Annotated in this window: 43 protein-coding genes, 1 tRNA gene and 6 pseudogenes; 20 read left to right on the forward strand and 30 right to left on the reverse strand. The window is 58.6% G+C overall.

Annotation, left to right across the window (positions count from 1 at the left end; translation table 11 throughout):
- Positions 1-451: 451 nt before the first annotated feature.
- A pseudogene (locus tag GUY40_RS22155) lies at positions 452-724 on the forward strand (cytochrome c-550 PedF); the annotation flags it as partial.
- Positions 725-791: 67 nt separating this feature from the next.
- Here the strand turns inward: GUY40_RS22155 and GUY40_RS22160 are convergent.
- From GUY40_RS22160 to GUY40_RS22205, 10 genes are all read right to left on the reverse strand, one after another.
- On the reverse strand, positions 792-1634 hold the full coding sequence (locus GUY40_RS22160) for an alpha/beta fold hydrolase (protein WP_166571055.1): 843 nt from the start codon (positions 1632-1634) through the stop codon (positions 792-794).
- Between the two features lie 96 nt (positions 1635-1730).
- Complete coding sequence (gene actP / locus GUY40_RS22165; RefSeq protein WP_166571056.1) at positions 1731-3395, reverse strand: cation/acetate symporter ActP; 1665 nt, start codon at positions 3393-3395, stop codon at positions 1731-1733.
- On the reverse strand, positions 3392-3703 hold the full coding sequence (locus tag GUY40_RS22170) for a DUF485 domain-containing protein (RefSeq protein WP_166571057.1): 312 nt from the start codon (positions 3701-3703) through the stop codon (positions 3392-3394). Before GUY40_RS22170 ends, actP begins: the two co-directional genes overlap by 4 nt.
- Before the next feature lie 460 nt (positions 3704-4163).
- Positions 4164-4400 (reverse strand): helix-turn-helix domain-containing protein, encoded by a 237-nt coding sequence (locus GUY40_RS28435; protein WP_371924946.1) that lies wholly within the window; start codon positions 4398-4400, stop codon positions 4164-4166.
- Positions 4401-4426: 26 nt separating this feature from the next.
- Positions 4427-5611, reverse strand: coding sequence for an acetyl-CoA C-acyltransferase family protein (locus GUY40_RS22180; protein ID WP_166571058.1), 1185 nt, complete (start codon positions 5609-5611; stop codon positions 4427-4429).
- A gap of 15 nt (positions 5612-5626) precedes the next feature.
- On the reverse strand, positions 5627-6778 hold the full coding sequence (locus GUY40_RS22185) for an acyl-CoA dehydrogenase family protein (RefSeq protein WP_166571059.1): 1152 nt from the start codon (positions 6776-6778) through the stop codon (positions 5627-5629).
- A gap of 23 nt (positions 6779-6801) precedes the next feature.
- Positions 6802-7896 carry an enoyl-CoA hydratase/isomerase family protein gene (locus GUY40_RS22190; RefSeq protein WP_166571060.1) on the reverse strand — a complete coding sequence of 365 codons (1095 nt, stop codon included), beginning with the start codon at positions 7894-7896 and terminating at the stop codon, positions 6802-6804.
- 2 nt (positions 7897-7898) lie between these two features.
- Positions 7899-8789 carry a 3-hydroxyisobutyrate dehydrogenase gene (gene mmsB, locus GUY40_RS22195; protein WP_166571061.1) on the reverse strand — a complete coding sequence of 297 codons (891 nt, stop codon included), beginning with the start codon at positions 8787-8789 and terminating at the stop codon, positions 7899-7901.
- A 27-nt stretch (positions 8790-8816) separates the two neighbouring features.
- Complete coding sequence (locus tag GUY40_RS22200; protein WP_166571062.1) at positions 8817-9590, reverse strand: enoyl-CoA hydratase; 774 nt, start codon at positions 9588-9590, stop codon at positions 8817-8819.
- Positions 9591-9641: 51 nt separating this feature from the next.
- On the reverse strand, positions 9642-11150 hold the full coding sequence (locus tag GUY40_RS22205; RefSeq protein WP_166571063.1) for a CoA-acylating methylmalonate-semialdehyde dehydrogenase: 1509 nt from the start codon (positions 11148-11150) through the stop codon (positions 9642-9644).
- A gap of 326 nt (positions 11151-11476) precedes the next feature.
- Here GUY40_RS22205 and GUY40_RS22210 point away from each other — a divergent pair, with 326 nt between their 5' ends.
- Positions 11477-12487 carry an AraC family transcriptional regulator gene (locus tag GUY40_RS22210; protein WP_371924945.1) on the forward strand — a complete coding sequence of 337 codons (1011 nt, stop codon included), beginning with the start codon at positions 11477-11479 and terminating at the stop codon, positions 12485-12487.
- Between the two features lie 110 nt (positions 12488-12597).
- Positions 12598-13347: a DUF6537 domain-containing protein gene (locus tag GUY40_RS22215; protein ID WP_178117925.1), complete on the forward strand. Its 750-nt coding sequence runs from the start codon at positions 12598-12600 to the stop codon at positions 13345-13347.
- Between the two features lie 398 nt (positions 13348-13745).
- Here the strand turns inward: GUY40_RS22215 and GUY40_RS22220 are convergent, their stop codons facing one another.
- Positions 13746-14762 carry a GlxA family transcriptional regulator gene (locus GUY40_RS22220; protein ID WP_166571065.1) on the reverse strand — a complete coding sequence of 339 codons (1017 nt, stop codon included), beginning with the start codon at positions 14760-14762 and terminating at the stop codon, positions 13746-13748.
- A 97-nt stretch (positions 14763-14859) separates the two neighbouring features.
- Here GUY40_RS22220 and GUY40_RS22225 point away from each other — a divergent pair, with 97 nt between their 5' ends.
- From GUY40_RS22225 to GUY40_RS22260, 8 genes are all read left to right on the forward strand, one after another.
- Positions 14860-15576: an NAD(P)H-dependent oxidoreductase gene (locus tag GUY40_RS22225; protein WP_166571066.1), complete on the forward strand. Its 717-nt coding sequence runs from the start codon at positions 14860-14862 to the stop codon at positions 15574-15576.
- A 104-nt stretch (positions 15577-15680) separates the two neighbouring features.
- On the forward strand, positions 15681-16367 hold the full coding sequence (locus GUY40_RS22230) for a glutathione S-transferase N-terminal domain-containing protein (protein ID WP_166571067.1): 687 nt from the start codon (positions 15681-15683) through the stop codon (positions 16365-16367).
- Positions 16368-16370: 3 nt separating this feature from the next.
- Complete coding sequence (locus GUY40_RS22235) at positions 16371-16997, forward strand: DsbA family protein (RefSeq protein ID WP_166571068.1); 627 nt, start codon at positions 16371-16373, stop codon at positions 16995-16997.
- Positions 16994-17818, forward strand: a complete 825-nt coding sequence (locus tag GUY40_RS22240; RefSeq protein ID WP_166571069.1) for an enoyl-CoA hydratase/isomerase family protein — start codon at positions 16994-16996, stop codon at positions 17816-17818. Before GUY40_RS22235 ends, GUY40_RS22240 begins: the two co-directional genes overlap by 4 nt.
- Positions 17819-17836: 18 nt before the next feature.
- Positions 17837-18604, forward strand: coding sequence for a 3-hydroxyacyl-CoA dehydrogenase (locus GUY40_RS22245; RefSeq protein ID WP_166571070.1), 768 nt, complete (start codon positions 17837-17839; stop codon positions 18602-18604).
- Positions 18605-18815: 211 nt separating this feature from the next.
- A complete protein-coding gene (locus tag GUY40_RS22250) occupies positions 18816-20081 on the forward strand; it encodes an OprD family porin (RefSeq protein WP_166571071.1) in 1266 nt (421 codons plus the stop codon).
- A gap of 233 nt (positions 20082-20314) precedes the next feature.
- A complete protein-coding gene (locus GUY40_RS22255) occupies positions 20315-22000 on the forward strand; it encodes an AMP-binding protein (protein ID WP_166571072.1) in 1686 nt (561 codons plus the stop codon).
- A 102-nt stretch (positions 22001-22102) separates the two neighbouring features.
- Positions 22103-22873, forward strand: a complete 771-nt coding sequence (locus GUY40_RS22260) for an enoyl-CoA hydratase/isomerase family protein (protein ID WP_166571073.1) — start codon at positions 22103-22105, stop codon at positions 22871-22873.
- 301 nt (positions 22874-23174) lie between these two features.
- Here GUY40_RS22260 and GUY40_RS22265 read toward each other — a convergent pair whose 3' ends face one another.
- Positions 23175-23627, reverse strand: a complete 453-nt coding sequence (locus tag GUY40_RS22265; RefSeq protein ID WP_166571074.1) for an Lrp/AsnC family transcriptional regulator — start codon at positions 23625-23627, stop codon at positions 23175-23177.
- A gap of 224 nt (positions 23628-23851) precedes the next feature.
- On the opposite strand from GUY40_RS22265, the gene GUY40_RS22270 reads away from it, so the two are divergent.
- The 3 genes and pseudogenes from GUY40_RS22270 (at position 23852) to GUY40_RS22280 (ending at position 25376) form a co-directional block, all read left to right on the forward strand.
- Entirely contained in the window at positions 23852-24469 is a 618-nt protein-coding gene (locus GUY40_RS22270) for a LysE family translocator (RefSeq protein WP_166571075.1), read from the forward strand.
- Positions 24470-24494: 25 nt separating this feature from the next.
- Positions 24495-25057, forward strand: a pseudogene (locus GUY40_RS22275) (3-methyl-2-oxobutanoate hydroxymethyltransferase).
- Between the two features lie 243 nt (positions 25058-25300).
- Positions 25301-25376, forward strand: a tRNA-Phe gene (locus GUY40_RS22280).
- A gap of 383 nt (positions 25377-25759) precedes the next feature.
- Here GUY40_RS22280 and GUY40_RS22285 read toward each other — a convergent pair.
- Positions 25760-26863: an AI-2E family transporter gene (locus GUY40_RS22285; RefSeq protein WP_166571076.1), complete on the reverse strand. Its 1104-nt coding sequence runs from the start codon at positions 26861-26863 to the stop codon at positions 25760-25762.
- A 188-nt stretch (positions 26864-27051) separates the two neighbouring features.
- Here GUY40_RS22285 and GUY40_RS22290 point away from each other — a divergent pair, with 188 nt between their 5' ends.
- Complete coding sequence (locus tag GUY40_RS22290) at positions 27052-28326, forward strand: flavohemoglobin expression-modulating QEGLA motif protein (RefSeq protein WP_166571077.1); 1275 nt, start codon at positions 27052-27054, stop codon at positions 28324-28326.
- Between the two features lie 152 nt (positions 28327-28478).
- The gene (locus GUY40_RS22295) at positions 28479-29696 is read left to right on the forward strand and encodes a patatin-like phospholipase family protein (protein ID WP_178117927.1); all 1218 of its coding nucleotides are present in this window, start codon (positions 28479-28481) and stop codon (positions 29694-29696) included.
- Between the two features lie 47 nt (positions 29697-29743).
- Here GUY40_RS22295 and GUY40_RS22300 read toward each other — a convergent pair.
- Positions 29744-30755, reverse strand: a pseudogene (locus tag GUY40_RS22300) (IS630 family transposase).
- Here GUY40_RS22300 and GUY40_RS22305 point away from each other — a divergent pair.
- Positions 30697-30876: pseudogene (locus tag GUY40_RS22305) on the forward strand (IS66 family transposase zinc-finger binding domain-containing protein); the annotation flags it as partial. The pseudogenes GUY40_RS22300 and GUY40_RS22305 sit on opposite strands and share 59 nt — an antisense overlap.
- Before the next feature lie 32 nt (positions 30877-30908).
- Here GUY40_RS22305 and dld read toward each other — a convergent pair.
- The 11 genes from dld to GUY40_RS22360 all read right to left on the reverse strand — a co-directional run bounded on the left by dld (position 30909) and on the right by GUY40_RS22360 (position 43910).
- Positions 30909-32633, reverse strand: a complete 1725-nt coding sequence (gene dld, locus GUY40_RS22310; RefSeq protein WP_166571078.1) for a D-lactate dehydrogenase — start codon at positions 32631-32633, stop codon at positions 30909-30911.
- Between the two features lie 235 nt (positions 32634-32868).
- Positions 32869-33663, reverse strand: a complete 795-nt coding sequence (locus GUY40_RS22315) for an SDR family NAD(P)-dependent oxidoreductase (protein ID WP_166571079.1) — start codon at positions 33661-33663, stop codon at positions 32869-32871.
- 13 nt (positions 33664-33676) lie between these two features.
- Complete coding sequence (locus GUY40_RS22320) at positions 33677-35560, reverse strand: TRAP transporter large permease subunit (protein WP_166571080.1); 1884 nt, start codon at positions 35558-35560, stop codon at positions 33677-33679.
- Positions 35557-36588 (reverse strand): TRAP transporter substrate-binding protein, encoded by a 1032-nt coding sequence (locus GUY40_RS22325; protein WP_166571081.1) that lies wholly within the window; start codon positions 36586-36588, stop codon positions 35557-35559. The genes GUY40_RS22320 and GUY40_RS22325 overlap by 4 nt, the downstream gene beginning before the upstream one ends.
- A gap of 330 nt (positions 36589-36918) precedes the next feature.
- Positions 36919-37443, reverse strand: a complete 525-nt coding sequence (locus GUY40_RS22330; RefSeq protein ID WP_166571082.1) for a gamma carbonic anhydrase family protein — start codon at positions 37441-37443, stop codon at positions 36919-36921.
- Positions 37444-37624: 181 nt separating this feature from the next.
- Entirely contained in the window at positions 37625-38953 is a 1329-nt protein-coding gene (locus GUY40_RS22335) for an OprD family porin (RefSeq protein WP_166571083.1), read from the reverse strand.
- Positions 38954-39068: 115 nt separating this feature from the next.
- Positions 39069-39464 (reverse strand): PPC domain-containing DNA-binding protein, encoded by a 396-nt coding sequence (locus tag GUY40_RS22340; RefSeq protein ID WP_166571084.1) that lies wholly within the window; start codon positions 39462-39464, stop codon positions 39069-39071.
- On the reverse strand, positions 39461-40012 hold the full coding sequence (locus tag GUY40_RS22345) for a hypothetical protein (RefSeq protein ID WP_166571085.1): 552 nt from the start codon (positions 40010-40012) through the stop codon (positions 39461-39463). Before GUY40_RS22345 ends, GUY40_RS22340 begins: the two co-directional genes overlap by 4 nt.
- A complete protein-coding gene (locus GUY40_RS22350) occupies positions 40012-41589 on the reverse strand; it encodes an acyl-CoA synthetase (protein WP_166571086.1) in 1578 nt (525 codons plus the stop codon). The genes GUY40_RS22345 and GUY40_RS22350 overlap by 1 nt, the downstream gene beginning before the upstream one ends.
- On the reverse strand, positions 41586-42755 hold the full coding sequence (locus tag GUY40_RS22355; protein ID WP_166571087.1) for an acetyl-CoA acetyltransferase: 1170 nt from the start codon (positions 42753-42755) through the stop codon (positions 41586-41588). The genes GUY40_RS22350 and GUY40_RS22355 overlap by 4 nt, the downstream gene beginning before the upstream one ends.
- 246 nt (positions 42756-43001) lie before the next feature.
- On the reverse strand, positions 43002-43910 hold the full coding sequence (locus GUY40_RS22360) for a LysR family transcriptional regulator (protein WP_166571088.1): 909 nt from the start codon (positions 43908-43910) through the stop codon (positions 43002-43004).
- Between the two features lie 152 nt (positions 43911-44062).
- On the opposite strand from GUY40_RS22360, the gene GUY40_RS22365 reads away from it, so the two are divergent.
- Positions 44063-45133: a sigma-54-dependent Fis family transcriptional regulator gene (locus GUY40_RS22365; protein ID WP_166571089.1), complete on the forward strand. Its 1071-nt coding sequence runs from the start codon at positions 44063-44065 to the stop codon at positions 45131-45133.
- A gap of 90 nt (positions 45134-45223) precedes the next feature.
- Entirely contained in the window at positions 45224-46006 is a 783-nt protein-coding gene (locus tag GUY40_RS22370; protein WP_166571090.1) for an SDR family NAD(P)-dependent oxidoreductase, read from the forward strand.
- A gap of 72 nt (positions 46007-46078) precedes the next feature.
- On the opposite strand, the gene GUY40_RS22375 is transcribed toward GUY40_RS22370, so the two are convergent.
- From GUY40_RS22375 to GUY40_RS22390, 4 genes are all read right to left on the reverse strand, one after another.
- Positions 46079-47017 (reverse strand): AEC family transporter, encoded by a 939-nt coding sequence (locus tag GUY40_RS22375; protein WP_166571091.1) that lies wholly within the window; start codon positions 47015-47017, stop codon positions 46079-46081.
- A 73-nt stretch (positions 47018-47090) separates the two neighbouring features.
- Positions 47091-47888 carry an SDR family NAD(P)-dependent oxidoreductase gene (locus tag GUY40_RS22380; protein ID WP_166571092.1) on the reverse strand — a complete coding sequence of 266 codons (798 nt, stop codon included), beginning with the start codon at positions 47886-47888 and terminating at the stop codon, positions 47091-47093.
- Between the two features lie 61 nt (positions 47889-47949).
- The gene (locus GUY40_RS22385; protein WP_166571093.1) at positions 47950-48738 is read right to left on the reverse strand and encodes a phytanoyl-CoA dioxygenase family protein; all 789 of its coding nucleotides are present in this window, start codon (positions 48736-48738) and stop codon (positions 47950-47952) included.
- A 27-nt stretch (positions 48739-48765) separates the two neighbouring features.
- Positions 48766-49464 (reverse strand): GntR family transcriptional regulator, encoded by a 699-nt coding sequence (locus tag GUY40_RS22390; RefSeq protein WP_166571094.1) that lies wholly within the window; start codon positions 49462-49464, stop codon positions 48766-48768.
- A gap of 250 nt (positions 49465-49714) precedes the next feature.
- Here GUY40_RS22390 and GUY40_RS28440 point away from each other — a divergent pair.
- Positions 49715-50083, forward strand: a pseudogene (locus GUY40_RS28440) (TRAP transporter substrate-binding protein); the annotation flags it as partial.
- 231 nt (positions 50084-50314) lie between these two features.
- Here the strand turns inward: GUY40_RS28440 and GUY40_RS22405 are convergent.
- Positions 50315-50510 (reverse strand): annotated as a pseudogene (locus GUY40_RS22405) (PQQ-binding-like beta-propeller repeat protein); the annotation flags it as partial.

The following is a 50510-nucleotide window of genomic DNA, read 5'->3' on the forward strand; positions in this document are numbered from 1 at the left end:
GCAATGTCTTCCCAGGTAACGTTGCGAGTGGCCGGTGCGGTGCCGGTCGCGGCGTTGGCGCCAGCCGACAGCGCCAGCCCGCTCACCAGCAGGAACGCCTGTACGGCAAGTCCCAGGGGGGAGGGGGTGGGTAACGATCTTATTGTCATGATTGCAGTTCCCAGTGGAGGTTTTGGCCTGCACAGGGTGTGACGCGACGCTGCCGCTTGATACGGAAAAAATCCCGCCCTTTGCGGGAATACTTCCCGGTGGGCACCTGATTTGGATCGTCGCCACAAGCTCTACTACCAAGGGAGTAACCGCCGGCCACCAAAGCAGCATAGGGGCGTCCGCAGGGGCTTCTTAAGATGGCGACGTAGCCTCTGTAGTGAGGTCTTGCGTGCAATCTCGAGGTAGAACAATGACAACAAAACGCAACGTCGTACTCACCATGGGGCTGTTGGCCAGTTAGATCGGCTGCGGTTCGCCATGGGCCCACGGCAACGTGGTTCCGCAGGCCGTGGCAACCCAGGGCCTGACCCCGATCAAGGAAACCGGCGTGACCGTCGACGGCGATGGCTGGGCCGCCGTGAACCCTTATCGCACATCGCCCGAGCACGACAAGGCGGTGGAAATCGGCGCCTCGGCCTATAAACAGAACTGCGCGGCCTACCATGGGCTGGAAGCCAAGTCCGGCGGCATCGCCCCGGATCTGCGCATGCTCGATGCCGGCGAGGCCGGAGACCGAGGTGAGAGGCGCCCGGAGGTAGTCATGCATGTCCCTGTTGGCGGCGCTTGGATAACGTGTCTGGTCAGCCAGTGGAGGCGCGGTTGGATACCTTCTCAAACCTGCCTTGACACGCCGAAACCAATCGGCTGATTGCATCAATAACCATTTCTGGCTTTTCCCTATGCGGTACGTGACCGCACTCGCTCAGCATCAGCGTTTCTGAACCTCTCTGGGCTAGACCGGCAAATCGCTGGGAGTGCAGCGCTGATCCGAACTCATCGTTCTCACCATGGATGACGAGCATGGGGCATTCAATCGCTGGCAGTCCCTTCTCAACACTCCAGGTTGCATAAGAGGGAGAAAGCCAGGTCTGGGTCCAGGCATTCAAAACCCAGCGGGCCTTGTCACCGTGGTATTTCTCTAACCGCTCCATCTGCCCCGGTTGCTGAAATTGCTCCTCGGCACTCCTCACGCCGCACTTCGTTCGTTCTTCAACAAATGCCTGGGCGGACTCAGTCACGAGCGCCACGCAATGCTCAGGGAACAACGCCGCGCAATTTGTCGCCATGGCGCCTCCAACGCTGTGACCGAACGCGATGAAGTGGGTGATGCCCAGGCCTGCGCGCAGGTGGGGAAAGTAGCGCTGGGCTTCTTCGCGGATGAAATGGTTAGACCAGTCGCCGGGATGAGGGTCTGATTTACCAAAGCCCAAGCGGTCGTAAGCGATTACGCTCCTCTTGGTTGCCTTCGCCAGTCGAGAAGGAAAATCCCGCCATAGCTCCACGCATCCAAGCGAGTCGTGGAACAAAATAACGGGGGGCGCGTCATTTGCTATCTCGCGACGATCAGGGTGCCAGCAGCGTGCGAACATCTGCCCATAAGGTGTGTCGATCCAGTGGTCATCCTGAGTCATGCAGTCCTGCATTGCCGATCCTCAACTCAAATTGTTGTGACTTTGTCCGTCAACAGGTTGAAAAATGGGGTGTGGCGAAAATAGCTGCCACACCCCATCGTAAACCTCTTAGTGCTGCGCCGCTTTATCCGCGCCCCAACCGGTCTCAGCCCTTACACATTGATGATCGAATGCCTCGCGTTCGAGGTTTGCGCGTTTGCTTCGATCAAGGCACGAGGCCGCCCAGGCCACCACGAATGCCAACGGCATCGAAAACAGTGCGGGGTAGTCGTAAGGGAAGAGTGCCTCGGGATGATGCAAGACTTTTACCCAGACTCCCGGAGAGAGCAAGACCAAGGCCAGGGAACTGATCAGCCCACTCAAACCACCCCAGATTGCGCCGCGACTGGTCAGGCCTTTCCAATACATGGCCAGCAGCAAGATTGGGAAGTTCGATGACGCGGCAATGCCGAACGCCAGTGCCACCAAAAACGCTACGTTCTGCCCTTTGAAGACAATCCCCAGTACAACCGCGACGATACCAAGACCGACTGTTGCCCATCGACTGACGCGCATTTCACTTTTGCTGTCTGGTTTACCTTTGCACAACACATTGGCATACAGGTCATGAGAGATGGCAGAGGCGCCGGCCAAAGCCAGGCCCGAGACCACGGCGAGGATGGTTGCGAAGGCCACGGCTGCCAGGAAGCCGAACATCAGATCACCACCCAAGGCCTGGGCCAGGTGCATGATCGCCATGTTGACGCCGCCCAATAATGGGCCGCCAACGACACCTTGTTCAAAGTACTGAGGGTCCTGTCCGACAATGCTGATTGCAGCGGTTCCCATGATGCAGACCAGTATGAAAAACAGTCCAATCAGACCATAGGCAACGAGTACTGATTTGCGGGCGGCCTTGGCGTCGGGCACGGTAAAGAAGCGCATCATGATGTGCGGCAGGCCGGCGATACCAAATACGAGCCCCAAGGACAACGAGATCATGGAAACGGGATCAGTGGCGATTTTGATAGGGCCCAGTATCTGTTTCCCGCTCTGGTGGCTGGAAATGGCACTGTCGAGCATTTTTTCCATGCTGAAGCCGAAGTGATTGAATGCCAACAGTGTCAGTAGCACACCCCCGCTGAGCAATAGAACCGCTTTGATGATCTGCACCCAGGTGGTGGCGACCATGCCCCCAAACGTCACGTAGACCACCATCAGTACACCGACGCAGACGACCGCAACCTCATAGTCGAGGCCGAACAACAAATTGATCAATTGGCCGGCTCCGACCATTTGTACGATGAGGTAAAAGCAGACAATCACAAATGAGCTGAAAGCCGAAAACAGGCGGGTTCCAACGGGGTCGAGGCGGTAGGCGATGATGTCTGCAAGGGTAAATCTGCCGAGATTGCGCAGCCGTTCAGCCATCAGAAACATGATAAGTGGCCAGCCCAGAATTGCGCTGACCGAATAGATCATCCCGTCAAAACCGGTTGCAAATACCATGCTGGACACACCCAGCAGGACGGCAGCCGACATATAGTCCCCGGCAATTGCGAAGCCATTCTGTACTCCGCTGATTCCACCTCCCGCGGTATAGAAATCGGACGCTGAGCGCGTTCGACCGGCAGCCCAGTACGTGATACCGATTGTGGTAACGACGAACGCCAGGAAAATGGCAATGGCCGTCACGTTCGGTTGGTGCGAGCTGGGCAGTACATTTTGGGCCACTGCTGCAAAACTGATAAAACAAAGCATTGGGGCGACTATCAGTCGGGAGAGAGATTTCATGCTTTTATCTCCGACAGCAGTGCGAGGGTCATTTGATCAAACGCATTGTTTGCGCGTAATACATAGAAGCCTGTCAGTAGCCAAGAGCCGATGATAAGAATCAGCGCGGACCATATGCCGAGGGTCAATCCGACAAGTTGCGGGGCATACGTCAATACTTCCGGGTGCCACGACACGGCGGCGACGAACAGCCCGTACAGACTCAATACAATGGCGCTAAGGCAGAAGGTCAAGCGGCTGCGGCGTTGGACCAGTGAGCGATATCGGGGGTTTTCGCGGATGGATTGATAGATCGGGTGCGAGGACATAGTTACGCTCCTTAATACCTTTTATCGTTATTGGCTGGAGTTTTTTGTTATAGCGCTACCCGGGAACAGGTGGCAGAAACAGCAAGGTGGCAACAATAGATGGACAGACAGCAGGGCGTTATAGGTCGTGCAGGCCTCCTTGATTTAATCGGTCGATTGCAATTGTCGCCAGTGGGTGAGGCGGGGTTATTGAAGTTTCAGAACTTTTTCTTCGATGTCTTCCTCATTTAGCCAGTGCGTCATCAATGTTGAAATCACTCGATCCGCCGATTCAGTTGCAAAATACGCCAGTCTTTCGAGGGGCGACTGGACACGCTGGTTATGGATCCAATCTTGTTGTTCAAGGCGTTTTGAGCGGTCTATCCAGAGCCTCAAGATAGAACTATGAGATCGCACAGGGCAGCGCTGAAACTATATGTGAGCCGGAGTTTTGAAGGACTGAAATGAAGCTTCTGAATATTCAAGTTTTTCGAGGGTTGCACCAGCGCGAGGGTGAAAGCCCGAATGCTTTCTTGAAATGCCGTGTCATATGACTTTGATCGAAAAATCCGGCTTCTATCGCTGCATCCGACAACGCTTGTCCTGCCAAGGCGAGCGTCTTTGACGCGGTCAATAATCTGGATTGTACGTTTGTGGTCGTTGGGCTGGGGTTCAGAAGCGGCTGCGCCCTTCGTTCAGTCAGAGAGGACCGGCAGATGCCGGTCGCACTCGGATGCGAACTGGCTAGACCCTTTCAAGAATGGCAGCAATCCCTTGCCCACCCCCAATGCACATTGTCACCAGTGCGTATCGTCCGCCGGTGCGGTGCAGCTCGTGGATCGCCTTGATCGTAATGATTGCCCCCGTCGCACCCACCGGATGTCCAAGCGAAATGCCCGACCCATTGGGGTTGACCTTGGCCGGATCGAACTCCAGTTGTTGCGCGACTGCACAGGCCTGTGCGGCAAAGGCCTCGTTCGACTCAATGACATCGATATCTTGAATACTCAATCCCGCACGCTTGAGTGCCAGCCGCGTGGCCGGCACAGGACCGATTCCCATGTAGTCAGGTTCAACGCCGGCATGTGCATAGGTCACCAGACGAGCGAGTGGCTGAAGGTTCTGCTGCTTGACAGCATTCGCCCCTGCCAGCACAAGGGCCGCCGCTCCGTCATTCAGGCTTGAAGCATTACCCGCAGTCACGCTGCCACCCTGTTGAAACACTGGCTGCATTCTGGTCAGTTTTTCAGCATCGATACCCGCGCGTACGTTTTCGTCGGTGTCAAACAGCACCGTCGTCCTTTTTGACGGCACTTGCAGGGGTACGATCTGTGACGTGAAGCGACCTTCGGTAATGGCGCGCGCGGCGCGCTGCTGGCTTACAAGTGCCAGCTCATCCTGCATTTCGCGGGTGATGTTGTAGCGTTCAGCGATATTTTCAGCCGTGACCCCCATATGGATTCTCTTCCAGGGGTCGTGAAGAATCCCGTTCATGTAATCCACGGCCTGACTGTCGCCCAGTCGACTGCCCCACCGCATGGCAGGCAGGATGTAAGGGCCCCGGCTCATGGATTCCGCACCGCCGGCTACAGCGACTTCGAAATCACCGAGCATCACGCCTTGCGCTGCAGAAATGACAGCTTGCAGGCCGGAACCGCACAGGCGGTTAACGTTGAAGGCCGGCACTTCCTTGGGAATGCCTGCGCCGATCGCGGCCATCCTGGACAGATAGGCATCTCGTGGCTCGGTGGGAATGACGTTGCCCATGACCACGTGTCCGACCTTTTGGCCATCCATATCGGCATGCGCAAGTGCACCTTTGACGGCAGCCGTTGCCAGATCCGCCAAGGGAGTATCTTTCAACGAGCCGCCGAAGCTGCCGATGGCCGTGCGTGCGGTACCGACAAAGAAAACATCTGCATGGGTCATTGGAGTGTCCAGTGTTCAGAGCGGGTAGTTGACCAGTTCACGCGCAATCAGCAGACGCTGAATTTCGCTCGAACCTTCGTAGATTTGGGTGATACGCGCATCTCGGTAGTAACGCTCCACCGGATAGTCTTCCAGGTAGCCGTAGCCCCCATGAATCTGCACGGCTTTTGAGCACACGCGCTCGGCCATTTCTGATGCAAACAACTTCGCCTGAGAGGCTTCAGACAGGCAGGGTAGGCCGGCGCTTTTCAAGCGTGCTGCATGCAGAATCAGCAGTCGGGTGGCATTGAGTTGCAGGTGCATATCGGCGAGCAGGTTGGCGATGCTCTGGTGCTCGGCAATCGGTTTGCCAAATTGAATTCGATCACGGGCGTAAACCAATGCCGCTTCGAAGGCCGCACGGGCGATACCCAGTGCCTGAGCGGCGATGCCGATGCGACCCCCTTCAAGGTTGGAGAGCGCAATCGACAGACCCTTGCCGCGAGAGCCCAGCAGGTTGGCTTCTGGAATTTGGCAATCGTTAAGGGTGACCGCGCAGGTGTCCGATGCGCGGATGCCCATCTTGTGTTCGCTGCGGTCGACTGAAAAACCCGGTGTGTCAGTGGGGACAAGGAAGGCGGACAAGCCTTTCTTTCCCAGTTCCGGATCGGTCACGGCAAATACAATCGCCAACTTGGCGCGTTTGCCATTGCTGACGAACTGCTTGGCGCCGTTGAGCACCCATTGACCATCACGCAGCTCGGCACGCGTGCGAAGGTTGTGCGCTTCGGAGCCCGCTTGTGGCTCTGTCAGGCAGAAACAACCGATCGCCTGGCCGCTGGCCAGGTCCGTCAACCAGGTATCCTTCTGTGCCTGGGTTCCGTAGTTGAGAAGCGGGCCACAGCCGACGGAGTTATGGATGCTCATCAGCGCACCCACAGCACCGTCACCGACAGATATCTCTTCCACTGCCAGGGCATAGGCAACATAGTCGACGTAGGTTCCGCCCCATTCCTCCGGAACCACCATGCCAAGCAGGCCCAGTTCTCCCATCTGTGCGACCAGGGCGTCGTCAATCCACCCGGCCTTTTCCATGGTTTCGGCTCTGGGCGCGATCTCGCCACGGGCAAAGTCACGGGCCATGTCGCGGATCATGCGTTGCTCTTCACTCAGTTCGAGGTCGTGCATCGGGCATCTCTTTTGTAATAGGGTTAAGCACAGGCGGTGCGCGAACGCGTGCTGGTGGCAGGCTCGAAGTCATTGAAAAACGCTTGCACGCGGGCGGGGTCAAGCTCAGCAAGGCTCGGAGGGTTCCAGGCGGGCTTCTTGTCTTTATCGATGATCAGCGCGCGAACGCCCTCCATCAGATCGCCCTTGTCGAACCATTGGTAACCCAAGTGCAATTCCTGAGCGAAGCAGTCGGTCAACGACAGGTGGCGACCACGGCGCAGCAGTTCCAGGGTGACGGCCATCGCTACAGGAGAACGGCTGTCCAGCACCTTGGCGGTTTCCTCGGCCCAGTCCTGGAACTGCGGACAGGATTCGGTCATTAACGCCGCGCGAATTGCAGGCAGGTCGGGCTGGGCGAAGTGCTCGTCGATTGCTGGGCGCATTGCCTTGAGTTCCGATCCTGGCAACTTGTTGACCCCCAACGTTGCCAGCAGTACCTGCAAGGCTTCCAGCGGTTGCTCGGTCCAACTCATGTTATTGAGACAATGATCCAGTTCGGCAATCTGCGAGCTGGTAATGCACCAGTCCGCCAACCCTGCATAGAGCGCATCGGCGGCGCGAATCTGCATGCCGCTGACACCCAGGTAGGTACCCAACTGCCCAGGCAGGCGCGGTAGAAAAAAGCTGCCGCCAACGTCAGGGAAAAATCCGATGCCCACCTCTGGCATACCCATGCGAGTGCGCTCAGTGACCACCCGCAGCGCCGCCCCTTGCACCAGCCCCATGCCGCCACCCAGCACCAGACCGTCCATCAAGGCCAGGATAGGTTTGGAGTAAGTGTGGATGTGTACGTCGAGTGCATATTCTTCTTCGAAGAAAATTTCATGCTCGCGTTTGCCCGACTTGTGGCTCTCATAAAGCATGCGAATGTCGCCACCCGCGCAGAACGCTTTATCGCCTTCGGCCCGCAGCACCACCGCGACAATGTCTGGGTCCTGTTCCCAGGTTTTAAGCTGTTGCTGGAGCAGGCAAACCATGTGCAAGGTCAGCGCATTGAGACCACCTGGGCGATTCAGTGTCAGGTGGCCGATGCGGTTGCGTACGGCAGCCAGAACGGGCGCTTCGACATCGCTCATGCTCAAGTCTCCTTGCGGTAGAGGTTGATGATTGCGGAGAAATCCAGGCTGCCGTTGCCTTGGGCGCTGAAGGTTTGGTACAGCTGCTGGGCAAAGGCGCCGAGCAGCACCGGTTGGCCGATTTGCCTGGCTGCTTCGCTGGCAAGTCCCAGGTCTTTGAGCATCAGGTCGGTACCAAATCCGCCGCTGTAGCCGCGGGAGGCAGGCGCATTTTCAAGCACGCCCGGGAAGGGGTTGTAGGTGTCCGAACTCCAGCAGCGGCCACTGGAGGTATTGATGATGCCGGCCAGTACGCTGGCTTCCATTCCCAGCGAAACGCCGAGAGCCATGGCTTCTGATACGCCGATCATCGAGATGCCGAGCAGCATGTTGTTGGCGACTTTGGCCACCTGGCCATTGCTTGAGTTGCCGCAGTGCACGATGTTCTTGCCCATGGCAGAGAGAATGGGCTGCGCGAGATCGAAATCGTTGACCGAACCGCCCACCATGAACGTCAAGGTGCCAGCTGTGGCACCGCCCGTTCCCCCGGAGACCGGGGCGTCGAGCATGGGGTTGCCGTGGTCGACGGCAGCCTTGGCCACTTCCCGAGCCGTGAGCGGGTCGATCGTGGAGCAGTCAATTAGAAAAACACCAGGCCGAACGTTGGCGAGAATGCCTGTGTCCCCCAGGTAAACGGATTTCACGTGGGCTGCCGCTGGCAGCATCGTGATGATCAGCTCTGAGTCGCCTTGAGCAAGGGCTGCTGGCGATTCAGCAGTGTGTGCGCCGGCTTCGCTCAGGCGTGCCAGGGACGCCGACGACAAATCGAATACGGTCAATGTGTGGCCGGCCTTGATCAGGTTCAGAGCCATCGGCCCGCCCATGTTGCCAAGTCCTACGAAACCTATTTTCACGATGAGTCCTCACTGCTGGGCTGGGGGTCAGATGTGCTTGAACTGTGCAGGGCGTTTTTCTACGAAGGCGGCCATGCCTTCTTTCTGGTCAGCAGTGGCGAAGACCGAATGGAAAACGCGGCGCTCGAAGCGCACGCCTTCACTCAAGCTGGATTCGAAGGCACGGTTGACGCTTTCCTTGACCAGCATGGTGGCGGGCAGGGATTTTTCAGCGATGGCGCTGGCGATCTTGAGGGTCTCTTCCAGCAAGCGGTCGACTGGCAGAATTCGCGCAACCAGGCCTGCGCGTTCGGCCTCCTCGGCACCCATCTGGCGACCGGTCATGCACATTTCCATCGCCTTGGCCTTGCCGACAGCGCGGGTCAGGCGTTGGGTGCCGCCGATGCCCGGCAGCACGCCCAGGGTGATTTCCGGCAGGCCAAAACGCACGTTATCGGCTGCATAGATGAAGTCGCACATCAGCGCCAGTTCGCACCCGCCACCCAGGGCATAGCCAGCCACGGCGGCGATGAGCGGTTTGCGGCGACCGGCAATGCGATCGGCGGCGCTGAAGAAATCGTCGAGAAACACCTGGGGGTAGGTGAAGTCGGCCATTTCCTTGATATCCGCACCGGCCGCGAAGGCCTTGGCGGAGCCGGTGATGACCATGCAGCCGATCGCGGGGTCTTGCTCCAGCTGATCGAGAGCCAGGTTCAGTTCTGCGATCACTTGGCTGTTGATGGCATTGAGGGACTTGGGGCGATTCAGGGTGATCAATCCCACACGTTCGTGGACTTCCAGCAGCAAAGTTTCAAATGGCATGACGCAAACTCCCGAGTCAGGCAGGCGCCCGAGGGACACCTGCCTGTTGGCTTATTTCAGAGTGATAGTGGTGTTGACGGCGGCGCTGACATCGTCTTCGTCGAACCAACGCTCGGTGATGGTTTTGGTTTGGGTGTAGAACTGCACCACCTGCTTGCCATAGGGCCCCAGGTCGCCGAGCTTGGAGGCACGCGAGCCGCTGAATGAGAACAGTGGCACCGGCACCGGAATCGGCACGTTGATACCTACCTGGCCGACGTCGATTTCTTCCTGGAAGTGGCGGGCTGCGGCGCCCGAGCGGGTAAAAAGGGCCGTCCCGTTACCGTTCGGGTTGGCGTTGATCAACTCGATGGCGTCATTCAGGGTCTCGGCGTGCAATACGCAAAGCACCGGACCGAAGATTTCCTCGCGGTAAATGGTCATGTCCGTGGTGACGCCGGAGAAGATCGTTGGGCCGACGAAATTGCCTTGGGCATATCCGGCCACCTCGGGGTTGCGGCCGTCCAGCTCCAGCGTTGCGCCTTGTTCAACACCGGTAGCGATCAGGCTGCTGATCCGATCCAGGGCAGAGCAGGATACGACCGGGCCGATGTCGGTGCCAGGTTCGACGCCAGCACTGATCCTCAAGCCTTTGGTTTTTTCGATCAGTTCCGGCAGCCAGCTCTGTGCTTCGCCTACCAGAATCACGACTGGCAGTGCCATGCAGCGCTGACCGGCAGCACCAAAGGCGGCGCCGAGCAAGTTGTTCAGCGTCTGCTGTTTGTTGGCATCGGGCAGCACAATGGCGTGGTTTTTTGCACCCATCATGCACTGCGCGCGCTTGCCGTTCAGGGTCGCGCGGTTGTAGACGTGGGTACCGACCTTGGTCGAGCCGACGAAGGACACCGCCTTGATATCCGGGTGATCGCAAATCAGGTTGACCGCATCGACGCCACCGTGGATCACGTTGAGCACGCCGGGCGGAACACCGGCTTCGATGGCCAGCTCTGCCAGGCGCATGGTGACCATTGGGTCCTGCTCGGAGGGTTTGAGGATGAAGGTGTTGCCGGTGGCGATGGCCATCGGGAACATCCACAGCGGAATCATTGCCGGGAAGTTGAACGGGGTGATGCCCGCGCAGACACCCAGCGGTTGCAGGAGGGTAAAGGTATCTACGCCACCGGCCACGTTATTGGCCAACTCACCGAGCTGCAGGTTGCCAATGCTGGCTGCATGCTCGACCACTTCCAGGCCGCGGAACACATCACCTTCGGCATCCGGCAAGGTTTTGCCCTGTTCGGCGGTCAGGATCGCCGCCAGTTCCTTCATGTTTTCGCGGATCAGTTGCTGGTACTTGAGGAAGACTCGAGCGCGGGCGCCGATTGGCGTTTTGCGCCACGTCTTGAATGCTTGCTTGGCGCTGGCCACGGCTGCGTTCATTTCGTCGGTGGTGGCGAAAGGCACGCGGGCCAACACTTCCTGAGTGGCTGGGTTGACCACATCACGCCATTGCGTGGTTTGGGATTCTACAAACTTGCCGTTGATCAGCAGCTTGACGGTAGGGACGCGATTATCAGCCATCGTTATATTCTTCCGGGGCCTTGAAGCCCATGTCGTAGGGAGGTTGTGGCGGGTTTCGCCAGTACCTGTGGATTGGCGAGACCCGCGTGCTTTTCTGCGTTCGAAGGCGCCGGGCAGGGAGGCTGCAGCTCTCGAATGACTTGCATTACCAGCCAGATTTTCAGGATGTTCTCAAAGCCGATCTGCGAAGAGAGTTGCTTTGAATGTTGATATGGGCCTAGCTTAGCCAGCGGGCCATCGAGCTTGAAATAACTCGATCCGCCGAATAATTTGCATATCACGCCAGTTCGGAAGTCGGCAGAGGAGCGAAGCAGGTGGATCATCCAGTGGACAACACGTTGCCCATGACCTTCGTTCAGGGTCTGTTGCAGGGCGCGCTGAACATCTGCAGCCCGGCGGATATTCAGACGTTCGTCAGCGCTGCAGGCATTGCAAATCACTTGCTGGAGGCGCCAGGAGCGCGGGTCACGTACGACCAGTTCGTGCGTTTGTATCAGCAGGTTGCGTTGGGTACGGATGACGAGGTGATGGGGCAATTCTCTCGGCGTATTCGCAGCGGCACGCTCAAATACCTGTGTTCAAGCCTGCTCGATGCCCGATCACTTTCCAACGCCATGTACCGATTCACCCGGTTCTGGAATTTGCTCCTCGATGACTATCGGCTCGACTACAAAGAGCAGTCAGGTCTGGTGGTGATCTCCCTTGAAGCGCGCGACAGCGCGGCTCATGCCCAGCGCTTTGGGCATGAGCTGATGATGAAGCTTGCCCACGGTGTAGCGTCCTGGTTGGCAGGCCAGGAAATTCCTCTGCACAGCGTGATGTTTTCTTTCGCAAGGCCTGTGTATGCCTCGGAGTACATGCACATGTTCCCAGCCCCTATCAGCTTTGATCAGCCGTGCACCGCACTGTGTTTTGACATCGAGTGGGGAGCGATGAAGTTTCGTCGCAGCAAGGCTGAATTGCTTCCCTTTCTGCAGGCAGCCCCACGTTATTGGTTGTTCACCACGTTGAAAGAACGGCTGGTAGCGCAGCAGGTTCGCCAGTATCTGTTGGCCAATCTCAAGCAGGACGACAGTATTCAGGACGCCGCCAATGCGCTGCTGTTGTCTACCCGCACGCTGACGCGTCGGCTCAAGGAGGAGGGGACCAGTTACCAGTTGGTCAAGGATGCCTTGCGACGAGATATTGCCGTGCAGCAGCTCATTCATACCGATCTTTCGATCACTCATATCGCCGCCGGGCTGGGTTTTGATTCAACGGCGGTGTTTCATCGTGCGTTTCGTGGTTGGACCGGAAGTACACCCGGAGCGTATCGGCGTCCGGGCGGCGCTTTTTAGTCAAATTGGGAAGCCGGCGTTATCGTAAAAATCATGATCATCTACAAACGTACAAGCCAGCGGTTTGAGCGTAGCGATAGAGTCGGCTCATTGATTGACATCGTGACGAGATGTCGACAGTACGAGAGGTAGGGCTTGCTGCGAAAGCAACCACACAGCGGGCGGGTGTCTCGCCTGCACCGGTCAAGAGCCTCGATGAGGTGATCGAGACGCGTCGCTCGTTCCTGGTGTCTTATCAGAGCACTGCTTACGCGAAACGTTACCTCGACTTGCTGGAGCGTGTGCGCTCGGCTGAGCAGAAGGTGCTGCCTGGGCGCAGCGAACTGACACAGGCGGTGGCCAAGTATTACTTCAAGTTGTTGGCGATCAAGGATGAATACGAAGTGGCTCGTCTGCATGTCGAGAGCGGCTTCCTTGATCGAGTGTCCCAACAGTTCGAAGGTGACTACAAGCTGGTTTTCAACCTGGCCCCACCGCTCTTTGCCCGTCGTGACGCGGACACCGGCTTGCCGAAGAAAACCGAGTTTGGTCCATGGATAGTCCCTGTGTTTCGCGTGCTCGCAAAATTACGGGTTTTGCGTGGAACGCCTCTGGACGTCTTTGGCTATACCGACGAGCGACGCCAGGAGCGCGCGCTTGTCCAGCGCTACGAAGCGGTGATTGCCGAGGTACTTTCGTTGCTGGAGGAGGGACGCGGCACGTCGAATTACGACGTGATGGTGGAGCTTGCTGCTTTGCCGGAACAGATTCGCGGTTATGGCCACGTCCGGGCCAAGTCCATGGAACTGGCGGCGCAACGTGAAGCTGTCCTGTTGGATGTCGTACGCGGGCGTGTGATTACGTTGAAGAAAGTCGCCTGAAAACGCGATGCACACATTGGTGGGAGCGGGCTTGCCCTAATGCCAGTCAGTTAAGGATTGAGCGACACCGTTCCGGTAGGAGCCGGGCTTGCCCGCGAATGAGGACACCGCGGTTTTACAGTGGTTGCGCGTCATCGTTCATCGCGGGCAAGCCCCAATGCCAGTCAGTTAAGGCGCAGAACATGTGGGAGCGGATTTATCCGCGAATGTAGGCGCCGCGCAATGCCTGATAAACCGCGGTGTTTTCATTCGCGGCGGTCCGGCGATCCGGTAAATCCGCTCCCACAGGGTTTGTGTCGTTCAATGCCTTAACTGACTGGCATTGGGGCAAGCCCGGCTCCTACGAGGTCCGCGCCTTAACTGACCGGCATTGGGGCTTGCCCGCTCCCACATGTTGCTCAGGATCCAACGATTGAAGCAAACCGACTACGGTTCGCTGCAGGCGTTGATCCAACCTGTTTGCGAAACAATCGGGTGAAGGAACTGGCGTTCTGATAACCGACTTGATTGGCGATCTCCTCGATACTCAGGTCACCGCTTTCGAGCAGCTTCATGGAAATTTCTATGCGCAGGTTCTGCAGGTAAGTCAGGGGAGTGGTGCCGAGCACGCTGTTGAAATGGCGGATCAGGGTACGCACGCTGACGGACAGTGCTGCGGCCAATTCCGGCAGGCTCACATCTTCGGCGAAGTGCTTGAGCAGCCAGTGCTGCGCCTTGGCGACCATTGTGTCGCTATGGACAGACTCCATCTGAAGGGGCAGGTAAGGCAGCTGGGTGGTCTGGCTGGTATCAATCAGCATGGTCTTGGCTGTCAGCGTGGCCGTATTCGCACCACAGAAATGTTCGACCATCCTCACCGCTTGCAATAAATACGAGGCCGAAGCGCCGGCGCACCACAGGCGATCCTCTTCGGTCACCATCGCTCTGAGCTGCAGGTTAACGCTAGGGTAACGCTCACGAAACAGCCGTTCGAGCCACCAGGTCGTGGTGGCCTGGCGGCCGCTCAGCAGGCCTGTTTCCGCGAGCAGAAAGGTGCCGGTGCAATTGGCGGCCACCACTGCGCCTTCTTGCCATTGCGCCTTGAGCCATTCGCGCTGCGGTTCGGCGGCCTCCAGCATGCGCTCGAACGCGTCATGGCCTGCGTAATACAGCCCTGGAACAAAGATGATATCGAGCTTCTCGTCAGGAAGTGGCGACGGTGAACCCAGCGACAGTCCGTTGCAGGCGGTTACCGTCTTGCCCTTGTGCGACACAAATTGCCAGGAGAACGGGCGTGCGATGGCCGTTCCACTCTTGTGTTGCTGACGGCTCAAGTGGGCATTGGTGACATGGAGTACGTCTGCGAATCCGGCAAGGCTGGAGGCGTAACAGCCGTCGATGGCAAGAATTGCAGCGCGGAGCGGGTTGGTTTTCATGTTGGCAAAATACGCATAAAAATAGTCAATAATGCCAATTTAGCACTGCCGTCCAGTTCCGTACAGTGACCTCATCAGTCACCCAACCGGAGCTTCCATGAACGTATTGATTGTCCATGCGCACAATGAACCTCAGTCATTCAATGCGTCGATGTTGAACCTCGCCGTCGACGTATTGAGCGGGCAGGGGCATGAGGTCGTTGTGTCTGACTTGTATGCGATGAAATTCAACCCTGTCGCCAGCGCTGACGACTTCGGACAGCGCGCCAATAGCGAACATCTTGTCTACGCGCTGGAGCAGCGCAATGGCTACAACACCGGCACGCTGGCCCCCGATATTCTGGCTGAGCTGGACAAGATCAAATGGGCGGACCTGATCATCCTCAACTTCCCGATCTACTGGTTCAGCATGCCGGCGATCATGAAAGGCTGGATCGATCGCGTGTTCATTTCGGGGTTCTGCTACGGCGGTGTTCGTATCTATGACCGCGGTGGTCTCAAAGGCAAGAAAGCGATGCTCGCGTTCTCGCTCGGTGGCCAGGACCACATGTTCGGGCCGGGGGCGGTGCATGGTGACCTTCAGACCTTACTGCAACCCATCCAGCGCGGTGTGCTCGGTTACGTTGGCCTGACGGTTTTGCCGCCATTCGTTGCATTCCACGTGCCGTACATCAGCGAAGAGGCCCGTCATCAATACCTGGAACAGTATCGCCAGCATTTGCTTACGCTGGATGAGCGGCCATCGCTTGAATTCCCTTCGCTCGATGACTACGACGAGTTGCTGCACCCGAAGGTTTTACCTGCTTGTGTCTGAAGGCCGTGTTGTGGCTTTGACGTGACGGGTAGTGGCGCCCTCCCTGGTTTGAGTAAGGGAGGAACTGTCAGCCAAAAACAGGTATCAGTCGTCGGAGGATTCTCGTGATCGAACTCTACAGTTGGCCTGCCCCGAATGGGCAAAAGCTGCATTTGTTGATGGAGGAATTGGCGATTTCCTATCGGGTGGTGCCCATCGACATCACTCGCGGTGCTCAGCACACCACGAGCTACAGGGCGATCAATCCGAATGGCAAGGTTCCGGCCATCGTTGACCATGCGCCCGCCGATGGCGGTGCGCCGGTGACGGTTTTCGAGAGCGGGGCCATCATGATGTACCTGGCCGAAAAGGAAAGGCGCTTCCTGCCGCATGACCCGCGACAACGCCTGGAAGTGATGCAATGGCTGTTCTGGCAGGTCGGCGGGCTGGGGCCGATGATGGGGCAGGCCCAGCACTTTTTTCGCTACGCTTCTGAGCGGGTCCCTTATGCCATTGCCCGCTATCAGACTGAAACAAAGCGCTTGCTCAAACTGCTGGATGATCGGCTTGAAACCAGAGCGCATATCTGCGGCGATTACTCGATCGTCGACATGGCGTGTTTTCCATGGATCCGCGTTCACAAAATGACGGGGGTCGCGCTGGATGAATTCCCGAATGTACAAGCCTGGTATGGCAGGGTGCGAAGCCGCCCAGCCGTGGGGCGGGCGATTGATCTGCTGAGAGACCGCTGGGTCGACGTCAGCACTTCGGACCAGGCCAAGCACAATCTGTTTCGTGCGGTCCAGGAGTGAACCATGAGCCATCACTGTGATCGGGTGGTGACCGCTTTCGTCGATTTGCGCAGCCCTTACTCCTACCTGGCACTGCGACCTGCTCTGGCGCTGGCTCAGCAGAGCGGAGTGACGTTCGACTGGTGGCCTTACATCACCGACTTTCGCTCTGCTTATGGCGGCGAAGTGGACCAGCGCTCCAGTCGGGAGGTCGCGAAATTGAAGTACCTCTATATGGACTGTCGTCGACTGGCTGAGCAGCAGGGCCTCACCATTCAAGCAACCACCAAACTCTGGAATGCGGAGTTTGCCAGTCAAGCCATGTTGTTCGCCAAGTCCAAAGGTCGCCTTTGGGCGTTTTGCGACCCGCTGCTGGCCGCGTTTTGGCGCCGAGAGTTTGATCTGGAATCAATGACAGATATTCAGGCGGCACTGGTTCGTGCGGGACTGCAGGCTTTCGATTGGCAACGATATCGCGAAGAGAAATCACAGCAGGATTTAGCCCAAGCATCGCAGCTTGCCGAACGGCTAGGGGTCTTTGGCGCGCCTACCTTCGTCTATCAAGGCGAGCTTTTTTGGGGCGGTGACAGGCTTGATCTGCTCTGCGCCCGCATCAACAAAAACAATGACGTCAGTAAGGAAGATCCATGAGCATTTCCAAACCTGAGCTGATAGACACTCCCGGCGTCCATCTGGAACGTCAGGGGGCGCTTTGTTTCATCACACTCGACCGCCCGGCGACCCGCAACAGCTTCGATCTTGCCATGGGGCTTGCATTGCGAGACGCCGTGCGCGCGCTGGTGGCCAATCCACCCCGAGTGGTGGTGCTGCGCAGCAGCAGTGAACACTTCATGGTGGGTGGCGATGTCCATCATTTCGATGCATTGCTGAATGTCTCCAAGGCAGCCTGCGCGCAAGAGCTGGAGCAGCTCATCAGTGCGGTGAACGAGGCCGTTATCGGACTCACCTCATTGCCCTGCCCGGTGCTGGGTTTGATCAGTGGATCGGCCGCAGGGTTTGGCATGTCGCTGGCGTTGGCCTGCGACATTCTCATCGCCGCCGAAAATGCCAATTTTATCCTGGCCTACAGCGCCATCGGCGCTACTCCAGACGGTGGCGGGACCTGGCATCTCGCGCGCCATTTGGGCTTGCACCGCGCAATGGCCATTGCCCTGTTGAACTCTAAAGTAGATGCAACTCAGGCCAGGGACATTGGGCTGGTTGCTGAAGTCGTCGAGACCTGTGAATTGCAACTGGCAGGCCAGGTCATGGCTCAAAGGCTGGCAAATGGGGCTGCATCAGCCCAGGCCGGCATCAAGCGGCTATTACGTGAAGGGCTGAACACTGATCTTCGGACGGCCCTTGAGGCCGAAAAAAAATCCTTTATCGAGATGTCTGCGACGGCTGATTTTGCCGAAGGCGTGAGCGCTTTCTGTCAGCGGCGCAAAGCCCGTTTTGGTGTGTCTGTTTAAAACTACTGGAAGGCTCCAATGAACATTCAAGACGCTGTTTTTCTGATCACAGGTGGTGCTTCAGGCCTTGGGGCCGCAACTGCAAGAAGGGTAGTAAAAGCAGGCGGCAAGGTCGTGCTTGCAGACCTTAATACCGCTAATGGAACGGCTCTGGCAGAAGAGCTGGGAGTTGCGGCGCTTTATGTGCATACGGATGTGGCCGATGAGGATTCCACACGGGCTGCAATCGACCATTCGTTGACCCATTTTGGCACTCTGCACGGTTTGATCTGCTGTGCCGGTGTTGCACCAGGAGAGAAGGTCCTGGGCAAGGACGGCGCACATGCGCTGAGCACCTTCACTCGCGGCATCATGATCAACCTCGTGGGCACCTTCAATGCGATTCGTCTCGCCGCAGAGGCGATGAGCAAAAACGCGCCCAACGTTGAAGGTGAGCGGGGCGTGATCATCACCACCGCTTCAGTAGCGGCATTCGACGGTCAGATCGGACAGGCAGCTTACTCGGCGTCCAAAGCCGGCGTGGTAGGCATGACACTGCCGATCGCACGCGAATTGGCGCGTTTCGGTATTCGTGTCATGACGATTGCTCCGGGTATCTTTGAAACACCGATGTTGCTGGGATTGCCGCAGGATGTGCAGGCGTCGCTTGGCAAAACGGTCCCTTTTCCCTCCAGGTTGGGCCGTGGCGATGAGTTCGCCCAACTGGTCGAGTCTATCGTTCAGAACCCGATGCTTAATGGGGAAGTCATTCGTCTGGATGGTGCATTACGGATGGCTTCCAAGTAAGGGAAAACTTCAGTGTTCTTGCCCCATTCGTTGAAAGCCTGATTATTTCGTTGAATTTTTACTCGCGCGTTGTTTGAAAACATGGAGCTTTGAAAAGGGTTTAGTGTGCTCGGGAAAGTTATCTCGGTCGCGCAGGTGTGTGCATAACAGTCGTCAAAACAAAAACAAGAAACAAGAAACAGCAATAACAATAGCAAGAGGAAGACGAACCATGCAGTACGACTTGAAAGCCATCGTCCATGTCATTTGCACGGCCGCCGTGTTGGGCATTGCCGGATCGGCCAGCGCGGCCTTTTTCGAAGACAGCAAAGCCAACCTGGATCTTCGCAACTTCTATATGAACCGCGACTTCCGCCAGCACGGTGCAGCACAGAATAAGGCCGAGGAGTGGGCGCAGGGTTTTGCCCTGCGCTTTGAATCCGGATATACGCAGGGCCCTGTCGGTTTTGGCCTGGATGCCATCGGCTTGCTCGGCATCAAGCTGGACTCCAGCCCGGATCGGATAGGTACCGGTTTGCTCAAAAGCGATCGTGAGGCGCCTAAACGCGCCCAGAACGAGTACGGTGAAGCGGGGTTGACCGCCAAATTGCGTTTGTCCAAAAGCACCCTCAAGCTCGGCACTCTTCAGCCAGTGCTGCCGTCGTTAATGCGCAATGATTCGCGCCTGATGCCGCAAACCTTCCGGGGTGCCTGGCTCAACAGCAACGAGATCGACGGATTGACTCTGGACCTGGGTCGAATCGATCGCGTCAACCAGCGCGACTCTTCCGACAATGAGGAAATGACGGTTTTTAATGGCGGTAAACGAAACATCGTGCTTGGCCAGGCAAAAACCAGCGATGAATTCCTGTTGGGTGGTGGTCGCTATCAGTGGAACCCGCAGCTTGCCACCAGCTACTACTACGGCGGCCTCGACGGCATTTACAAACAACATCTGATCAACCTCGTCCATCAACTGCCTCTGGGGGAAGGGCAAAGCCTCAAGTCAGACCTGCGCTTTGCTCGTTCCAGCGACGATGGCGGCAGTAACGTGGACAACGATGCTATTGGCGCGCTGTTCACCTACAAGCTCGGTGGGCACAGCTTCGGTGCCGGTTACCAGCATCTGAGTGGCGACACGGGCTTCGCTTTTGTCAACGGCGCAGACGATGCGCTGCTCAATCAGGTGCAGATCAACGACTTCGGTAACCAGGATGAACACTCCTGGCAGGTGCGATATGACTACGATTTCGCCGCGCTGGGCATACCCGGGTTGACCCTGATGACCCGTTACGTTTCCGGTGACAACGTCGATCGTGGCCCCGGCCTGAGCGACGGTAAAACCTGGGAGCGCAATACAGACATTGGTTATGTCATTCAAAGCGGGCCGCTGAAAAATATTGGCGTGAAGCTGCGAAATGCGACCACCCGCAGCAACTTCCTCAGCGACATGGACGAAAACCGGTTGATCGTCAGCTACAGCCTGCCACTCTGGTAAGGCCTAACCGTAAAGCGCTCAGAGACGCGAGGCATCAGCTTGGCGAAATTGGCATGGAAAACGTCAATATTGCCAATGTTGTGTCAGTTGCCACTCTCGTACAGTGAAGCCAATGGGAAGCTGCGTTTTCGATGCCGGATGTTCATTGATACCAAGAGCGCCTGAAGAGTCTTGGCTCTTCAAACGCTGAAAGTACCAAGAAGATCAAGTGAATCAAGGTTGAGACAACAATAATGAACACACTAAAAGACAGTTATTCTCGTGGCGCTACCGACACCCCCCTGATTGAAAAAACCTTGGGTGTGTTTTTTGACGAAATCGTTGCCAGATTTCCTGATAATGAGGCGCTGGTTTCCTGCCATCAAAATATTCGGTACAGCTATCCCCAATTGCAACGTGAGGCCAATCAACTGGCAAGCGCGCTGCTGAGCCTTGGCCTTGAGCCGGGCGATCGTGTGGGTATTTGGGCCAATAACTGTTCACAATGGCTGGTTACGCAACTGGCCACCGCTAAAATCGGCCTGATTCTGGTCAATTTCAACCCGGCCTACCGCGCCGCCGAACTTGAATATGCCTTGAACAAGTCGAGTTGCAAGGCATTGATATCGCTCTCGTCTTTCAAGACAACCAATTACCTTCAGCTGATCAGAAGCCTGGCGCCGGAAATTGACAGCGCGACACCCGGTCAACTGGAAGCCGTCAAACTGCCGTTTTTGCGTGCGGTGATTCAACTCGGCGAAGCGATAGTGCCAGGGTTTATTCGTTTCAGCGATCTGGTGGCCGAAGGCGACCCTGATGACGAAAATGTCCGCCGTATCGGAGCGACCCTGCACCCTACCGATCCGATCAATATTCAGTTCACCAGTGGCACGACAGGCTCACCGAAAGGCGCAGCCTTGACCCATCGCGGCATACTCAATAATGGCTTTTTTCTGGGAGAGGCCATAAAGCTGACAGCGACTGATCGACTCTGCATTCCGGTGCCTCTGTTCCACTGTTTCGGGATGGTGGTGGGCAATATGGCTGCTCTGACCCACGGCACCACTATTGTCTATCCTAACGATTCGTTTGATCCCATTTCAGTCCTTCAGGCGGTACAGGACGAGCGCTGCACCGCTCTTCACGGCGTTCCGACGATGTTCATCACCGAACTCGATCACCCACGCTTCCACGAGTTCGACCTGACAAGCCTGCGCACCGGGATCATGGCGGGAACAGCCTGTCCGATCGAAGTCATGAAGCGCGTCGAACGAGACATGCACATGCGCGAGGTGACTATCGCTTATGGCATGACTGAAACCAGTCCGGCCAGTTATCAAAGTACGACCGACACACCGCTTGAAAAGCGAGTATCAACCATCGGCAAAGTGCATCCGCATCTGGAAGCGAAGATTATCAACCCCGAGTCTGGCGCCGTTCTTCCAGTGGGTACGGTGGGTGAGCTGTGCGTGCGTGGATATTCCTTGATGCAGGGGTATTGGGAGGATCCGGAAAAGACGGCGCAGACGATTGATGCCGATGGCTGGATTCACAGCGGCGACCTCGCCACCATGGACGAGGAGGGCTATGTCAGCATCACTGGCCGCATCAAGGACATGGTGATTCGGGGTGGAGAGAACATCTCGCCACGTGAAATCGAAGAGTTCCTCTATCGCCATCCCGCCATTCAGGATGCACAAGTCATCGGCGTTACGGACCGCAAATACGGTGAGGAGCTGTGCGTCTGGATTGTTCCGCGCGCCGGGGCAACACTGAATGAAGATGACATTCGAGCCTTTTGTGACGGTCAGATCGCGCGTTACAAAATCCCTCGCTACATTCGATTTGTCGACGGCTTCCCGATGACACTTTCTGGCAAGGTTCAAAAATTCAAGATGCGCGAAATAATGGAAGAAGAGCACAGTTTGGCGGTCTGTTAAGGCCCAAAGGTCGACTTCATGGCGCTTGAATAGCGCGTCAGGATCTTGAGCGATATTGAAAATTGCGCCGTCCCGACGGCGCAACTGATGAGGAGAGTGAGCATGGCTTGGCAGATTGACGTTATCGACGATTGCGCAGTGGTGCGCATGAACACCAATAAGGTAAACGTACAGAACGATGCCTTTTTCAAGGACCTGCATGATGCTTTCGACCGGCTTGAGAAAGAGTTCAGTGAATTGCCGGTCATCTTGACCGGACAAGGCGACGTCTTTTCAGCAGGCATCGACTTCAAATACAGCTTTGAGGTGTTTGGCAGCCAGAACAAGGAGCGTATTCGTCAGTGGTACGCCGAGTACCGCGCGACCAACCTGCGCATCTTTCAATACCCCCGACCAACGGTAGCGGCGATCAACGGCCATGCGATTGCAGGAGGCCTGATCACCGCCCTGGATTGCGATTTTCGAATTGCTGCGCGGAAAAAAGCCAAGTTCGGTTTGAATGAAGTGCCCATCGGCATTCCAATGCCTGCGGCGTATGTTGAGATCATCAAATACGCCCTGGGCAGTCAAGTCGGTGCACTGACCACGCTCAAGGGGGCGCTCTATTCTCTTGAGCAAGCCGAGAAATTGGGTTTTTTCCATGAAGTGGTAGAGGAGTCCGAATTGCTTTCCACAGCGATCGCCTATGCTCGCTGCATTACTGCGGATTGTAACGTGGCCTATGCAATGTCTAAAAAGGCCCTGCAGGACTCGGTGATTCAGCAGATCGAGCACCGGACTACTTTGCTTGATGAGCAATTACCCAACGGCATGAGCGAAGAAGGCAATCGATGTGCCCAGGATCGTCGCCGCCGAGAAATCATGGGCTCCTGATTCAACAGGGCGTGCTCCCCATAGCGATCAAACTATCGGGAGCAAAAACAAAACGCTGGGCCTTCTCGCTTCCCTCTGGAATGGGTGGCGTATATGCGGGGCGCAGGAAAAAACAAGGTCATGTTTGGCACCCACTATCCCATGTTGACACCCTCGGAATGTTTGGCGGGGCTTGAAGATCTGGATTTGAGGCAGGACACAGAAAGCCTTTTCCTGGCAGAGAGCGCTCGTCGCGCTTTCAAACTGTAAATGAAAAAAACGCCAGTGACGGAGAGTCACTAGCGCCAGGGGCAACTCGTTATCAAAACGGTAGCGATCTATTCTGGATAACGTGTTTCATGACAAGCGTCGAGGTCAATCGCTGGACATTGGGCAACGCCGAGAGCCTCTCATCATAGAGTTTTTGAAAGGTCGGCAAATCTTGCGTAATCACATGGAGCAAATAGTCCGGCTTTCCGAAGAGGCGCTGCGCATCGACTACTTGGGGTATATCCATGAGCGATGTTTCAAACGCGTCAACCGCTTGTCTATCGCCTTCCCTGAGTGTGGCAAATACCACCGCTGAAAAATTCAGGCCCAGTGCGGTTGCATCCAATTGCGCTCGATAGCCCAGTAACACCCCGGATTCCTCCAAGGCACGTACTCGTCGATGGCAGGGTGAAAGGCTCAAGCCGACACGTTCAGCCAGCTCAGTGACGGAGAGACGACCATCCTTTTGGAGCTCAGAAAGAATATTTCGATCAATCCTGTCCATTTAGAAGAATCTCCCATGCTGATCGGTCTGAATAAGAATCTTTAGGAGAAAATTCTAGCAATATTTCATTATTCTTTCTTCGATTATTGGCTGCCGATCTCCTCTGTCCCAGGGCGCGGAGACGGCCTTTGTTCGTGGGATATGTCGATGCAGAAAAACGGTTTGAAAACTTTCAAGAGGCTGGTCCAGCCTCCAATGTGTGAACACAGGGGAGCTATAGCGCCATGACTCTCACCGTGTTCGCTGCATTCTGGGCAGTGTCGTTCCTTTTTGTGATTACGCCTGGAGCAGACTGGGCCTACGCGATTTCCGCAGGTTTAAGGGGGCGGGTCGTCATTCCCGCAGTGGCCGGGCTTTTGTCGGGCCATGTGCTTGCGACGTTGATTGTTGCTGCAGGCGTCGGTGGTCTAGTGGCGAGCAACCCTATTGCCATGTCGGTGCTTACCGTTGTGGGCTCGGGGTATCTGCTTTGGTTGGGTATCAACATGCTGCTTCATCCTTCAACTCCGCATGCTGATGAGTTTCATGAGCCGGTGTCATCGCCGCGCTGGGCGATAAAGGGACTGTGTGTCAGTGGGTTGAATCCAAAAGTATTCCTTCTGTTCCTGGCACTCTTGCCTCAATTCACTGACGCCACGGCAGTGTGGCCCGTCCCCATTCAGATTATTGCGTTGGGGCTGGTGCATGCCTTCAGTTGCGGCGTGATCTATCTGCTGGTCGGGTTTGGCTCACAAAAGGTTCTACGAACACGTCCAACCTCAGCTCGCTTGGTTAGCCTGCTCTCCGGCGCAGCCATGATCATCATCGCAGTGATTTTGCTGATCGAGCAGTTGTTCAGTTAACCCATTTTTCACCGAGACGATATCCATGAGCGACCAGCCCTCTCCCTATAACAACGCGGCCTGCGCGGTGAAGAGAGTCAGAATCCCGCATCTGAAACAAATGAAAAGGGATGGGCAAAAATGGGCGATGCTGACGGCCTATGACATGTATACCGCTGCCCTATTCGAGGAGGCCGGAATCCCCGTTTTGCTGGTGGGCGATTCTGCTTCCAACAATGTGTACGGCAACGAGTCCACACTGTCGGTGACCGAGTCCAGGGGCGAGGGGAGGACGCGCAGCGTCTGATCGACACTGCAAAAGCATTTGAGCGCGCGGGCGCTTTCGCCATTTTGATCGAGATGGTGCCTAATGAGGTAGGAGCGGCGATCACCGAAGCTGTTTCAATTCCTACTGTGGGGATTGGAGCGGGTCATCAATGTGATGCTCAGGTTCTGGTTTGGCAGGACATGGTTGGGCTACGGACCGGCCGCCTGCCGCGATTCGTCAAGCAGTATGCCGATATGCGCTCCGTGCTTCAGTCGGCAGCGAGAGACTTCTCGAAGGATGTGGAGCAGGGGACGTTTCCGGGGCCTGAGCATATCTTTTAGCCTGCCGCTTCTCGAGCTCGAAATAATCCCGGCAGCCGCGTGGGTGGGGTTGTCCTTACAGGCTTGCACTCTCGACCTTCGCATGGGGTGCAAGGGAACGGACGAGTCTAACCACTTCCAGCTCACGGTTTTTGAGGCTGTGCTGTTCCAAATTACGGACCATCGTAAGCATAGGTATTCATTGATTTTTTTTGATTTCGTGCTTGACGCCCCGGCCGTAAAAAAGTTTAATTCCGCCGCGCGGCCCAGATAGCTCAGTCGGTAGAGCAGGGGATTGAAAATCCCCGTGTCGGCGGTTCGATTCCGTCTCTGGGCACCACTAATACCGAACAAAAAGCCTCAGCCATGCGCTGGGGCTTTTTGCTTTCTGGTAGGTAAAAATTCCGAGACCGGGCCATTCTCGGCTCACGCCCGAACCAGGAGCCTTGCCTGCTGCTCCCCTTTCAAAAAGAGGATCAGCGAGCTAGCCGCTGGGTCAGATGCGTGGTTTCGACGAACACTTGCCACCATTGACGGCTGTCGGGTTGTCGCTGCTAGTGGGCCTGGTCGAGCGCAGGACTGTTCCAGTGTTCGATCCAGGCCTCGCCAGGTGCCTGGAAGTCCGGCCCCAGGCGCACGCAGCCGCTGAGGCCCAGTCCCTCCATCAGGAGCACCCCAAGAGGAGTAGCCGGTCCGGGTGAAATGGGGGAGAAATGGGGCCCGTCAGGTCTTCGGCTGGTCGTCGGGCGCGCTGGCCTGCGGCGGGTCCTGCACCCACTGCCAGAACAACTGATAGCCGACCGCAAGCACCACCGGGCCGATGAACAGACCGAGAATGCCGCTGGTGACCATGCCCCCCAAGGCCCCGATCAGTACCACCGACATTGGCACATCGACCCCGCGCCCCAACAGCAATGGCTTGAGCACGTTATCCACCAGACCGGCAACAAAGACATAGATGGCAAAGACGATGCCCACCGTGCTGACACCCTCGGTGGCGAACACGAAGACGATCACCGGAATGGTAATCAGCGTCGCCGGTAACTGCATGATCCCGAGCAGCAACACCGCCAGGGCCAGCAGTCCGGCACCGGGGATGCCCTTGAGCACGAAGCCGACGCCAACCAGCAGCATCTGGATAAAGGCGATACCGACCACCCCCAGCGCTACCGCGCGAATGGTCGCGGTGCACAGCCCGGCCATTTGCGGCCCCTTGGCCGGACCGCTGATGCGCGAAGCGATCTGCACCGCACTGCGGCTGCCACCCTCGCCATGGGCCATGAGGATCCCGGCGATGATCAGGGCGCAGATGAAAATCAGGAAACCCATGCCGACCCCGGCGAGCTTGCTCAACAGGGCCAGGCTGATACCTTTGATCTGCGGTATGTACTTCTCGGTCAGCCCCGGAAGGTCGGTGGCAGCCTGAAGCCAGACGCCATGCAGCCGCTTGCCCACCAGCGGCCAATCGGCGACTGAATCGGCCGGCGGAGCAATCTGGAAACTGTCGCTCTTGACCACGCCAATGACATGCTCGACCGAGTCGACAATTGAGGTGCCCAACAGGTAGATCGGCACCAAGAGAATACCGATGGAGATCAGCACGATCAGCGTCGCGATAAGTCCGTCTTTGTAGCCCAGCATGCCCTTGAGCCGGCCTTGCAGTGGGTAGAGGGCGATCGCCAGGATCAGCGACCAGAGCAACAGATCGCGGAACGGACGGAAGATCTCGAAGCAGAACAGCACCAGAACGACAATCAGCCCGGCACGAATCAGGACATCGAGCAGACCGCGGGAAAACGCCTTCTCGGAGTTGAGCGAGGGGACCATTGAACTGCCTCCTGGCAAATCACTGCAAAGATATGAGATCGGTAGGCCCAGCATAGACGCTCAATGGGTGGTCGTAGGCAACTGCGTTTTGCCCGCACGCGCGCATGCGGCGCTTGGCCTGTCGCAACGCGATGCTTCGACAACGACTAAGCTTTTGCGATTGCCCCACGTCTCCCAAGGAGGTTTCTGTGAGCGTCGCTGCCCTGTCCGAACTCGATGCCGCTCTGCCCGGTTTGGCCCGCAAGATCCGCGTGCTGGATGCCTTGGCCTGGCCGGATGGGGTCGAGGAGGTATTCCTGGCGCGTTGGCGCGCCGGGCATGCAGAACTGCCCAGGGTCGAGCTGCGCCCGCGCGAGCACAGCGCCGACATCGCCGCCCTGGAAGCATTTATCGGCCGCTGCGATGTGGGGCATCCGGCCGGGCGCTACCTCGCCATGACAGCGCGCAGCTACGCTACGGCCGGGCGCATGCTGGGTGCCATTGGCACACCCGACTTCACCCAGTATTCGTCAGCGCTGTACCGACGCCCCGACTTCTACTACCCGAGCCAGAAACTGAGCATGCTGGACGCGGCCCATTTCTTCCTCAAGACCACCGACGCCCTTCTGGGTGGTGCCCGGATTCCACCGAGCCCGGCCGAGATCCCGGCCGAGGTCTTCGCCGCCTGGATGCAGCCGGAACTGGACCGCTTCTTCGGCCTGGGCCGGATCACGGTGGTGCTCGATCCGACCCTGGCCGCCAAGGCCATCGCCGGGGCGAGCCGCATCCGCCTGCGTGCCAGCGCCCTGTTCTCTGAACTGGACAAGAGCCAGCTATTGCAGCATGAGGCCTTCGTGCATGTCGCCACGGCACAAAACGGCGCGCTCCAACCCAACCTGAAAAGCCTGGGCCTGGGTGCGCCACGCACGACCCAGACTCAGGAGGGCATCGCCACTCTGGCCGAGCTGTTCACCGGCAGCATGGACATCAACCGCCTGCGCCGCCTCGCCCTGCGCGTGCTCGCGGTCCAGCAGGCGCTGGATGGTGCCGATTTCATCCAGGTATTTGAAGGTTTTCTCGCTGCCGGACAGTCGCAAGAGGAGTCCTTCCGCTCGACCCAACGGGTTTTCCGCGGCGCCGACCTGCGCGGCGGTTCGGCGTTCACCAAGGATGCCGCCTACCTGACCGGTTTGCTCGGCGTCCATACCCTGTTGCGCATCGCGATCCGCGACAACCGGCCGGAACTGGTGGGTTATCTGTTCGCCGGGCGCCTCAGCCTGGGTGATACCGTACGCCTGGCCCCGCTCTTCGAGTCCGGCTGGCTCCAGGGGCCGGTCCATCTCCCGGCCTGGGCCGCCGATCTGCGTCTGCTCGCCGCCAACCTGGCTTTCTCCGCCTTTATCGCCCGGATCAAGCTGGATGTGCTCGATCTGGAGGTGCTCATGGCCTTCGCAGACGAGCATGAAGCCAATGCCAGCGCCTGAAAGCTTTACATGATGCCTGGTGGAGCTGCTGAAGGCTGGTGGGGGCCAGGTAACGATCAAAAATGCATTATCGATAGGTTACTGCGCCTCTGATGCCCGACGTTATTGGATTATCCACTCATCCGTTCAACAGGGTGTAGACAGAGAGATAGATGACTATGAAAACCACCAGCCTGATTGTGGCCCTGTTTGTACTGATGCAAGGTTGCGCCATGGCGCCGCCGCGCCTATCGGCGGTGCCGACCGAGTTGACGGCGAGAGCGGAGATCCCAGGCATGACCGGGGTGCGTTATGTCGGCGGCGGCGACATGACACAGCTGACCCGAGTCGGGCTTGAAGCGCTGCGGCGGGAACAGGCTTACCTCGTGAAGCAGGGGCACAAGGGCCCCCTACCGCCAGCGGTATATCTGGCAATTTCGGGCGGTGGTGACAATGGTGCATTCACCGCGGGATTGATAAATGGCTGGACGGTTACAGGAACGCGCCCTGAATTCAAACTTGTTACCGGCATCAGCACGGGCGCGCTGATTGCGCCTTTCGCCTTTCTTGGGCCGAAGTACGACGCGACGCTGAAGAGGGTCTATACCACCTTATCGCCCAAAGACGTCATTTTGCCGCGCAGCTTTTTCGCAGGCGTGTTGGGCGATGCGATGTCGGACAACGCACCGCTGTTGAAGCTGACGCGCAAATCGGTGACCGATGACATGCTCAAGGAGATCGCCGCCGAGTACGCGAAGGGCCGCTTTCTGTTGATCGGCACCGCCGACCTCGATGCGCGACGCCCCATTATCTGGGACATGGGGAAAATCGCGACCTATGGTGGTCCTGAGGCATTGGACCTTTTCGTGAAAATCATGATCGCATCCGCCTCGATTCCGGGAGGATTTCCGCCAATGATGATCGATGTGGAAGTCGACGGTAAAACCTATCAGGAAATGCACGTGGACGGTGGCATCATGGCGCAGGTATTCGCTTATCCGGCCGGTATCCGTGTCAAAGAGGAGGCGGCAAAAGCAGGATTCACCCGCGAGCGCAGGCTCTACGTAATACGCAATGCGCGACTCGATCCTGACTGGGCGCAGGTCGAGCGCAGCACCATGAGCATCGCTGGGCGCGCGGTCACCTCGTTGATCCACAGCCAGGGCATCGGCGACCTCTACCGGATCTATGCCACCACCCAGCGCGACGGCGTGGACTTCAACCTCGGGTTCATACCGTCGAGTTTCAACTTCCCCCACAAGGAAGAGTTCGACAATGAATACATGCGCAAGCTCTACGACACTGGTTATGATGTGGCGTTGCAGGGCTTCCCGTGGCTCAAAGTACCGCCCGGATTCGCTCCTCCAGGTGCAACAGCAACGGGAAGATAGTGAGTGTGTGTTGCGCTCAATAACGAGTGTGCTGTTCTCGAAATAATTTACCTTTCTTGCACGGCTTCAAGCACCTCACGAGCCCGTTGGATTTTGCTCAAAATCTCCTCACCCTTTGCGTTCCAAACGTATCGGGTCGGCTGTGCGTTTCGTAATGCCATGAACGTTGTAATCGAGCTTTCCAACTCGCGCACGGAGGCAAAGCTACCGTCCCGTAGGTACACCGTAATGTCTCGAAAAAACCGTTCAACCATGTTCATCCAGGAGCTGGACGTCGGTGTGAAGTGCATATGAAAACGTGGATGCTTCGCCAGCCAGGCTTTCACGGTGGCGTTCTTGTGCGTCGCGTAGTTATCGACGATCAGATGGAGCTGGAGGTGCTTGGGGGTCTGCTTGTTGATTTTCTTGAGGAAGGCCAACCATTCTTGATGACGGTGTTGACGTTCGATGCTGCTGATCAGTTTGCCCTGTAGGTAATCCAGCGCTGCGAATAACGTAACCGTGCCGTGGCGCGTGTAATCATGGGATTTTGTCTGGATGTGGCCGATGCCCAAAGGCAATCCGGGCTGCGTTCGCTCCAGGGCCTGAACCTGGCTTTTTTCATCGCAACACAGCACCAATGCCTTGTCCGGCGGGGCCAGGTAAAGCCCGATAACATCCCGGAATTTGTGTTCGAACTGCGGGTCGTTTGACAGCTTGAAGGTGCGGGTCAGGTGAGGCTTCAAGTCATTGGCGGCCCATAACTTATGAACGGTAGTTGAAGAAACACCGACAGCTCGCGCCATGCTTCGACAGCTCCAGCGTGACTCGCCAATGCGGGGTTTCGTGACCTGCTCCAAGACACGGCGGACAGTGTCAGCAGACAGCGGCGACTTGCGTCCACGACCTGGTTTATCAATCAATCAATCCGTCGAGTCGATGCAACTGAAAACGTTGGCACCAGGTAGTGATCGTCGGGCAAGAAAACCCGGTCAGTCGTGCAATCTCCTCTCGGGTATCACCCAAACGCCGTGGCAAGCGCAAGCCACTGTCTGCTGATCTGCCTCGCATTGAAGTCATCCATGAACTGCCTGAGCACGAACTGACCTGTGCCTGTGGTTGCCGCAAGCATGTGATCAGTGAAGAAACCAGCGAGCAGTTGGATATCGTGCCGATGCAGATCCGGGTGATCAAACACATAGGCATGCCGCCGCTTTTTCATGCCGGACCGTTTCAGGCCTCACCCTGCCAGTGCCGACATTTCGAGGTCTTTCCCACACCCGGATTGAAGGTATTGCACGGATCCAGCTTCTGATAGAACGCCTTCAGATCGGCCTTCGCCGGATAAAGATGGCCGACATTATGCTCCGCCGGGTACTCGGCACCACGATCGTCCAGCAATGCCCACATCGCATGTTCCACGGCCAGGCAATCGCTGCCCTTGCGCACGATGTAATCTTGGTGGAAGACGTGGCAGAAAAAATGCCCGTAATACAGCTTCAGGATCAGTTGCTGCTCGATGGATGCTGGCAGTGTTTCGAACCAGTCGCGGTCATTGCGCGCCAGGGCGATATCCAGTGCCACGATATCCTCGACCGCATTGTCATGGATCGCCCGATACCGAATCGCCGCCCCGGCCGCCGCGAACCGATGCAGGAAGGCCTTGCTGCCCTCCTCGGCTGTACAGCGAAAGAAATCGCCCTCGCGCCCCTCGAACAATTGACTCAGGTACGCCTCGGCCGGCGCTACGGAAGCGGCTGATACCTTGAGCATCAAGTAATGCTCATAACGTTGGCGATAATCGCTCATGCGCTTGGGCAGGTGATTCGGAAAACAGCGTGCGACCCTTTGCAGGACGCGGTCCGACAAATGCGAGCGCAACCAGGTGAATCGGCCGAGGACATTATCCACCCGGCTTTTCAGGGCGAACATTTTCGGCAGGCGCCGAGTGCCCAAGTGATGGATCATCAGGAAGGTGTCCTTGCCGTACTCAGCCGCCACGTCATAGGCATCGCGGTGCATATATTCACCGGCGATCGGCAGCTCAACGAAGTGTTCGAGCATGTGCCGACGTATCCGGGTCAGATCGGCGGTGTCGTTGGTGCCGATGTAGAAGACCGCTGTATCGCGTTCGGCGGCGAAGGTGTCGAGGCGCACCGCAAACACCGCCAGCTTGCCGGCGCTGCCGCTGGCTTCGTGCAGGCGCTGCTTGTCCGCGTTGAAACGGGCTGGCGTGGCGGCATCGACATCACGCACATGCTCTGCATAACCGTGGTCGGAGCCGCGTCCGGCGTCGGTCTGGATATCGGCTTCGCTGTAACGGCCGGCCTCCAGGTTGCCGAGGATCTGCTCAGGCGTATCGCCCAGATTGACCCCCAAGTGATTGACCAGGTGCAGCTGACCATCCGCACCAAGCTGGGCGTACAGCGACATCTCGGTGTAGGCCGGCCCGCGCCGGATCAACGAACCACCCGAGTTGTTGCAGACGCCGCCGAAGACTGAAGCGCCAATGCACGAAGAGCCAATCACCGAATGCGGCTCGCGGCCCAGCGGCTTGAGCACCTTTTCCAGCTGATCCAGTGTCGAGCCGGGAAAGCAGATCACCTGCCGACCCTGCTCGATCACCTGCACGGTGCGCATGCGCAGGGTGCTGACGATCACGACCTCGCGATCGTAGCCGCCGTCCGGCGTTGAGCCACCGGTCAGGCCGGTATTGGCCGCCTGCATGATGACGATCATGTCGGCGGCCACACACGCTTTGACCACGCGCCATTGCTCGAGCAGCGAACCAGGACACACCACCGCGACGGCACTGCCCTTGCCAAATCGGAAGCCCTGGCGAAAGCGCACCGTGTCGTTGGCTTCGGTCAGCACATGGCTGTCACCGACGATGGTTTTAAGGTTGGCGATAAGTTCGGGTACAAGAGGTTGATGCAGAGGGGTGGCAATGGAGTTCATCGGTATTTCCGCAGGTAGAGGCGCGATCGGGCGGCCATTATTGTTCTTCCAAGGTGTGGGTTCAGTTTGCTCCATCCCCTGAAACCGAGCGGTTAAAGATGGGCGAAGCCTTCAGGAAGGGGCTCGCCACCCAGCGGCGAATATCTCGCGCCGGGTGACACGCATTGCAGGCAGGCTTACTTTTCGCAGGACGCTCGCGAGGAACGCATCGTTTGAGCGGTGTCGTTGCGGTCGCTCAAATTTCCAGAATGCCCGACGCCATGAACCCGCCATCCACCGGAATCACATGACCGCTGATATATGACGAATCGTCGGAAGCCAGAAAGGCCACCGCACCCGCCATTTCGGCTGGTGTTCCATAACGCCGCATCGGCACGGCCCTGGCGTAGGAATCCCGGGTCGTGGCCGAGTGCAGCATCTGGGTCAACGGTGTGTCCACCGGGCCGGGCGCTATGCCGTTTACGGTAATGCCGTATTCGGCAAGCTCGACCGCCATCTGCCGAGTCAACCCGATGATCGCTGCCTTGGACGTGCCATAGGCCGTGCGGCCCATGCTCGCGCGCATACCGCTGATGGAGGCGACGTTAATGATCCGCCCCCAACCATTGGCGCTCATCAGTCGCGCCGCGTGTTGGCCGCAGAGCAGCGAGCCCGTCAGGTTGATATTCAGTACCCGCTGCCAGTCGCCGAGGTCGCAGTCCAGAAACGCCTGGGTCCTGGCAATGCCGGCGTTGTTGACCAGCACATCACAGCGGCCAAAATGCTCTTGCAGATAGGCAAACGCCGCCGCGATGGATTGCCCATCGCCAACGTCAATCGCCAACGCCAGCGCTTCAATGCCTTGGGCATTCAGCCCGGCGACCATTTCTTCGGCCGCCGCCAGGTTGATGTCTGCCACCACCACGGTATGCCCATCGCGCCCCAGGCGTTCAGCGATCGCCGCGCCGATACCCATGGCGGCGCCTGTGACCAATGCCACGCGTCCCAGGTCCGAGGCGAGCGGAGCTTGCTTGTTCGCTAATTGGCTCATGACAAATGCTCTCTTAAAGGAAACCGATGGAAATCCATGGGAAACAGGCGACGATAATCAGCGCCACGATCAGTGCGGCGAGGTAGCCCCAGACGCGACGGATGACGTGGTCGGACGACACCTTGCTGATCGCGCAGGCGGCGTAGAAGCCGACACCCAGCGGCGGTGCGAACAGGCCGATACCCATCGCCAGGATCACCACCATGGCGTAGTGCACCGGGTGAATGCCGAGCATCTCGGCCAGCGGGAACATCAGCGGACCGAACAGCACGATCGCCGGGATACCCTCCAGCACGCTGCCCAGAATCACGAAGGTGACGATGGTCACGATCATGAAGCCGATGGCGCCGCCAGGAATTTCGCTGATCAAGTCCACCAACGATGCCGAGAAACCTGACTGAGTCAGTGCCCAGGCCATGGCCGATGCCATGCCGATGATCAGCAGGATGGCGCCGGACAATGCCGCCGCCTCGAGCATCATCGGGTACACCTTTTTGAACTCGATGTGGCGCATGAACAGGTGCATTACCAGTCCGACCATCACCACGTAAGCCACACCGATGGTGGAGACTTCGGTGGCGGTGGCCGCGCCTTCAAGTACCGCCACTCGAATCAGCAACGGCAGCGCGAGGGCCGGCAAGGCGATCATGAACGTGCGCGCGATGACCGATAGCGGCGCGCGCTGAACATTGGGCCGCGCTTCTTTGCGTGAACGCCACCAGCACACCAGCGCAATAACCACGGTGGCAACCACCGCCGGCATCAAACCGCCGATGAACAGCGCAGTAATGGACACGCTGCAGACCGCGCCGATGGTAATCAGTACCAGGCTCGGCGGAATGGTCTCGGTCATTGCCCCGGTCGCCGCCAGCAAGGCGGCCAGCTCTTCGGGCTTGGAGCCGCGTTTTTTCATTTCAGGGAACAGCGCCGGGGCGACTGCCGCCATATCGGCGACTTTGGAACCGGAAATCCCCGACACCAGAAACATCGCACCCAGCAAGACGTATTGCAGGCCACCGCGCACATGACCGAGCAAGGAGGCCATGAAGTCGATCAGCGTGCGCGCCATGCCGGACAGTTGCAACACCACGCCCAGCAGGACGAACAGTGGCACCGCCAGCAGCACCATGTGCGACATGCCCTCATCCATGCGGCTGACCACAATCGACAACGGTGCATGGGTGGCCAGCGCCAGGTAGGCCACGGTTGCAGTGCCAAAGGCGAACGCGATAGGAATGCCGCCGAACACGCAGGCACCCAGCAGCACCAGAAAGAACACGATCAGGTTGTAGTTACCCAGATCCGCCAGCAGTGGCTGGCTGAACCACAATGCAGCGGCCACGACCGTCACCACGACAATCCCGGCCATGAACTGGCGCACCGTGGAAAACCGCGCCATGCGCGACACCGCAGCCAGCAGCATCAATACCGCGCCGACCGGCAAGGCCGCCGCACGCAAGCCGTCGGGGATACCCAACGCCGGGGTGGTGATCCACATCTGCTCATGGGAATGCTGCATGGCTGGCGCGATGATCATCACCACGAACAGGCACACCACCAGCGCCGACAGGGTTTCGCAGAAACCGCGCCAGGCTTCGGGCAGCTTGTTGACCAGCGCGGACATGCGCATGTGTTCTCCGCGGTCCAGGGCCAGCACCGCGCCGAACATGGCCATCCAGATGAACAGCGAAGACGCCAGCTCGTCGGACCAGATCAACGGGCTGTGCATCACGTAGCGGGAAATAACCCCCGCCAGCAGCACGCCGGTTTCGATCACCATCAAGGCAACGGTGATCGCTCCGACCACACGCATGGTCCACGTATTCAGACAGACAAGCGCCCGGGCCGGCAGGCGCATGGAAGGAGTGGAGGCCAGTGCCGCTGGCGCGCCCATCATGCGAGTTTCCCGGCATATTTCTCGAGGATTGCCCAAGCGGCGTCGCCGAACTTGTCGTGCCAGTCCCCATAGTAGTTGGCGCTTTGCAGCCGCTGACGGAAGGGTTCGGGGGCCGATTCCACCAGTTCAAGGCCTTTCTCCTCGAGTGTGTCGCGGATGGTGCCCTGCAACTTGGCCAAGTCATCGCGCTGAGCAAGCACGGCGGTATTGATGTGTTTGCTGACCACCGCCTGCATGTCTTTGGGCAGGCGGTTGAACGAAGCACTGTTGCCCAGCATCCAGAAGCCGTCCCAGACGTGGTTGGTCAGGGAGCAGTATTTTTGCACTTCGTACAGTTTCGCCGAAGACACCAGGGTGAGCGGGTTTTCCTGTCCTTCCACGATGCGGGTCTGGAGTGCCGAATACACTTCGGAAAAGTTGATGCTGGTCGGCGCGGCCTCGAAGGCGCGGAAGATGGACATGATGATGGGGCTCGGAGGCACGCGCAGCTTCATGCTCTTGAGATCGTCGGGAGTGACTATCGGACGGGTACTGGTGGTGGTCACACGAAAACCGTTGTCCCAGATTTTGTCGAACGCAAACAGCGTTTCGGTTTTGGCGATCTCGGCACGGACATGAGCACCCAACTCGCCGTCCATGGCATTCCACACTTGCTCATAATCCCTGAAAGCATACCCGACGGCGCTGATCTGCACCGACGGTACCATCGTGCCGAGGATCACCGGCGACAGTGCAAACATGTCGACGGCACCCGAGCGAACTTGAGCCAGGGTATCGGTATCACTGCCGAGCTGGCTGCTGGGGAAAATCTGGATCTGCACTGCACCGTTGGTTTCTTCACGTATTGCCTTGGCCATCTCCCGGGCACGCACATTCATGGAGTGGGTTATGGGCAAATTGTTGGCAAACTTCAGTTTGAACTCGGCGGCCTGACTCTTGCCGCTGTAAAGACCGAGCCCGGCGGCCGCGACGGCGGCAGAAGCGAGGGTGGCCGTTTTGAGAAAGTTGCGGCGAGTAAAGTCGCTCATTTGGTTCTCCTGACTTATTGTTTTTATTCAATGGCCGTGGTGCCGGCGACTGGATACGAAAGCTATAGCAATTCAGGTGCCACGAAAGGCACAGCCTTGGTGGAGGTAAAAAATATAGCCGACGCTCGTATTCAACTGACTGTTTTTACAAAGAAAAATAGTGTTTGTACGAATGTATCCATTTCTTACAGAGCACCCGGCGTCGTGGGGGGATGTAACAGGTGTCTCCTTCAACTGTCGCTCCGCCCAACCCTGGAAGCGACATCTGTCCTGAACATCCCATAGAGATATATCACCATAATCGCCAAGGCACCGGCCGTTCGATGGCGCTTATGCGTCCTGCTCGACCAGATCGCGGGTATAACGCTGGCCGTTATGCACATAGTGGGCGGCGTTGGCCTCCAGCATGTTCTTCTGCGCCTCTGTCAGCTCGCGCACAACTTTGCCGGGCGAACCCAGGACCAGCGAGCCGTCGGGAATTTCCTTGCCTTCGCCGATCAGCGAGTTGGCGCCGATGATGCAGTTCTTGCCGATTTTTGCGCCATTGAGAATCACGGCGTTGATGCCGATTAGGCTGTAATCACCCACCGTGCAGCCATGGAGCATGGCGTTGTGGCCGATGGTCACGCCGGTGCCGATGGTCAGCGGGTAACCCATATCGGTGTGCATCACCGTGCCATCCTGGACGTTGCTGTTCTTGCCGATCAGGATCAATTCGTTGTCGCCACGCAGGACGGTGTTGAACCAGACATTGACGCCCTCTTCCAGTTTGACCTTGCCCACCAGCACGGCATTGGGTGCGACCCAGCTCTGTGGATGGGTTTCGACGCGGGCGTCGCCCAGGCAGTATTTCATAGTGTGGTCCTCAAGGCTCATGTAGCGGCAGGTTCAGGCCATACGAACGATGGCTTCAGGTGTTGATAACGTTTTGGGCGGTTGATGAGGCTGATATTGGCGTCATAGAGCAGGTTGCAAGCACGCCGCCGTGGGTGGGTCGATATCGAACGATCTGCACAGAACAAGGGGCTCCGGACAATCAGAACAACGCCAGCGTGTAATTGATGGCCACGCGGTTCTGGTTCTGGGCGTATTCGCTGGGCACGCCACTGCGCAACATGCCGTTACGCCAGCTGAACCCTACACCCTTGAAGGTGCCACTCTGCACCACATAGTCCAGTGCGATGTCACGTTCCCATTCCTTCTCATCGCCACCGGTGGCCATGCGGATGTTGGTGCCTTTGAGGTAGGCGACGGAAGCCACCAGCCCGGGAACCCCCATTGCGGCGAAGTTGTATGAGTATTGCCCGAATGCCGTGCGTTCGCCGGCCCGGGTAAAGCTGGTGACCAGTCGATCGGTGAACAGGTAAATACTGCTGCCCGCTGCACCTTCGTTGGTGTTGCCCTGGTTGAGCTGCACGAAGTTGCCGCTGTCGGACACGCTCTGGTACCCGAGGAGGAAGGAGTTTCCGCCCAGGGCGTAGGTGAACATCGCGCTCCAGGTGTCGTTGTCGATCTTGCCGGTGGTATCGCCCAGACCACTCACCCGGTACCCGGCGGCGCGGCCCGAGGCGGAGTCGTTGCGGCCATCGGCGTCGGTCTTGAAGTAACGCAGGTCGGTGGTCAGCGACTGGCCTTCGCCCAGGGGCAGCACGTGCACCAGGCCGCCGAAATGCTGCACGTAATAGTCTTCGAGTCGGGCAGCGTAGTACTGCAGGGTGAGTTGTTTGGTCAGCTTGTAGTCGGCGCCGGCAAACAGAAACTCATTGCTTTGCTGCGTGCCACCCGCCACCGCGAGCCCTGAGCGGTTGGTCGAGCCGCGGCCGGTGGTGTGTTCCAGGCGACCGCCGACCAGGGTTAGGTCGTCCACTTCCTTGGAGCTGATCATGCCGCCTTCGAACGTTTGCGGCAGGACGCGACCATCGTTGCTCACCAGGATCGGCAGCTTGGGCTGCAGCGTGCCGTAGCGCGCCTCGGTCTTGGACAAACGCATCTTGCCGGTCAGCCCCAGCCGACTCCAGTTGTCCACGGCGCTGCCGTCACTGTCATCGGGAATCATCGAGCTGCCGCGGTGATTGCCGCTGCCACCGTCCAGGCGCACCCCCAGCAAGCCGAGCGCATCCACGCCAAAGCCGAGCGTGCCATCGGTGAAACCGGACTTGTAATCAAGGAAGAATCCCTGCGCCCATTCCGCTGTCTTGCTTTGCCCGGCGGGACCGGCACGATCACGGTAGTCGTTGTTGAAGTAGTAGTTGCGAAAACCCAGGTTGGCCTTGCTGTCCTTGACGAAGTCCGCATGCGCCAGCGGTGCCAGGGCGACACCTGTGGTGGCGAGCAAAGACAGGCGAACGAAAGGAATTTTCTTCATTGTTGTTTTCCTGATGGACGTGGCAATTCGATCGAAAGTCCAGGGCGCGGGGCTGCGAGCTAGCCCCTTTGCACACGGCTACGATTTATTGTTATGGGGTTATGAAGCAATCTGTTCAGTTGGGCAGCCACTCTTGCAGCGTCAGCTCGACCGTGATGAAGCTGAGATTTTTGCCTCGCTCGAGACGGCCGGCATAGAGTTTGCCATCGACATCGGCCACGACCGCCTGCAAGCGGCTTTCGCCGCTGATGATTTCGCCGCTGAGGCTGAGAATTTCCACCCCCGGACCCTCGACATGGATTTCGATCATGCCCTGGCGACCCAGGTAGCAAAGCTGGGCATCGATCAGACTGCCCAATCCGCCGCGCACCACGGCCAGGTGGATGCCGTGCTCTTTGCACAAGGATTCGGCGCTGTCGATGATGTCTTCGTTGGGCTTCAGGCGGGCGACCACCAGGCGACCCAGCCGGCCGCCCTGGACCAGGGACTCTTCGGTTACGGCGACGTTCATGACACCTCCTGATGGACGGGATGAAGCAGGTTGAAGTGAGTTTCCGAGTCAGGCTGAACCTGATAAGCGACCTGGTCGAACAGGCACAAGCGAATCACCATGGGCTCGCTGCCCACGACCAGTTTGTCCAGCACCAGGTGTCCGCCGTGCTGTTCACCATCGCGATCGAGAAAACCCGCATGGCAATGCAACAGCGGCGCGCCCTGGGCGTCGCGGCCGACGGTGATCGCGCCACTTATAAACGTGATGTAGCCGTCCAGGACCACGGGCTGGCCGTAGTCATAGGGGCGTTCAGGGTTGTTGGTGCTAATCATGCGGTGATAACTCAGGTGTGCGGCGCCGCCACACAGGATGCGTCCCACCGCGCTGCCATAACGTCGACCTTCCAGCGCCTTCAGCACGCCCGCCGCGACGTTGCTGGCAAGCGGCAGCACGATGCGCAGCTCTTCGCTGTAGGGCACTTCCAGGTCCAGCAGGCGTGGTGACAGCGGCGGGCCTCCATGGATGAACGTGCGCACGCCGGCACGTTCGGCGAAATGCGGGGCCATCACGCTACCTCCTGGCGTTCTTCGAGCAGCGCGCGGATCTGTTTCTTGACGATCTTGCCGTAGCCCGACTTGGGCATTTCGTCCCAGCGCACGAAACGCTTGGGCCATTTGTAGCGCGCAATACGCGGTTCCAGATGCGCCAGCAGTTGCTCATCGGTGACCTCGGCGGTGGTGACGATCACCGCATAGCCGGACTCGCCCCATTTCGCGTCGGGCATGCCCAGCACGGCCACTTCGGTCACCGCCGGGTGGGTGAGCAGGGCTTCTTCGATTTCCCGTGGATAGACGTTGGAGCCACCGGAGATGTACATGTCCGAAGCCCGGCCGGTGATGAACAGATAACCCTGTTCGTCCAGATGGCCGAGGTCGCCGGTATGGAACCAGCCGAACTTGAAGCAGCTCTCGTTGGCCTTGGGGTTGTTGTAGTAGCCGCTGAACACCGCCGGGCCGCGCACGCAGATTTCGCCGTCGACACCGGTGGCCAGTTCATTGCCGGCGTCATCGAGAATCGCCACCTGCATGCCGGTTCGCGGGTAGCCGCAGGTACCGACCTTGGCGTTCGGCGAGTCCTCGGTGTCGTGGCAATCGGCGGGCAACACGGTAATGTTGCCGGTCACTTCGCCCAGGCCGTAATACTGCACCAGAACCTTGCCCAGCTTGTTCAGGGCATGGCGCTGGTCGGCCTGGTACATCGGCGCGCCGGCGTAGATCAGATGGCGCAGGCTGCTGTGGTCGTAGCGGTCGACGGCGTCGCTTTCGGTGATCATCTTGACGATGGTCGGCACGGTGAACAGGTTGTCCACGCGATATTCCTGCACCAGGCGCCAGGCTTCGTCGCAGTCCAGTTTGTCGCTGGACGGCAGGATGCAGGCGGCGCCCCGGGCGACGTTCACCAGGGCATGAATACCGGCGCCATGGGACAGCGGGGCGAGCACCAGCGAGCGCGAGTGCTGGTTCAAACCGGGCATCAGGTCGGCGATGTGGTTGGTGATCACGAAGGCCATCTGGCCATGGGTCAGCACCCCGGCCTTGGGATGGCCGGTGGTGCCCGAGGTGTAGAAGAACCACAGCGGGTCGTGGTAATTCACTTCGGCCGGGCGGAAGGCGGCGTGCGAGGCGCGCCCCTCATCCAGCAATTGGTCGTAGCCCAGTTCGCCGTCGCGGGGTTGGCCGATGGCAATGACTTGCTGCAGGGTCGGCGATGCCTCGCGCACGGCGTCGACGTAATGTTCGAGGCCTTCGTCGTAGAGCATCGCCACCGCGCCGCTAGAGCTGCCCAGGTACGCCGCCTCGGACGGGGTGATCCGAACGTTGGTGGGCACCCACACCGCGCCGAGGCGAAAGGCGATCCAGGCGCTTTCGAACAACGGCAGGTTGTTGCGCGAGTGCACCAGCAGCTTGTCGCCTTTCTTGATGCCGCGCTCGCGCAAGGCGCTGGCCACGCTGTCGACCCGGGTAGAAATTTCCTTCCAGGAGTGCTCACGGCCACTGCGGATGAAACCCGGTGCATCCGGGTAGCGACGCGCGATCTGGTTGAGCAGTTCGCCCAGGTTCATGACGTTGTCGATGCCCATCATTGCACGGTCTCCAGAATGCTCACGTAGTTGGTCACTGCGGCGCCGCCCATGTTGAAGATCCCGGCGCGATCGGCCTTGGACAGTTGCATGTCGCCGGCCTGGCCGCTGAGTTGCATGGCCGCCATGACGTGCATCGACACGCCGGTGGCACCAATGGGATGGCCCTTGGACTTGAGGCCGCCCGACGGGTTGATCGGCAGGCGACCGTCCTTGCGGCTGATGCCCTCGGTGATGACGCGCGCGCCCTGGCCCCGTTCGGCCAGTCCCATCGCTTCGTATTCCAGCAACTCTGCGATGGTGAAGCAGTCGTGGGTCTCGACCAGCGACAGGTCGGCCAGGCTCAGTTGGGCGGTTTGCAGTGCCTGTTGCCAGGCGCGGGCGGCACCTTCGAAGAACGTCGGGTCGCGCCTGGACAGCGGCATGTAGTCGTTGACCTGGACAGCGGCACGGAAACGTACGGCGTGGCGGCGGTCGCCGACCAAATCATCGCGGCTGATCACCAGGGCGGCCGATCCGTCGGTCACCAACGAGCAGTCGGTGCGTTTCAGCGGTCCGGCCACGAAAGGGTTTTTTTCCGATGGGTTACGGCAGAAGTCATAACCGAAGTCGCGGCGCATGTGGGCGTACGGGTTCAGCACGCCATTGGCGTGGTTTTTGGCGGAAATCATCGCCAGGGCATCGGACTGGTCGCCGTAACGGTCGAAATAGGTTTGCGCAATGTTGCCGAAGACACCGGCAAAGCCACCTTCGATATTGGCTTCTTCCTTGGCATAGCAGCATTTGAGCAGGATCTTGCCGACCTCGGCGGTGGGCAGGGTGTTCATCTTCTCGAAACCCACCACCAGTGCGTGTTTGCTCTGGCCGCTGAGCACCGCCTGCAGGGCCGAATGGATCGCGGCCGAGCCGGTGGAGCAGGCGTTTTCCACGCGCATTGAAGGGGTGAAACGCAACGCTGGAATATGATTGGCCAGCAAGGCCGAAGGAAAATCCTGATACAGAAAGCCTGCGTTGAAATGGCCGACATGCACGGAGTCGATCTGCTCCGGCGCAATGGCTGCGTGTTCCAGTGCGCCGAGGGCGGCCTCGGCCATCATCTGCTCAGGATCGAGTTGGTCGAACTTGCCAAATGGCGAGTGGTACCAGCCAGTAATAATGGGCGATCGCATAAGATGTTCCTTGCGTTGATGTTGTTTGCAAGGGCGATAGCAAGAGCGGTGCCAAGGACTTGGGAGGGTGGCGCAGGCCAGGCGGAGCGGGGGGGCGAGCATCTGAGGTGCGCGGCAAGGTGCGCGCGATGGCGATTCAGATGTCGCCCGCGCAGGTCAGGGAGACACTTGCGGGAGACACCTGTCGCTCCAAACGAGGCTTGGCCAGTTTGTTTATCCGGCGCAGGCGCGAGCTGCGTCCCCCGTTCAAGCGACGTTGTCTTCGCGAGACACCAGAAGACAGGCCTGTTGCGCACTCTCAATGAACGGCGCGATGCACGGGTTGTGATTGTCGGCTTTCCACACTGCCACCACTTCGATCAGCGGCGCATCGCGCAGCGGCCGGAACGTGGTGGTGGCCAGGCGCATGTTGCGCATCGAGCGGGGCACGATAGCGATCCCCAGGCCTTCGCCCACCAGGTTGACGATGGTCTGCTGCATGTTGATTTCCAGACCGATGTTCGGGGTGACACCGTGCTGCAGGCAGTAGTTGAAAATCATGTCGTGCAACGCCGGGGCAATACGCCGTGGCACGATGATGAAGGTTTCCCCGGCCAGCTCGGTGGGGTCGATCAGCGGCTGCTCCAGCAGTCGATGACCCGGCGGCAGTACCACGGTCATTTCTTCCCGGTATAGGGTCACGGTCTCAAGCCCGCTGCAGTCCTGCGGACGGTACATGATCGCCACGTCCTTGTTGCCGTCACTGATGTCCTGGGCAAGGTCCAGGGGCAGGGTTTCGGTCAGCTTGAGCGTTACCTGCGGATACTGCGCGGCGTAGCGCCGGGTAATCACCGGGGTCACGCTGTAGGCCGTCGACATCATGAAACCCACCGACAATTCGCCCGCCGCACCCCGCGCAGCCGCCAGCGCGTTGCGCTTGGCCTGCTCGAACGCGGCGAACACCGTGGCGGTATCCAGGTAGAAGCGCTGGCCGGCCTCGGTCAGCTCGACCCGTCGACGTGAACGATCGAACAGCTTGACCCCCAGTTCTTCTTCCAGCAAAGCGATCTGCCGCGACAGCGGCGGCTGTGAGATATGCAGGCGTTCAGCGGCACGGCCGAAGTGCAGGGTTTCGGCAAGGGTACGGAAATATTGCAGGTGGCGAAGTTCGATCATGATGCTCTTAAAGGTATCAATAGATGATTTATTATGGATTGGAAAATATAAGTGTGCCTGCCTTATGGTAGTTCAACGCCATATCGACGGCTGCATCACAAGTGCGGTGAGTCGACATAGTCACGAGCTATAAATAATAAAAGGTGACGCTGATGCCTTCTGTACACGAACACCCTTCGTTTGCCCGAGCCCACACAACCTCCGCTTACCCAGAATGTGATATTGCCCACGACACTGACCCGCAAGTGCGTCAAGCTTTTCGCCGCGCATTGCGCTTGATGGAGCGGGGCATCGCCGTACTCATCCAGGGTGAGACCGGTACCGGTAAAGAGGTGCTGGCCCGTGCGCTGCACGAGCACAGTCAGCGCCACGCCGCGCAACTGGTCGCCCTCAATTGTGCGTCCATCCCCGAAACCCTGATCGAAAGCGAACTGTTCGGCTATTCCCGCGGTGCATTTTCCGGTGCCCTGCCGGGGGGCAAGAAAGGCAAAGTGGCGCAGGCCGACGGCGGCACCTTGTTTCTCGATGAAATCGGCGACATGCCATTCGAGCAGCAGACCCGCCTGTTACGCGTGATCGCCGAGCGCGAGGTCACCCCGCTGGGTGCCGAGCGCAGCGTGCCGGTGAACTTCGCGCTGATCTGTGCGACCCACCAATCCCTCATGCATCTGGTGGAAAACGGCAGCTTTCGCGAGGATCTGTTCTATCGCATTGCCACCGGTGTGGTGCAGTTGCCGCCGCTGCGCGAACGTACTGACCGTACCGAGTTGGTGTGCAGCATGGTCGCCACCGAACTGCCCGGCTGCGATCCGCGCCAGGTGATCGCCGCCGATGTCTGGCCCTTGCTACTCGGCCATTCGTGGCCGGGCAACCTGCGGCAGATGCGGGCGGTCATTCGTTATGCCTGCGCGGTGAAGGAGGGCGCGCGAGTGCAGCGCTGTGACCTGCCCGCTGATTTCCTCGCTCAGGCGGACGGTCAGCCGTCGCAGCCGGTCCGTGCGAGCGTGCAGAACGTCACGCCGATTCGCCAGAGCAGACCCACCGCGGCACCCGTGGATGAACGCGAGGACGTACTCGGTGTGCTCATCGAATGCCGCTGGAACATGACCGCCGCTGCCCGTGCGCTGGGGATCTGTCGGCCATCGCTGTATCGCGTGCTGCGGCGTCTGGATATTGCGCCGCTCAAGAACCAGTTGGCGCTGGGCGGCTACGCCCCTTCCTGACTGCTTCCACCGTCTGATTTTCATTGAAAAACCGGCCTTTTCCCTTTGATCGGGAAGGCCGACCTGCGTCTGGATCAAGGGATAACAATAATGAACGCCTCTGCCAATTTTGCGCCGATCAGTTTTTCTCTCGAAGGCCGTAACGCACTTGTCACCGGTGGCGCCCGCGGCATCGGCTATGCCATCGCCGTGGCCCTGGGGCAATGCGGTGCGCGGGTGGCGATTTGTGATCTCGACCATGCCGCCGCCGAACGCGCGGCGGCACAGTTGGGTGAGCTGGGTATCCATGCCATCGGCCTGGGGGGAGATGTTGCCGATGAGCAGCAGGTGGATGCCATGGTCAGCCTGGTTGGGCAGGCGTTGGGGAGCATCGATATCCTGGTCAACAATGCCGGTATCGTTTCCACCGCGCCGCTGCTGGAGGTGAGCGCGGCAGAATGGAAGCGCGTCATGGCGATCGACCTTAACAGTGTTTTCTACTGCGCCAAGGCGGTATTGCCGGGCATGATGACCCGCCGCTCGGGACGGATTATCAACATAGCCTCGGTCGCTGGAAAACGCGGTGGCGGCCTGTTGGGCAACAGTTGTTATGCCGCAGCCAAAGGCGGCGTGATTGCCTTGACCAAGGGGCTGGCGCGCGAAGCCGGACCGTTCAATATCACCGCCAACGCGGTGTCGCCGGCGTTGACCGATACCGACATGACCAGCACCCTGAGCTCCGAAGCGCGGGCACGAGTGTTGGTGGACATGCCGATGGGGCGCGCGGGAACACCGCGAGACATCGCCGCCGCGGTGTGTTTTCTGGCATCGGATGCGGCGAGTTTCGTGACGGGTGAAATCATGGATGTGGACGGCGGGTACATGCGTGATTGAGCAAGTGCACAGCGTCACCGTGGGGTAGGGCGCTTTCGCTACAGGATCATCGAAACCCTGTAGCGAGGGACTTCATTGTTGAGGGATCCACGCCAGAATAATCGACACCGTCAGCAACGAACATAACGTCGAAATCAGAATCGTGCGCGACATGGTGTTCGCCTCCCGACCAAACAATTCCGTCAGCATAAATGGCCCGTTGCCCACCGGTAATGCGCTTAACAGTAAAGCCGACCAGGCCCACATCGGCGGCAGCTCGAACACCCAGAACACCAATGCGCCCGTCACTGCCGGCTGCACGATCAACTTCATTGTGACCAGCATGCCCAACGTCTGGCCGTCGACTTTGTGCGAGTGGGTTGCGGCCAGAAACAAGCCAATGGAGACCAGTGCGCAGGGGCCCGCTGCCGCGCCGAGAAACTGAAACAACTGCTGCACCCCGGTGGGCAGCGCCACACCGCTCCACGCCACCAGGCAACCCAGCACCGGCGCCACCATGATCGGGTTGCGCAGCAACGAGCCGCCCACCTTGGCCAGCGTGCGGCCCAAGTGCTTTTCGCTCTGGCGAAACATCTCGATCATCACAATCGCCAGGGCGAACAGCAGGCAGGCGGTCATCAAGGTACCGATCACCGCGGGCGCAATGCCCGCCTCACCGAAGGTCAACAAGCATAGTGGAATACCCAGGAACCCGGAGTTGGGGTAGGCGGCTCCCAACGCATCGATGGTGGCGTCGATAAAGTGAGCCTTCTTGCGCAGGCGCAGCCACAAGGTGATCAGGAACACCACCGCCATGCCAAGGGCGAAAGCGGCAATAAAACCCAGGTCGAGTGTCTGCACGGAGGCCAGTCGGGACATCGACTCAAACAGCAGCGCTGGCAGCCCCAGATAGATGACGAAGCGATTGAGCTCGGTGGATGCGTTGGGCCCCAGGATGCCGCGACGGCGGCAGAAGAAGCCGACAAAAATCAGACTGAATACTGGAAAGGCAACATTGAAGATGGCGAGCATCGCCGCACGTGTCCTTACCGCCGCGGGGCGCACCACGGCAGATTGTGAAGAGAAAAAGGTGGTGCGACCGGATTCAGGCGCAGCGCAGGGTCAGACCGCCATCGACCACCAGATTGGTGCCGGTGATGTAACGCGCGGCATCGGAGGCCAAAAACAGCGCGGCGTGAGCCACGTCCCAGGCATCGCCCATAAAACCCATGGGGCATTGCGCGTGGCGGGTATCGAGCATGGCTTGAACCTCACCGCCGTAGGTTGCGGTAAGCGACGCGCTGACCATCGGCGTGTTCATGAAACCGGGCGACACGCAGTTGGCGCGGATGCCCAGCGGTGCGTACTGAACCGCAACGTTCTGGGTAAAGGCAATCATCGCCGCTTTGGTCGCCGAATAGCCGACATAGGGAAAACCCAGCCAGTGTGTTGCGGCAATCGAGGCGATGTTGACGATGGCGCCGCGTTTCTGTGCCTCCATCACCGGCAGGGCGTACTTGCAGGTCAGAAACAGGCTGGTCTGGTTGACGGCCAGCAAGCGGTTCCAGCTCTCTTCGCTGGCCTCCACCGGACCGCCGGTTTCGGCGATGCCGACGTTGTTGTGCAGCACGTCCAGGCGACCGAAATGGTCCTGCGCAGCCTCGACCATCCGGCGCATGTCGGCTGAGTTGGAGACATCTCCCGTGAACACTTCGCAGGTGCCGCCTTCTTCGCGAATGATGGCGCAAGTGGCCTCGGCCGATTGTGGATCACAGTCCACCGCCAGTAGCCTGGCGCCTTCGCGTGCATACAACACCGCCGCCGCCCGGCCATTGCTCCAGCCCTCGGCGATAGCGCCGGCGCCCGTGACTATTACAACTTTGTCGCGCATGGAATCGTTCATCGTTGTTGTCCTTTTTATGACGATGTCTACCCGCCGAACGCGGTTTGGCGGACAGCGGGGCTCAGGCTACGGCTTGTTGAAACTCGTCGAGGCAGGTGTCGTCGAGGGTCCGGATCGGTGTGAAGTCGCGATGAGCGATGTAGTCCGGGCGCTGGAATTTGCGGATGGCGTTCTCCACCGAGTTGGTGGTGACGTAAAGTGTGTTGCGGTCCCAGGGCGACAGATTGGGCGACGACGCATGCACCAGCGTGCTCTGGAAAATCAGTACTGTGCCGGCGACACCCTTGGGCGCAACGATTCCCCCTTGCTCAACCAGCTCCGAGACCTTGGCATTGTCCAGCGTCCACAATGGATAGCTCGTCGTGGTCAGGTCGTGGCTTGCGTCCAGGCGGCCCTCTTTGTGCGATCGAGGAATGAACATCAGCGGGCCGTTGAACTCGTTGACGTCATCCAGGAATATCGCCACGTTCATCGCCCGAGCCTCGGGCATGCCGTCATCCTGGTGCCAGGTGCCGAAATCCTGGTGCCATTGCCAGATATCGCCATTGAACGCAGCCTTGGCATTGATCTTGAACTGGTGCATGTACACCTCGCTGTTCAACAATTGCCGTGCGGGCTCGATCAAGCGTGGATGGCTTGCCACCCGGGCGAAGACTTCATCGAAGGTATGAGCGGCAAACACGGTTCGCACCACGCCGCTTTTTTCCTTGACCACTTCGTCGCGGTTCAACCGGTACAGTGCCGGAAGACGGGATTTCATCAGTGCGGCTTCCGCGGGTGAAAACAGGCTCGGCAGCAGGATGTAGCCTTCTTCGTCATAAGCCTTGATTTGTTCTTGTGTCAGCTTCATGAGTGTCTCCAGGGTTAAGTCGGCCGGTCAGGCCTGCTTCAGTTTTGTCGCGTGCTCCGTGCCCTCCAGAATCCGCGCCAGGTGTTCGGCGGCGCTTTCGGCGTGCTGTTGGGCCAGCCGCTCCGCCAGTTCTTCATTGCCGTCGAAAATGGCGCACAGGATGGCTTGATGCTCATCCCACACCCCTTCGAAGGTGCGTACGTCGTTTTGCAGAATCGAGCTCATGGTCCGGCGGATGTGGTGCCAGTGCAGGGCGGTGGTCTGGGCGATCACCGGGTTGCCGGACATTTCGTAAATGAATTGGTGGAACGCCATGTCGAGTCGGACCAGGGCGCTGGTGTCATTGGCCGCAGCGGCTGCCCGCCCCTTGCTGACCAGTTTGTCGGCAACCGCCTGGAGTTTCGTGGCGCCACCTTGCTGGACACGCCGTGCGGCGTTGCGCGCGGCGAGCGCGTCGAGTGCGGCGCGCACTTGATACAACTGCACCAGTTTCTGCGGGTCGAGTGGCGTGACGATCACACCCTTGCGGCCATGTTCTTCGATAAAACCTTCGCGTTTGAGAATCTGGAAAGCCTGCAGGATCGGCTGGCGTGAAACGCCCAGTTGCGCCGCGAGTCCCTCTTGGGTCACGCGCTCGTTAGGCTGCAGTTTGCCCTCGCAGATAGCGTCGAGAATGGCGTCGTATACCTGTTCGATCAGGTGCGCCGGGGTGTTGAGCTTCTGCATGATGCCGTCCTGTTTTCGTGTTCTGTATACAGACTACAAATCCGTCGCTATGCTGTCAATACACTCTTTTATCCATAAAAAAATCAAGTGGAGAGTCCCCATGACCGACATTTCACGTCGTCGATTTATCCAAATCGTGTCCCTTGCCTCAATGGCCTTGCTGGCCGCGGGGTCCGGCCTGTACAGCCCTGGCAGCCGCGCTGCAGAGTTCCGACTGAAGTTCGCCAACAATTTGCCCCTCAATCACCCGATGAGTGTCCGTGCTCGCGAAGCCAAGCGCATTGCCGAAGAGTCCCAGGGCAGTGTCGCCCTGCAAGTTTTTCCCATCAGCCAATTGGGCGGCGACACCGACATGCTCGCCCAGGCGCGTTCCGGGGCCATCGACTTTTATGCAGGCCCACCGGTCATTCTGGGCACCCTGATACCTTCCGCGCAGATCAGCGCAGTGGTCTTCGCGTTCCAGGATTACGATCAGGTGTGGGCTGCGATGGATGGCGAACTGGGCGCGCATATCCGCACCGAGATTGCCAAGAGCGAGGTGTTATTTGCGTTCGAAAAAATCTGGGACAACGGCTTTCGAGCCACGACCACCAGTAGCCGGCCAATTGCGATACCCGCTGATCTGGCGGGAATGAAACTACGAGTCCCGCCAAGCCCGATCATCATGTCGATATTCCGCATTCCGCATTCCGCATTCCGCATTCCGCTTTGCAGGCCCGTATTGACCTCCCGGATGAACGCGCCTCGGTTCGCCATCGAGACGATCAACGCAGGTGCATCTGACACCGCTGTCGAGATCGAGCGCATGAACGGTCGCCAGTTCGGCGAAATGCAGGAATGGTTGATGGTTGAAACCAGTGCGGTGGTCGCCGAATTTCTTGTTCCACACCACTTTGCCGGTGTTTTTGTCGAGGGCGACGAGCCGGGCATCGAGGGTGCCGAAGTAGATCTTGTCGCCGTAGATCGCCGCGCCCCGGTTGACCACGTCGCAGCATGGGCGAATGTTGTCGGGCAGGCGATGGTTGTAGGTCCAGAGGCGTTTGCCG

The sequence above is a fragment of the Pseudomonas sp. R5(2019) genome (genome assembly GCF_009905435.1).
Lineage (GTDB): Bacteria > Pseudomonadota > Gammaproteobacteria > Pseudomonadales > Pseudomonadaceae > Aquipseudomonas.

Coding starts and splice junctions, on each gene's coding strand:
- GUY40_RS22170 (WP_166571057.1), bottom strand. CDS start 3,703: ATGTCCTCGCACCCGATCTATCAATCCATCCGCGAAAACCCCCGATAT.
- GUY40_RS22360 (WP_166571088.1), bottom strand. CDS start 43,910: ATGATCGAACTTCGCCACCTGCAATATTTCCGTACCCTTGCCGAAACC.
- GUY40_RS22225 (WP_166571066.1), top strand. CDS start 14,860: ATGAACGTATTGATTGTCCATGCGCACAATGAACCTCAGTCATTCAAT.
- GUY40_RS22380 (WP_166571092.1), bottom strand. CDS start 47,888: ATGAACGATTCCATGCGCGACAAAGTTGTAATAGTCACGGGCGCCGGC.
- GUY40_RS22260 (WP_166571073.1), top strand. CDS start 22,103: ATGGCTTGGCAGATTGACGTTATCGACGATTGCGCAGTGGTGCGCATG.
- GUY40_RS22270 (WP_166571075.1), top strand. CDS start 23,852: ATGACTCTCACCGTGTTCGCTGCATTCTGGGCAGTGTCGTTCCTTTTT.
- GUY40_RS22160 (WP_166571055.1), bottom strand. CDS start 1,634: ATGCAGGACTGCATGACTCAGGATGACCACTGGATCGACACACCTTAT.
- GUY40_RS22250 (WP_166571071.1), top strand. CDS start 18,816: ATGCAGTACGACTTGAAAGCCATCGTCCATGTCATTTGCACGGCCGCC.
- GUY40_RS22370 (WP_166571090.1), top strand. CDS start 45,224: ATGAACGCCTCTGCCAATTTTGCGCCGATCAGTTTTTCTCTCGAAGGC.
- GUY40_RS22245 (WP_166571070.1), top strand. CDS start 17,837: ATGAACATTCAAGACGCTGTTTTTCTGATCACAGGTGGTGCTTCAGGC.
- GUY40_RS22315 (WP_166571079.1), bottom strand. CDS start 33,663: ATGAGCCAATTAGCGAACAAGCAAGCTCCGCTCGCCTCGGACCTGGGA.
- GUY40_RS22215 (WP_178117925.1), top strand. CDS start 12,598: ATGTCGACAGTACGAGAGGTAGGGCTTGCTGCGAAAGCAACCACACAG.
- dld (WP_166571078.1), bottom strand. CDS start 32,633: ATGAACTCCATTGCCACCCCTCTGCATCAACCTCTTGTACCCGAACTT.
- GUY40_RS22200 (WP_166571062.1), bottom strand. CDS start 9,590: ATGCCATTTGAAACTTTGCTGCTGGAAGTCCACGAACGTGTGGGATTG.
- GUY40_RS22180 (WP_166571058.1), bottom strand. CDS start 5,611: ATGACCCATGCAGATGTTTTCTTTGTCGGTACCGCACGCACGGCCATC.
- GUY40_RS22320 (WP_166571080.1), bottom strand. CDS start 35,560: ATGATGGGCGCGCCAGCGGCACTGGCCTCCACTCCTTCCATGCGCCTG.
- GUY40_RS22205 (WP_166571063.1), bottom strand. CDS start 11,150: ATGGCTGATAATCGCGTCCCTACCGTCAAGCTGCTGATCAACGGCAAG.
- GUY40_RS22335 (WP_166571083.1), bottom strand. CDS start 38,953: ATGAAGAAAATTCCTTTCGTTCGCCTGTCTTTGCTCGCCACCACAGGT.
- GUY40_RS22190 (WP_166571060.1), bottom strand. CDS start 7,896: ATGAGCGATGTCGAAGCGCCCGTTCTGGCTGCCGTACGCAACCGCATC.
- GUY40_RS22325 (WP_166571081.1), bottom strand. CDS start 36,588: ATGAGCGACTTTACTCGCCGCAACTTTCTCAAAACGGCCACCCTCGCT.
- GUY40_RS22375 (WP_166571091.1), bottom strand. CDS start 47,017: ATGCTCGCCATCTTCAATGTTGCCTTTCCAGTATTCAGTCTGATTTTT.
- GUY40_RS22255 (WP_166571072.1), top strand. CDS start 20,315: ATGAACACACTAAAAGACAGTTATTCTCGTGGCGCTACCGACACCCCC.
- GUY40_RS22220 (WP_166571065.1), bottom strand. CDS start 14,762: ATGAAAACCAACCCGCTCCGCGCTGCAATTCTTGCCATCGACGGCTGT.
- GUY40_RS22385 (WP_166571093.1), bottom strand. CDS start 48,738: ATGAAGCTGACACAAGAACAAATCAAGGCTTATGACGAAGAAGGCTAC.
- GUY40_RS22330 (WP_166571082.1), bottom strand. CDS start 37,443: ATGAAATACTGCCTGGGCGACGCCCGCGTCGAAACCCATCCACAGAGC.
- actP (WP_166571056.1), bottom strand. CDS start 3,395: ATGAAATCTCTCTCCCGACTGATAGTCGCCCCAATGCTTTGTTTTATC.
- GUY40_RS22390 (WP_166571094.1), bottom strand. CDS start 49,464: ATGCAGAAGCTCAACACCCCGGCGCACCTGATCGAACAGGTATACGAC.
- GUY40_RS22295 (WP_178117927.1), top strand. CDS start 28,479: ATGACTATGAAAACCACCAGCCTGATTGTGGCCCTGTTTGTACTGATG.
- GUY40_RS22235 (WP_166571068.1), top strand. CDS start 16,371: ATGAGCCATCACTGTGATCGGGTGGTGACCGCTTTCGTCGATTTGCGC.
- GUY40_RS22355 (WP_166571087.1), bottom strand. CDS start 42,755: ATGCGATCGCCCATTATTACTGGCTGGTACCACTCGCCATTTGGCAAG.
- GUY40_RS22365 (WP_166571089.1), top strand. CDS start 44,063: ATGCCTTCTGTACACGAACACCCTTCGTTTGCCCGAGCCCACACAACC.
- GUY40_RS22340 (WP_166571084.1), bottom strand. CDS start 39,464: ATGAACGTCGCCGTAACCGAAGAGTCCCTGGTCCAGGGCGGCCGGCTG.
- GUY40_RS22185 (WP_166571059.1), bottom strand. CDS start 6,778: ATGCACGACCTCGAACTGAGTGAAGAGCAACGCATGATCCGCGACATG.
- GUY40_RS22345 (WP_166571085.1), bottom strand. CDS start 40,012: ATGGCCCCGCATTTCGCCGAACGTGCCGGCGTGCGCACGTTCATCCAT.
- GUY40_RS22350 (WP_166571086.1), bottom strand. CDS start 41,589: ATGATGGGCATCGACAACGTCATGAACCTGGGCGAACTGCTCAACCAG.
- GUY40_RS22285 (WP_166571076.1), bottom strand. CDS start 26,863: ATGGTCCCCTCGCTCAACTCCGAGAAGGCGTTTTCCCGCGGTCTGCTC.
- GUY40_RS22240 (WP_166571069.1), top strand. CDS start 16,994: ATGAGCATTTCCAAACCTGAGCTGATAGACACTCCCGGCGTCCATCTG.
- GUY40_RS22265 (WP_166571074.1), bottom strand. CDS start 23,627: ATGGACAGGATTGATCGAAATATTCTTTCTGAGCTCCAAAAGGATGGT.